At 72.5% G+C, this 56,679-nt stretch carries 51 protein-coding genes (2 of these 51 cut by a window edge); 23 read left to right on the top strand and 28 right to left on the bottom strand.

What is annotated here, in order from left to right; genetic code table 11:
• Positions 1–928 carry the 5' portion of a hypothetical protein gene (locus tag AC24HA_RS05085; RefSeq protein WP_425709280.1) on the bottom strand. The gene continues 146 nt to the left of window position 1, outside the view, so only the first 928 of its 1,074 coding nucleotides appear in the window; its start codon is at positions 926–928; its stop codon lies beyond the left edge, outside the window.
• A gap of 177 nt (positions 929–1,105) precedes the next feature.
• On the opposite strand from AC24HA_RS05085, the gene AC24HA_RS05080 reads away from it, so the two are divergent.
• A complete protein-coding gene (locus AC24HA_RS05080) occupies positions 1,106–2,584 on the top strand; it encodes a CAP domain-containing protein (protein WP_425709281.1) in 1,479 nt (492 codons plus the stop codon).
• A 178-nt stretch (positions 2,585–2,762) separates the two neighbouring features.
• Here AC24HA_RS05080 and AC24HA_RS05075 read toward each other — a convergent pair whose 3' ends face one another.
• Positions 2,763–3,356: a hypothetical protein gene (locus AC24HA_RS05075; protein WP_425709807.1), complete on the bottom strand. Its 594-nt coding sequence runs from the start codon at positions 3,354–3,356 to the stop codon at positions 2,763–2,765.
• A gap of 44 nt (positions 3,357–3,400) precedes the next feature.
• Between AC24HA_RS05075 and AC24HA_RS05070 the strand changes: the two genes are divergently transcribed.
• From AC24HA_RS05070 to AC24HA_RS05035, 8 genes are all read left to right on the top strand, one after another.
• A complete protein-coding gene (locus tag AC24HA_RS05070; protein ID WP_425709806.1) occupies positions 3,401–5,101 on the top strand; it encodes a DUF885 domain-containing protein in 1,701 nt (566 codons plus the stop codon).
• Positions 5,102–5,207: 106 nt separating this feature from the next.
• On the top strand, positions 5,208–5,909 hold the full coding sequence (locus AC24HA_RS05065; protein ID WP_425709805.1) for a Maf family protein: 702 nt from the start codon (positions 5,208–5,210) through the stop codon (positions 5,907–5,909).
• Between the two features lie 263 nt (positions 5,910–6,172).
• On the top strand, positions 6,173–8,095 hold the full coding sequence (locus tag AC24HA_RS05060; RefSeq protein ID WP_425709804.1) for an acetyl/propionyl/methylcrotonyl-CoA carboxylase subunit alpha: 1,923 nt from the start codon (positions 6,173–6,175) through the stop codon (positions 8,093–8,095).
• Complete coding sequence (locus tag AC24HA_RS05055) at positions 8,092–9,024, top strand: NUDIX domain-containing protein (RefSeq protein WP_425709803.1); 933 nt, start codon at positions 8,092–8,094, stop codon at positions 9,022–9,024. The genes AC24HA_RS05060 and AC24HA_RS05055 overlap by 4 nt, the downstream gene beginning before the upstream one ends.
• Entirely contained in the window at positions 9,021–10,292 is a 1,272-nt protein-coding gene (locus AC24HA_RS05050; RefSeq protein WP_425709802.1) for an MFS transporter, read from the top strand. The genes AC24HA_RS05055 and AC24HA_RS05050 overlap by 4 nt, the downstream gene beginning before the upstream one ends.
• 125 nt (positions 10,293–10,417) lie before the next feature.
• Complete coding sequence (gene dapD / locus AC24HA_RS05045) at positions 10,418–11,353, top strand: 2,3,4,5-tetrahydropyridine-2,6-dicarboxylate N-succinyltransferase (RefSeq protein ID WP_425709801.1); 936 nt, start codon at positions 10,418–10,420, stop codon at positions 11,351–11,353.
• 13 nt (positions 11,354–11,366) lie between these two features.
• Positions 11,367–12,326 (top strand): hypothetical protein, encoded by a 960-nt coding sequence (locus AC24HA_RS05040; protein WP_425709800.1) that lies wholly within the window; start codon positions 11,367–11,369, stop codon positions 12,324–12,326.
• A 164-nt stretch (positions 12,327–12,490) separates the two neighbouring features.
• On the top strand, positions 12,491–13,597 hold the full coding sequence (locus tag AC24HA_RS05035; protein ID WP_425709799.1) for a fatty acid desaturase family protein: 1,107 nt from the start codon (positions 12,491–12,493) through the stop codon (positions 13,595–13,597).
• A gap of 137 nt (positions 13,598–13,734) precedes the next feature.
• Here the strand turns inward: AC24HA_RS05035 and AC24HA_RS05030 are convergent, their stop codons facing one another.
• The 5 genes from AC24HA_RS05030 to AC24HA_RS05010 form a co-directional block, all read right to left on the bottom strand.
• Positions 13,735–14,913, bottom strand: coding sequence for an acyl-CoA dehydrogenase family protein (locus tag AC24HA_RS05030; protein WP_425709798.1), 1,179 nt, complete (start codon positions 14,911–14,913; stop codon positions 13,735–13,737).
• 129 nt (positions 14,914–15,042) lie between these two features.
• Complete coding sequence (locus AC24HA_RS05025; RefSeq protein ID WP_425709797.1) at positions 15,043–15,498, bottom strand: MaoC family dehydratase; 456 nt, start codon at positions 15,496–15,498, stop codon at positions 15,043–15,045.
• Complete coding sequence (locus AC24HA_RS05020; RefSeq protein WP_425709796.1) at positions 15,499–17,040, bottom strand: acyl-CoA synthetase; 1,542 nt, start codon at positions 17,038–17,040, stop codon at positions 15,499–15,501.
• Entirely contained in the window at positions 17,033–17,929 is an 897-nt protein-coding gene (locus tag AC24HA_RS05015; RefSeq protein WP_425709795.1) for an amidohydrolase family protein, read from the bottom strand. The genes AC24HA_RS05020 and AC24HA_RS05015 overlap by 8 nt, the downstream gene beginning before the upstream one ends.
• Positions 17,926–18,852: an SDR family NAD(P)-dependent oxidoreductase gene (locus tag AC24HA_RS05010; protein ID WP_425709794.1), complete on the bottom strand. Its 927-nt coding sequence runs from the start codon at positions 18,850–18,852 to the stop codon at positions 17,926–17,928. The genes AC24HA_RS05015 and AC24HA_RS05010 overlap by 4 nt, the downstream gene beginning before the upstream one ends.
• Before the next feature lie 227 nt (positions 18,853–19,079).
• On the opposite strand from AC24HA_RS05010, the gene AC24HA_RS05005 reads away from it, so the two are divergent.
• Both AC24HA_RS05005 and AC24HA_RS05000 read left to right on the top strand, forming a co-directional pair.
• Complete coding sequence (locus AC24HA_RS05005; RefSeq protein ID WP_425709793.1) at positions 19,080–19,505, top strand: MarR family winged helix-turn-helix transcriptional regulator; 426 nt, start codon at positions 19,080–19,082, stop codon at positions 19,503–19,505.
• Positions 19,506–19,591: 86 nt separating this feature from the next.
• Positions 19,592–20,569: an ABC transporter substrate-binding protein gene (locus AC24HA_RS05000; protein ID WP_425709792.1), complete on the top strand. Its 978-nt coding sequence runs from the start codon at positions 19,592–19,594 to the stop codon at positions 20,567–20,569.
• 120 nt (positions 20,570–20,689) lie between these two features.
• On the opposite strand, the gene AC24HA_RS04995 is transcribed toward AC24HA_RS05000, so the two are convergent.
• From AC24HA_RS04995 to fdxA, 3 genes are all read right to left on the bottom strand, one after another.
• Positions 20,690–21,976 (bottom strand): citrate synthase, encoded by a 1,287-nt coding sequence (locus AC24HA_RS04995; protein WP_425709791.1) that lies wholly within the window; start codon positions 21,974–21,976, stop codon positions 20,690–20,692.
• Positions 21,977–22,133: 157 nt separating this feature from the next.
• The gene (gene dapC, locus AC24HA_RS04990; RefSeq protein WP_425709790.1) at positions 22,134–23,255 is read right to left on the bottom strand and encodes a succinyldiaminopimelate transaminase; all 1,122 of its coding nucleotides are present in this window, start codon (positions 23,253–23,255) and stop codon (positions 22,134–22,136) included.
• A 1-nt stretch (position 23,256) separates the two neighbouring features.
• Positions 23,257–23,598 (bottom strand): ferredoxin, encoded by a 342-nt coding sequence (gene fdxA, locus AC24HA_RS04985; protein ID WP_425709789.1) that lies wholly within the window; start codon positions 23,596–23,598, stop codon positions 23,257–23,259.
• 118 nt (positions 23,599–23,716) lie between these two features.
• Between fdxA and AC24HA_RS04980 the strand changes: the two genes are divergently transcribed.
• Positions 23,717–23,977 carry a hypothetical protein gene (locus AC24HA_RS04980; protein WP_425709788.1) on the top strand — a complete coding sequence of 87 codons (261 nt, stop codon included), beginning with the start codon at positions 23,717–23,719 and terminating at the stop codon, positions 23,975–23,977.
• A gap of 23 nt (positions 23,978–24,000) precedes the next feature.
• Here the strand turns inward: AC24HA_RS04980 and AC24HA_RS04975 are convergent, their stop codons facing one another.
• The 5 genes from AC24HA_RS04975 to AC24HA_RS04955 all read right to left on the bottom strand — a co-directional run bounded on the left by AC24HA_RS04975 (position 24,001) and on the right by AC24HA_RS04955 (position 31,031).
• The gene (locus AC24HA_RS04975; RefSeq protein ID WP_425709787.1) at positions 24,001–25,728 is read right to left on the bottom strand and encodes a VanW family protein; all 1,728 of its coding nucleotides are present in this window, start codon (positions 25,726–25,728) and stop codon (positions 24,001–24,003) included.
• Positions 25,729–25,833: 105 nt separating this feature from the next.
• On the bottom strand, positions 25,834–26,388 hold the full coding sequence (locus tag AC24HA_RS04970; RefSeq protein ID WP_425709786.1) for a flavin reductase: 555 nt from the start codon (positions 26,386–26,388) through the stop codon (positions 25,834–25,836).
• Entirely contained in the window at positions 26,385–26,960 is a 576-nt protein-coding gene (locus AC24HA_RS04965; RefSeq protein ID WP_425709785.1) for a hypothetical protein, read from the bottom strand. Before AC24HA_RS04965 ends, AC24HA_RS04970 begins: the two co-directional genes overlap by 4 nt.
• On the bottom strand, positions 26,960–28,873 hold the full coding sequence (typA, locus tag AC24HA_RS04960; protein WP_425709784.1) for a translational GTPase TypA: 1,914 nt from the start codon (positions 28,871–28,873) through the stop codon (positions 26,960–26,962). Before typA ends, AC24HA_RS04965 begins: the two co-directional genes overlap by 1 nt.
• 202 nt (positions 28,874–29,075) lie before the next feature.
• On the bottom strand, positions 29,076–31,031 hold the full coding sequence (locus AC24HA_RS04955) for an ABC transporter ATP-binding protein (protein ID WP_425709783.1): 1,956 nt from the start codon (positions 31,029–31,031) through the stop codon (positions 29,076–29,078).
• 71 nt (positions 31,032–31,102) lie between these two features.
• Between AC24HA_RS04955 and AC24HA_RS04950 the strand changes: the two genes are divergently transcribed.
• Positions 31,103–31,714 (top strand): PH domain-containing protein, encoded by a 612-nt coding sequence (locus AC24HA_RS04950; protein ID WP_425709782.1) that lies wholly within the window; start codon positions 31,103–31,105, stop codon positions 31,712–31,714.
• A 17-nt stretch (positions 31,715–31,731) separates the two neighbouring features.
• Here the strand turns inward: AC24HA_RS04950 and AC24HA_RS04945 are convergent, their stop codons facing one another.
• The 4 genes from AC24HA_RS04945 to AC24HA_RS04930 form a co-directional block, all read right to left on the bottom strand.
• Positions 31,732–32,937 (bottom strand): ABC transporter permease, encoded by a 1,206-nt coding sequence (locus AC24HA_RS04945; RefSeq protein WP_425709781.1) that lies wholly within the window; start codon positions 32,935–32,937, stop codon positions 31,732–31,734.
• A complete protein-coding gene (locus tag AC24HA_RS04940) occupies positions 32,937–34,469 on the bottom strand; it encodes an ABC transporter permease (protein WP_425709780.1) in 1,533 nt (510 codons plus the stop codon). The genes AC24HA_RS04945 and AC24HA_RS04940 overlap by 1 nt, the downstream gene beginning before the upstream one ends.
• Positions 34,470–34,626: 157 nt before the next feature.
• Positions 34,627–36,561, bottom strand: a complete 1,935-nt coding sequence (locus AC24HA_RS04935; RefSeq protein WP_425709779.1) for an ABC transporter family substrate-binding protein — start codon at positions 36,559–36,561, stop codon at positions 34,627–34,629.
• A gap of 209 nt (positions 36,562–36,770) precedes the next feature.
• On the bottom strand, positions 36,771–37,205 hold the full coding sequence (locus AC24HA_RS04930; protein ID WP_425709778.1) for a DUF4870 domain-containing protein: 435 nt from the start codon (positions 37,203–37,205) through the stop codon (positions 36,771–36,773).
• Between the two features lie 180 nt (positions 37,206–37,385).
• Here AC24HA_RS04930 and zupT point away from each other — a divergent pair, with 180 nt between their 5' ends.
• Positions 37,386–38,186 (top strand): zinc transporter ZupT, encoded by an 801-nt coding sequence (gene zupT, locus AC24HA_RS04925; RefSeq protein WP_425709777.1) that lies wholly within the window; start codon positions 37,386–37,388, stop codon positions 38,184–38,186.
• A gap of 33 nt (positions 38,187–38,219) precedes the next feature.
• On the opposite strand, the gene AC24HA_RS04920 is transcribed toward zupT, so the two are convergent.
• A complete protein-coding gene (locus tag AC24HA_RS04920; protein ID WP_425709776.1) occupies positions 38,220–38,867 on the bottom strand; it encodes a TetR/AcrR family transcriptional regulator in 648 nt (215 codons plus the stop codon).
• A 222-nt stretch (positions 38,868–39,089) separates the two neighbouring features.
• Positions 39,090–39,524: a hypothetical protein gene (locus tag AC24HA_RS04915; RefSeq protein ID WP_425709775.1), complete on the bottom strand. Its 435-nt coding sequence runs from the start codon at positions 39,522–39,524 to the stop codon at positions 39,090–39,092.
• A gap of 234 nt (positions 39,525–39,758) precedes the next feature.
• Here AC24HA_RS04915 and AC24HA_RS04910 point away from each other — a divergent pair, with 234 nt between their 5' ends.
• Both AC24HA_RS04910 and AC24HA_RS04905 read left to right on the top strand, forming a co-directional pair.
• Positions 39,759–40,295 (top strand): CarD family transcriptional regulator, encoded by a 537-nt coding sequence (locus tag AC24HA_RS04910; RefSeq protein WP_425709774.1) that lies wholly within the window; start codon positions 39,759–39,761, stop codon positions 40,293–40,295.
• A 127-nt stretch (positions 40,296–40,422) separates the two neighbouring features.
• Positions 40,423–41,334, top strand: coding sequence for an SDR family oxidoreductase (locus AC24HA_RS04905; RefSeq protein WP_425709773.1), 912 nt, complete (start codon positions 40,423–40,425; stop codon positions 41,332–41,334).
• Between the two features lie 59 nt (positions 41,335–41,393).
• On the opposite strand, the gene AC24HA_RS04900 is transcribed toward AC24HA_RS04905, so the two are convergent.
• Entirely contained in the window at positions 41,394–41,849 is a 456-nt protein-coding gene (locus tag AC24HA_RS04900; protein ID WP_425709772.1) for an SRPBCC family protein, read from the bottom strand.
• 80 nt (positions 41,850–41,929) lie between these two features.
• On the opposite strand from AC24HA_RS04900, the gene AC24HA_RS04895 reads away from it, so the two are divergent.
• A complete protein-coding gene (locus tag AC24HA_RS04895; RefSeq protein ID WP_425709771.1) occupies positions 41,930–42,553 on the top strand; it encodes an HAD-IA family hydrolase in 624 nt (207 codons plus the stop codon).
• A 96-nt stretch (positions 42,554–42,649) separates the two neighbouring features.
• Here AC24HA_RS04895 and AC24HA_RS04890 read toward each other — a convergent pair whose 3' ends face one another.
• Together AC24HA_RS04890 and AC24HA_RS04885 are read right to left on the bottom strand one after the other, a co-directional pair.
• Positions 42,650–43,867: a multidrug effflux MFS transporter gene (locus AC24HA_RS04890; protein ID WP_425709770.1), complete on the bottom strand. Its 1,218-nt coding sequence runs from the start codon at positions 43,865–43,867 to the stop codon at positions 42,650–42,652.
• A 298-nt stretch (positions 43,868–44,165) separates the two neighbouring features.
• Positions 44,166–47,777, bottom strand: coding sequence for a metallophosphoesterase (locus tag AC24HA_RS04885; protein ID WP_425709769.1), 3,612 nt, complete (start codon positions 47,775–47,777; stop codon positions 44,166–44,168).
• Between the two features lie 250 nt (positions 47,778–48,027).
• Here AC24HA_RS04885 and AC24HA_RS04880 point away from each other — a divergent pair, with 250 nt between their 5' ends.
• From AC24HA_RS04880 to AC24HA_RS04865, 4 genes are all read left to right on the top strand, one after another.
• A complete protein-coding gene (locus tag AC24HA_RS04880) occupies positions 48,028–48,789 on the top strand; it encodes a MerR family transcriptional regulator (protein ID WP_425709768.1) in 762 nt (253 codons plus the stop codon).
• Positions 48,790–48,884: 95 nt separating this feature from the next.
• On the top strand, positions 48,885–49,163 hold the full coding sequence (locus AC24HA_RS04875; RefSeq protein WP_425709767.1) for an acylphosphatase: 279 nt from the start codon (positions 48,885–48,887) through the stop codon (positions 49,161–49,163).
• A gap of 90 nt (positions 49,164–49,253) precedes the next feature.
• Positions 49,254–49,904: a TetR/AcrR family transcriptional regulator gene (locus AC24HA_RS04870; RefSeq protein ID WP_425709766.1), complete on the top strand. Its 651-nt coding sequence runs from the start codon at positions 49,254–49,256 to the stop codon at positions 49,902–49,904.
• A gap of 95 nt (positions 49,905–49,999) precedes the next feature.
• Positions 50,000–51,397, top strand: coding sequence for a DHA2 family efflux MFS transporter permease subunit (locus AC24HA_RS04865; RefSeq protein ID WP_487563586.1), 1,398 nt, complete (start codon positions 50,000–50,002; stop codon positions 51,395–51,397).
• Positions 51,398–51,414: 17 nt separating this feature from the next.
• Here the strand turns inward: AC24HA_RS04865 and AC24HA_RS04860 are convergent, their stop codons facing one another.
• Complete coding sequence (locus tag AC24HA_RS04860) at positions 51,415–53,208, bottom strand: BCCT family transporter (protein WP_425709764.1); 1,794 nt, start codon at positions 53,206–53,208, stop codon at positions 51,415–51,417.
• 187 nt (positions 53,209–53,395) lie between these two features.
• On the opposite strand from AC24HA_RS04860, the gene arfB reads away from it, so the two are divergent.
• On the top strand, positions 53,396–53,833 hold the full coding sequence (gene arfB, locus AC24HA_RS04855) for an alternative ribosome rescue aminoacyl-tRNA hydrolase ArfB (RefSeq protein ID WP_425709763.1): 438 nt from the start codon (positions 53,396–53,398) through the stop codon (positions 53,831–53,833).
• 9 nt (positions 53,834–53,842) lie between these two features.
• Here the strand turns inward: arfB and AC24HA_RS04850 are convergent, their stop codons facing one another.
• From AC24HA_RS04850 to AC24HA_RS04840, 3 genes are all read right to left on the bottom strand, one after another.
• Positions 53,843–55,087 (bottom strand): RNA polymerase sigma factor, encoded by a 1,245-nt coding sequence (locus AC24HA_RS04850; RefSeq protein WP_425709762.1) that lies wholly within the window; start codon positions 55,085–55,087, stop codon positions 53,843–53,845.
• A 40-nt stretch (positions 55,088–55,127) separates the two neighbouring features.
• Positions 55,128–55,481, bottom strand: a complete 354-nt coding sequence (locus AC24HA_RS04845; RefSeq protein ID WP_425709761.1) for a YciI family protein — start codon at positions 55,479–55,481, stop codon at positions 55,128–55,130.
• A gap of 115 nt (positions 55,482–55,596) precedes the next feature.
• Positions 55,597–56,097, bottom strand: a complete 501-nt coding sequence (locus AC24HA_RS04840; protein WP_425709808.1) for a GNAT family N-acetyltransferase — start codon at positions 56,095–56,097, stop codon at positions 55,597–55,599.
• Between the two features lie 531 nt (positions 56,098–56,628).
• Here AC24HA_RS04840 and AC24HA_RS04835 point away from each other — a divergent pair.
• A protein-coding gene (locus tag AC24HA_RS04835; protein WP_425709760.1) for a GNAT family N-acetyltransferase crosses the window boundary here: on the top strand, positions 56,629–56,679 show its start. 366 nt of this gene lie beyond the right edge of the window; the window shows 51 of its 417 coding nt (coding positions 1–51); it begins with the start codon at positions 56,629–56,631; its stop codon lies off the right edge, out of view.

The raw sequence follows: 56,679 nt of genomic DNA, 5'->3' as shown, positions 1-56,679 counted from the left end.
TGACGAGCGCCGCGTACTCGTACACCGCGGCCGTGGAGTCCGCACCCGTGACGCCGGTCAGGTCACGCGGCCCCTCGGTGAGGACCGTGACGGCGCGGGCGCGCTCGGTCAGCACGGCGGGGTCCACCGTCTCCTCGCCCTGCGCCTTGCCGCCGGAGGCGGCGTCGTCGTGACCCTGGAGCCGCTCGACCTGGATGCCTGCCCCGGCGAGCGCCTCCGCCACCTCGCGGGAGGCGCGCACGCTGCCGCGGATCGCGGTGGCGAGCGTCTCGACCGGGAGCGAGAGGTTGCCGGCGACCCGCGCGAGGCCGTCGGGGTCGGGCCGCCCGGTGAGCGGGCCGACGAGCAGGTAGCGGACCATGCCCTCGGGCCGGGTCGGGTCGGGCACCTCGTGCCAGGTGGGCCGGTCGATGAACCCGCCGGCCACGAGGGCCTCGACGGCGTCGGGCGCGGGCGTGGCGGACGTGCGGTGGATGGCCTCGGCCAGGAGTTGCGCCTGGGGCCGAGGGATCCGGCGGAGCGGCGCGCCCTTGAGGTAGACGGGAGCGACGACGTCGGTCCCGCGCCCGAACGCCATGTGGACACCGGGCTTGCCGAGCATCCCGAAGCTCGACGGCCCGATGTGCAGCTGGTCGATCTCGTTCAGCGGCACGGTGCGCCCCTTGGCGGCGACGGTCCCCGCGCCGAGGTCGACGTCGACCCGGACGTACGGGCGCAGCGTGAGCCAGAAGATCAACGCCGTCAGCGCGAGGCCGATCCCGAACCCGCCGATCGTCCAGGCCACGGACCCGCCGCCGACCGAGAGACCGCCGAACGCCCCGACGAGCGCGACCCCCACCGTGATGAGGACGAGGACGGGCGCGTTGTCCACGATCGCCCCGCGAGTGATCGGCTGCGGCCCCGGGGCCGTCGGTGCTGGTGAGGTCACCGGCATGAGGCTACCGGCGCGGGTCCGGCACGGACGGACGCCCGACGAGGGATCGACGAGCGGTCGGTGAGGCATCGATGAGGGCCCGGTGAGACATGGCACAGCCCCTCGACCGCACGCCAGGTCACGGTTTAGCGTCGGCTCGTAACATTCCGATAACGAGGAGAACCGACCGACGTGTTTGCACCCCCGCGCGGCCGCCACGCCCGGCGCCGCACCCTCGCCCCCCGGGTCGCCACCGCACTCCTGACCGTCGCCGCCGCGAGCGCGACCGTCACGACCGCCCAGGCGGCCGAGGCGCCCTCGGGCGTCCGCACCGTCAGCCCCGTCATCCGCACCGACGCCGGCTGGCAGAACCAGGTCGCCAACGCGATCGCCGCCCAGACCAACGCCTACCGCGCCGCCAACGGCCTGTCCCAGCTCACGCGCACCGGGTCCATCGACTCGGTCGCGCAGTCCTGGTCCAACCACCAGGCGAGCATCGGCTCGATGGTCCACCGCGGCGACTACGGCCGGTCGGCCGTGCCCGCCGGATCGACCGGCACCTCGGAGATCCTGTCCTGGGGCATCTACCCGGACCACCAGGCCGACTACTTCATGAGCCAGTGGCGCAACTCGCCGGTGCACAACAACATCCTGCTCACGGGGTCCTACACGCACTTCGGCGTCGGCGTGGCGGTCTCGGGGGACGGACGCGTGTTCGCCACCCAGAACTTCGCCACCTACCCGGGCGGCGGCCCCGGCGGCTCGACCCCCGCGCCGGCCGAGCCCGCGCCCGCGGAGCCGGCCCCGGAGCCCGAGACCGCGCCCCAGCCCGAGGCACAGCCGCAGGACGAGACCGAGGCGCAGAACGACCAGGTGGCCCCGGACACCGATGCCGCGCGCGAGGCGGACGCCGCCTCCCGCGACGCCGCGCGCACCGAGCCGGAGCCGGCCCCCGAGCCCGAACCCGAGCAGCTGCCCGGCACGCCGCGCTTCCTGCTCTCGGACGAGCTCGCCGGCGACGCCGCGCACAGCTTCCTCTACGGCGTCGAGGGCGACGAGATCTTCGTCGGCGACTGGGACGGCGACGGGTCCGACTCGATCGCCGTGCGCCGCGGGAACGAGATCCACCTGACGAACACCCTCGGCACCGGACCCGCCGAGCAGGTCGTCCGGCTCGGGGAGCCGGGCGACGAGATCGTCCAGGGCGACTTCGACGGCGACGGCACGGACACGTTCGCGGTCCGTGACGGCAACGTCCTGCAGATCATCAACGACCTCGAGAACCCGGGCGAGATCGAGCTCGCCGCCTTCGGTGCCGACGGGGACACGCTCCTCGTGGGCGACTTCGACGGCGACGGCACGGACACGTTCGGCATCCGACGCGGCTCCGACGTCATCTGGACGAACGATCCGACCGGCGCAGGCGTGGACGGCGAGATCTCGCTCGGCCGCGACGGTGACCTCGTCCTCGTGGGCGACTGGGACGGCGACGGCGCGGACAGCCTCGCCCTCCAGCGTGGCGCCGACTTCTTCGTGACGAACGAGATGGCCTCCGACGCCGAGGTGATCGAGACCCGCTACGGGCGCGACGGCGACGTCGCCGCGTTCGGCGACTGGGACGGCGACGGCGCGGACAGCCTCGGGGTCGTCCGCATCGAGCAGACCCGCTGATCCACGCTCGACCCGACGGGGTCACCGGCCGACCGGCCGGTGGCCCTGTCGTCGTTCATCGGGGTCGCGGCTCGTCCGGCCCGGGGCCACGCCGAGCTGGACATTTCGCCATCGAGACGGACCGCAGCGCGGTCCAGCTCGACCCGGAACAGTCCAGGTCGGCGCGGAGCCCGGCCGGTCAGCGCGACTCGGGCCAGTCGTAGAACCGGTGGATCGCCCCGCGGGTCGCCTCGGCGTCGGGCGCCCCGCTGGTCCGGCACAGCTCGGCGAGCAGCCAGGCGTCGCGCTGGCGCATCCGACCGCCGAGGGGGCGGGCGAGCGGGCGATGGACGACGGCGCCGGACGCCAGGCGTACCCAGACCGTCGGCGCGCCGCCGGTGGCCGCCCGCATCCCGGGTGGGACCACCCCCCGACGCGCCACCTCGGAATGGGTGGTGATGGCGGCGATGTCGTCGAAGGAGGCCTCCTCCTCGCGCACGGCCACCCGGCGTCCGAGGAGGTCGACCTCGAGACGGCGCCCGTGATGACGCAGCACGGCCACGACGATCGCGAGCACGACCACCCACGAGAGGGCGAGGACGATCCCGACGAGGGGCCAGTCGACCGGGGTGACCTCCATCGCTCGCCACCACTGGGTGCCGATGACGACCGCGGCGCTGAGCGGCACCATGAGCGCCAGGTAGAGCGCGAGCCGCCAGGCGTTGTCGCGGAACGGGTGCGGGGCGACCGGCACGAGGCCGTGCTGCGGCGAGAGGTCGGGGTAGGGACGCACGGAGGGACCTTAGTCGACCCGGACCCGCCCCCTACGCTGAGGAGGTGACCACCACCTCGACCGGCCCCGAGTCTGCCCCGCGCGCCACCACCGCGATCGACGCCCTCGCCGAGCGGCACCTGGCCGCGGCCGCGGCGCTCGACCCGATCGACGCCACCGACATGGGCCTGCCCGGCCACGAGCACGAGTGGCCGGACCTCACCCCGGACGGCGTGGCCGCCCGGGCGGACCTCAGGCGCGCCACGCTCGCCGAGCTCTTTCGGCTCGAGGCGGCCGACGACGTCGACGCCGTCACCGCCGACGTCCTACGCGAGCGCCTCGGCGCCGGGATCGCCCTGCACGAGGCGGGCGAGGACCTCGCGCCGCTCAACAACCTCCACGGCCCGCTGCAGAACCTGCGCGACACCTTCGACCTCATGGCCACCGACACCGCGGAGCACTGGTCCTGGATCGCCGAACGGCTACGCACCCTCCCCGGCGCCCTGGCCGGCTACACGGAGGCGCTGCGGACCCAGGCCGCGCAGGGCAGGTACCCGTCCCGGCGGCAGGTGCGGATCGGCGTCGAGCAGGCGCGTGAGCTCGCCGCCGAGGACTCCTTCTTCACCGCGTTCGCGGCCGGCGCCCGGCCGGACGGCGCCGTGGCGTCTGGGCAGCTCGCGGCGGACCTCGAGCGCGGCGCCGAGGAGGCGCGGGCCGCCTACGGCGCGCTCGCGGAGACGATCGAGACCGAGCTCGCGCCGCACGCGGGCGAGGGTGACGCCGTCGGGGCCGAGCGCTACGCCCTGCACTCGCGCTACTTCCTCGGCGCGGACGTCGACCTGGAGGAGACGTACGCGTGGGGGCTGGAGGAGGTCGCTCGGCTGACGGCCGAGCAGGAGGCCGTGGCGGCGGAGCTGTACGGGCCGCGCACCACGGTCGCCGAGGCGATGGCGAACCTCGACGCCGACCCGGCGCGCACGCTCCACGGCACCGATGCGCTGCAGGAGTGGATGCAGGCCACGTCCGACCGGGCGGTCGCGGAGCTCGCCGAGTCGTCCTTCGACATCCCCGAGCCGGTGCGCCGCCTCGAGTGCCGCATCGCCCCGACCCAGACCGGCGGCATCTACTACACGGGTCCGAGCATGGACTTCTCGCGCCCCGGGCGCATGTGGTGGTCCGTGCCGAAGGGCGTCACCGAGTTCGGCACCTGGCGCGAGCTGACGACCGTCTACCACGAGGGCGTGCCCGGCCATCACCTGCAGATCGGGCAGACCGCGTACCGCTCCGAGCTGCTCAACGCCTTCCGCCGGGTGGGTGTGTGGGTCTCCGGCCACGGCGAGGGCTGGGCCCTGTACGCCGAGCGGCTCATGGAGCAGCTGGGCTACCTCGACGACCCGGGCGACCGGATGGGCATGCTCGACGGCCAGCGGATGCGCGCGGCGCGCGTGGTCCTCGACATCGGCGTGCACCTCGGGCTGCCGCGGCCCGCCGACCTCGGCCCCGGCCGGTGGGACGCCGAGGTGGCATGGCCCTACCTGCAGGAGAACGCCAACTCCGACGACGCCTTCCTCGCCTTCGAGCTCGACCGCTACATGACGTGGCCGGGCCAGGCACCGAGCTACAAGGTGGGCCAGCGGATCTGGGAGCAGATCCGGGACGAGACCGCCGCCCGCGAGGGGGCCGACTTCGACCTCAAGCGGTTCCACCGACGGGCCCTCGACGTCGGCTCGGTCGGCCTCGACACCCTCCGCCGCGCCCTCGCCTGACCCCCACCCCTCTGTCGTCGGGAGTGCGGTCAGGACCCGTCGGGAGTCCGGTCCGTCGTCGACGGCGCGCGACGAGCGCGCACCGTCCTGGCCATACCCTCGTCTGGTGCTCCGTCTCCTGCTCGCCTCCGCCTCGCCCGCCCGCACCGCCACCCTGACCGCAGCCGGGATCGCGCACGACGTCCAGGTCTCCGACGTCGACGAGCCCGCCGTGCTCGAGGCGCAGGCGCGCGCGGCGGAGAAGGCCGGCGATCCCCCGCCGTCACCCGCCGACCAGGTCCTCGCGCTCGCCCGCGCCAAGGCCGAGGACGTCGCCGACGCGGGCCCGACGGCGGAGCCCGGCTCCGCGCACGGTCGCACCCTGGTCCTGGGCTGCGACTCGATGCTCGAGGTCGACCTCGGGGGCGGGGTCGAGGTCGTCGGCAAGCCCGGCGACGCCGAGACGGCCACGCGCCGGTGGCGGGCCATGCGCGGCTCCACGGGCGTGCTGCACACGGGGCACTGGCTCGTCGACGTCGGGGCCGGGCGGGACGCGGCGACGGGAGACGACCGCGCGGAGGGTTCCGGCGTCGGGGGCGTGTCCTCGGCGGTCATCCACTTCGCCGACCTGTCCGACGCCGAGATCGACGCCTACGTCGCGACCGGTGAACCCCTGAAGGTGGCCGGTGGGTTCACCGTGGACGGGATCGGCGGGCCGTTCGTCCGCGGGATCGAGGGGGACTTCCACGGCGTCGTCGGGGTCTCGCTGCCGCTGCTGCGCGAGCTGCTCGGCGAGCACGGCGTCGCGGTGACCGACCTCTGGGCCTGACGGCCGGGCGCCGTCCCGTCACCGGCACACCCGCCGAGCTCGTGCCTCACCTGGCGAGATCGTGCCTCCCACGCACGACCTCGCCGGGTGAGGCACGACCTCGACGCCGGGGCCGGGCACACGCGGGCGCCGGGCGCGCACGGCGACCCGGCGCACAACGTCACACCGGCCCTCGTTGGGCCGCGGCGCGACGTCCGGCTAACGTAGCGGGGCAACGCGCGCGCACATCGGCGTCCGCGCCCCGAACGGCAGCGAGGAGAGGTATGGCGAACGAGGGTCCCTACCCGCTGCCGCGCAAGGTGCTCGTGGCCAACCGCGGCGAGATCGCCGTCCGGGTGGTGCGCGCCTGCCGCGACGCGGGCATCGCCACCGTCGCCGTGTACGCCGACCAGGACCGGGAGGCCCAGCACGTCCTGCTCGCCGACGAGGCCTACGCACTGTCCGGCACCCGCGCCGCGGAGACCTACCTCGACGCCGCCAAGGTTCTCGACGCCGCGCGCCGCTCCGGCGCGGACGCCGTACACCCCGGCTACGGCTTCCTGTCCGAGGACGCCGCCTTCGCGCGCGCCGTCACCGACGCCGGGATCCTGTGGGTCGGCCCGCCGCCGGAGGCGATCGAGTCCCTCGGGGACAAGGTGACCGCCCGGCGCATCGCCCAGTCCGTAGGCGCCCCGCTGGTGCCCGGCACGAAAGACCCGGTCTCCGGCGCGGACGAGGTCGTCTCGTTCGGCACCGAGCACGGCTACCCCCTGGCCATCAAGGCCGCCTTCGGCGGCGGCGGCCGCGGCCTGCGGGTGGCCCGCAGCGCCGAGGAGGTCACCGCCCAGTACGACTCCGCCGTGCGGGAGGCCCTCGCGGCGTTCGGCCGCGGCGAGTGCTTCGTCGAGCGGTTCCTCGACCGGCCCCGGCACGTGGAGACCCAGTGCCTGGCGGACGCGCACGGCAACGTCGTCGTGGTCTCCACCCGCGACTGCTCGCTGCAGCGCCGCCACCAGAAGCTCGTCGAGGAGGCCCCCGCGCCGTTCCTCACCGAGGACCAGAACGCGCGCCTCGTCGAGGCGTCGAGGGCCATCCTCTCGGCGGCCGGGTACGTGGGCGCAGGGACCTGTGAGTTCCTCCTCGGCGTGGACGGCACGATCTCCTTCCTCGAGGTCAACACCCGCCTCCAGGTCGAGCACCCCGTGACCGAGGAGGTCAGCGGCCTGGACCTCGTGCGCGAGCAGCTGCGCCTCGCGGCCGGCGAGCCCCTCGGCTACGACGAGGTCCTCCTGCGCGGCCACTCCATCGAGCTGCGGATCAACGGCGAGGACCCCGCCTCGGGATTCATGCCGGCGCCCGGCACGATCACCGAGCTCGCCTGGCCCTCGGGCCCGGGGGTGCGCGTGGACTCCGGGGTCGTCGCCGGCGACGAGATCTCCGGTGCGTTCGACTCGATGCTCGCCAAGATCATCGTCACCGGCGCCACCCGCACCCAGGCGATCGAGCGCGCGCGCCGCGCCCTGCGCGAGACCCGGGTGGCCGGCGTCCCGACGGTGCTGCCCTTCCACGCCTCCGTCCTCGCCCACCCCGACTTCGTCGCCTCCGACGGCGCCGACGGCTTCCGCGTCCACACCACGTGGATCGAGAACGACTACGCCGACGAGCTCAGCGGCCTGCCGAGCACCCGCCCCGAGGCGCCGCCCGCCGACGACCCCGCGCCCGAGCCGGCGCCCACCGAGCGGGTCGTCGTCGAGGTAGGAGGCAAGCGGCTCGAGGTCGTCATCCCCGCGGGCCTGGGCATCTCCCAGAACCGCTTCGGCCGCGGCCCGGTCCGCCGGCCCCTGCGCCGCTCCGGCGCCGCCCGGGGCAACGGCTCCTCCGGTTCGGGCGGCGACACCCTCACCGCACCGATGCAGGGCACGATCGTCACGTTCGCCGTGGCCGAGGGCGACCTGGTCGAGGCCGGCCAGACGGTGGTGGTCCTCGAGGCCATGAAGATGGAGCAGCCGCTGGCCGCCCACCGCGCCGGCCGCGTGACAGGGCTGTCCGGCTCCGCCGGCGCCACCGTCTCCGCCGGGACCGTCATCTGCACGATCGTCGACCCCGGGCCCGACGACGCCGCGCCGACCGCCGGGGGCGACGCCGCCGCGGGCGGGGACACGCCCGGGACCACGCCGTCGCCGGTCCCGCTGCCGCCCACCCCGTGACCACCTCCGGCCCTCCCCCGTCCGTCGCCCGCCTGCGGCGCATGCCGGGGGACGGCTGGGTCGAGTGCGCGTGCCGCGCACGGCACTGGGGCCTCAACGGCGCCGCCGGTCTCCTCGCCTGGCGACCCGCGGGCGGCGACGTCGAGGTCGCGCTCCAGCACCGCGCCGAGTGGTCCCACCACGGCGGCACGTGGGGCATCCCCGGGGGCGCGGTCGCCGACGGCGAGAGCGCCCTGACCGGGGCGCTGCGGGAGGCGGCCGAGGAGTCGGGCATCGAGACGGACCACCTCACGGTGCACGCCACGCGCGCGCTCACCCACCCGGACTGGTCCTACACGACCGTGCTCGCCCGCGCCGCCGACGAGGCGACCGTCCGGGCCGCCGACATCGAGTCCCTCGAGGTCCGCTGGGTCCGACTGGCCGAGCTGCGCGGAGGGGACCGCCCGCTCCTGCCGGCGTTCGCCGACTCCCTGGACGAGCTGGGCCGGATGCTCGGACGGGTGGTCCTCGTCGTCGACTCCGCCAACGTCGTCGGCTCCGTCCCGGACGGCTGGTGGCGGGACCGCGCGGGCGCCACGGTCCGGCTGCGTGACTCGCTCGCGGACCTCGCCGCAGCAGGGCTGCCGGCGGCCGAGGTCGGGCTGCCCGGTGACCGCTGGTACCCCGAGGTCCATCTCGTCGCCGAGGGGGCGGCGCGCGGGGTCGGTTCGACCACGGCCGTCACCGTCCACGACGCGCCCGGCGAGGGGGACGACGAGATCGTCGGGCTCGCCGCCTCCCTCGCGGGCGACGCTCCCGGCGCACCGGCGCAGGGCTTCACGCGTGTCGTCGTCGCGACGGCCGACCGCGCGCTGGCCGGGCGGTGCCGCGCGGTGGGCGCCGTCGTCGTGGGCCCCTCGGTCGTCCGCCCCCGCTCCTTACGCGCATGAGCGACGGCGCGGCGGCGGGGGCCGGACCGCCGCGCCGCGTCGAGCCGCTCCGCCTGCCCGGGTTCCGCGGCCTGTGGCTGTCGACGTCCGTCGGTCAGGTCGGGGCGGCCGTCTCGGTGCTCGCCGTCGACGTCCTCGTCATCGACGTCCTGCACGCCTCGGAGACCCAGGTCGGGATCGTCCGGGCGGCCCAGTTCCTCCCGTACCTGCTCATCGGCCTCGTGGCGGGCGCCTACGTCGACCGGTGGCGGCGACGGCCCACGCTCGTCGGCGCCAACCTCGCCCAGGCCGTCCTCCTGCTGGTGATCCCCGCGCTCCACCTGGCCGGGGCACTGACCGTGCCGGCGACCGCCCTCACGCTCTTCGGCGTCGCGGCGTGCGGGGTGATCGTGGCAGCGGCCGAGCAGTCCTACCTCCCGGACCTCGTCCCCCGGGGTGCGCTCGTGGCGGCTAACGCGCGGATCGGCCAGGCGGCGACCGTCGCCCAGACCTCGGGACCGGCTTTCGGTGGCCTGGTCGTCGCCCTGCTCACCGCCCCGTTCGCGCTGGCCCTCACGGCCCTCGCGCGGCTCGGCTCCGCCCTGCTCGTGGCGGGCATCCGCGAGGTCGAGCCCCCGCCGGCCCCCGAGCGGCCCCGCCTGTGGCGCGGCATCGGTGAGGGCCTGCGCCTCGTCTACCGGCATCGCACGCTCGGACCGCTGGCGATCTCCACGCACGTGTGGTTCCTCGCCAACAGCGCGGTGACCACCGTCCTCGGGCTGTTCGTGCTGCGCGACCTCGACCTGTCCGTCGCCGCATACGGTCTGGTCCTCACCGCGGCGGGCGTCGGCGCGCTCGCCGGCACCCTGGTCTCCACCCGCGTCGCGGCGCGGCTCGGCGACGGCCGGACGGTCGTGCTCGGCCGGGCCCTCATGGTGCCCGCCTGGGTGGCGGGCGCCCTGACCCCCGCCGACGCCGCCACCTGGGTCCCGGTCCTCTGGCTCGTGGCGGTGCAGCTCGTCCACGGCTTCGGCATGGGCGTCGAGGACGCCCCGGAGATGGGGTGGTGGCAGCTGCGCACCCCGCGCGCGATGCTCGGGCGGGTCAACGCGAGCAGGCGGTCGGCGAACCGCACCGTCGCCGTGGTCGGCGCGCTCCTCGGCGGCGTGCTGGCGGGGGCGGTCGGGTACCGGTGGACGTTCGTCACGGTCGCGGCGGTTTTCGCCGTCGCGGCGTCGGTGGTGGCGCTCTCGCCGATGCGCGACGCGCGGATCGGCGCGGAGGACTGAGACGGACGACCACGCCTACCCCCGGCCCGCGGTGTCGGATCGAGCTGCTCTGAGCCGGCGGTGACGGGACCAGCCTCACGCGGACGGCTCGCCGACGCGGCAGTGGCCCGAACTACCCTGGTCGCATGACCTCCTCGCACGCCTGGGGCCACGGCCTGGCCACCCGCACAGAGTCCGGCGAGACGCTCGACGTCTGGTACCCCTCCCCCGCGCTCGGCGCGCCGCCCGCCGGCCACGACGCCGAGGCCCTGGAGAGGATCTCCGCCGGCGCACGCACGGACGAGGTGCGCGGCGTCGTCGTGGAGGTCGTCACGACCACGATCGACCTCGACGTCGCCCCCGTCGACGTCGCCGACGCCTACCTGCGCCTGCACCTGCTCTCCCACCGCCTGGTCCGGCCGCGCACGGTCAACCTCGAAGGGATCTTCGGACGCCTGCCGATCGTCGCGTGGACGACCCTCGGCGCCGTCCTGCCCGCGGACCTGCCCGCCGTGCGGGTGCGCGCGGCCGCGGCGGGTCAGCACGTCGTGGTCCAGCTCCTCGACAAGTTCCCGCGCATGGTCGACTTCGTCGTCCCCTCGGGCGTCCGCATCGGCGACGCCGACCGCGTCCGCCTGGGCGCGCACCTCGCCGAGGGCACGACCGTCATGCACGAGGGCTTCGTCAACTACAACGCCGGGACGCTCGGCCGCTCGATGGTCGAGGGCCGCATCTCCCAGGGCGTGGTCGTGGGCGACGGCTCCGACGTCGGCGGCGGCGCGTCCATCATGGGCACGCTCTCCGGCGGCGGCACCGAGCAGGTGACCATCGGGGAGCGCTGCCTGCTCGGCGCGAACGCCGGCGTCGGCATCTCCCTGGGCGACGACTGCGTGGTCGAGGCCGGGCTCTACGTCACGGCCGGCACGAAGGTCACGGTCCTGCCCGAGGAGAAGGTCGTCGCGGCCCGCGAGCTGTCCGGCGTGGACGGTCTGCTGTTCCGCCGCCACTCGGTCACCGGCGCCGTCCAGGTCCTGGCCCGCGAGGGGCACGGCGTCGCGCTCAACGACGCCCTGCACGCATGACCCCACCCCGCGCGTGAACGGCGGGTCGCGTCCGCGCTCCGGCCTGTCCTGCCTCGGCGGCCTCGCCGTCGTCGCGGTCGTGCTCGCGGTCGCGGTCGGCGGCGTCGTCGCCATCCTCACCCACGTGGTGCGCTCGCCCGAGTCCGGGACGTGCCGCGCCGAGGCGGGCGGCGACCTCGGCGCCACCCTCGACGGCGACCAGGCCGCGAACGCCGCTCTCATGGTCGGGCTGGCCCAGCAGCGCGACCTGCCGATCCGCGCCACGACGGTCGCCATCTCCACCGCCATGCAGGAGTCGAAGCTGCGCAACATCGACTACGGCGACCGCGACTCGGTGGGGCTCTTCCAGCAGCGCCCCTCCCAGGGCTGGGGCGAGGTCGAGCAGATCATGGACCCCGTCTACTCCACGGGCCGATTCTACGACGAGCTCGTGACGATCGACGGCTGGGCGGACATGTCGGTCAACGACGCCGCACAGGCCGTCCAGCGCTCCGGCTACCCCGAGGCGTACGCCCAGCACGAGACGATGGCGCGCGCCTTCGCCGCGAACCTCGTGGGCCAGGTCGAGGGCGGGCTCACCTGCCGGCTGTCGATGCCGGACGGCGCCGAGGACGCGAGCGCGTCCCTCGCCACCACCTACGTCACCGACCTCGCGAGCCGGGACCTCGGGCTGACGGCCGAGGAGCGGGACGCCGGCGTCGTCGTCGTGGACGCGGGCGGGCTGCCCGACGGTGCCTCTGCCGAAGACGGCGGGACGGCGGCCGGCTGGGGCGTCGCCCACTGGGGCGTGGCGACCGCGACGGAGACGGGCGCGGTGGCGGTCGCGACCGACGGACGGGTGTGGCTGCGGTCCGGGGGCGACGACGCCGGCTGGGGGGCGGTGGGCGACGTCGGCTCGGAGCTGTCCGCGGTCGAGCAGGCGGTCGTCGACGCCGCCGCGACCCTCGAGCCCGGCCAGGTGGCGATCGGCTGATCGTCGAACGTGCGGTTCGTCGTCGAGCGTGCGGTTCGTCGTCGGGGCCGGACCGTGAGCGACGACCAGGTGGACCGATGCACGCACGGGGCCCCGACCCAGTACCGTCGGAGGCAGTTCGGGGCGACCTGCTTCGTTCGGAGCCACCCGGAAGTAGGCCCACCGTGACGGTGACCGACCTCGCCCCCTCCCCCCACACCCGCCCCGACCGCCCTGCTCGCGGCGCCGGCGAGCGGTACGTCAGCTCGTTCACCACGCTCACGCGGTCGGTGAAGGACGCCGGCCTCATGCAGCGGGCCTACGGCTACTACTGGACCAAGTTCGCGATCCTCATGGTGCTGGGCGCGGGCCTGGTGGTGGCGTTCATCTTCATCGGCGACTCGTGGTGGCAGATGGGCATCGCCGCGGCGCTCGGCCTGCTCATGACCCAGACCGCCTTCATGGGGCACGACGCCGCGCACCGCCAGATCTTCAGGTCCGGCAAGTGGAACACCTGGGCGAGCCTCGTGATGATCAATCTCGTCACCGGCATGGGCCACGGCTGGTGGAACAAGAAGCACAACAAGCATCACGCCGCGCCCAACCAGCTCGGCAAGGACCCGGACATCGGCCCCGGACCGGTCATCTGGACGGGTGAGGCGCTGCAGACGCGCACGACGCGCACGGGTCGGTGGTTCGCGAGGATCCAGGCGTACACGTTCTATCCCCTGCTCGCCTTCGAGGGGCTGAGCCTGCACGTCCAGGGCGTCGCGCGACTCTTCTCGCGCAACAAGCTGGAGCACCGCTGGGTCGAGGCCTCGTTCATCGCGTTCCGGCTCGGCACCTACGTCGCACTGGTGTTCATCGTCCTGCCGCCGGGCAAGGCCGCCGCGTTCATCGCCATCCAGATGGGCCTGTTCGGCGCCTACCTCGGGCTCTCGTTCGCACCCAACCACGTCGGCATGCCGATCGCGCCGAGGGGGATGAAGATCGACTTCCTCCAGCGCCAGGTCCTCATGAGCCGCAACATCACCGGCGGCCGGTGGGTCGACACGTTCATGGGCGGGCTGAACTTCCAGGTCGAGCACCACCTCTTCCCCTCGATGGCGCGCCCGAACCTGCGCAAGGTCGCCCCCATGGTCCGCGAGCACTGCCGTCAGCTCGGGGTGCGCTACACGGAGACCACGCTGTTCCAGTCCTACAAGGCGGTGACCGCGCACATCCACAAGGTCGGCCGCGGGGGCGCGGACATCTGGGCCTGCCCGCTCGCCGGTCAGATGCGCACGGCCTGACCTGCGGTCGATGGGCCAGCCACACCAGGAAGCGAGCCACACCAGGAAGCGAGCCACACCCGCACGAGTGAGGGGATTTTTGTCTCGACGTCGAGACAAAGATCCCCTCACTCGTCGAGTGGAGGTCCGTTCACCGGTCAGCGGGTGAAGGCCGACAGGCCCGTGATCGCCCGGCCCACGACGAGGGCGTTGATGTCGTCGGTGCCCTCGTAGGTGTAGATCCCCTCGGCGTCGGCGTGGAAGCGTGCGACGCCGGAGTCCAGCGTGATGCCGTTGCCGCCGCAGACCTCGCGGGCCAGGGCCACGGTCTCCCGCATGTGCAGGCAGGTCTGACGCTTGGCCAGCGAGGACTCGACCTCGTCGAAGACGCCCTCGTCCTGGCGCTGCGAGAGGCGCACGACGATCCCGAGCGTGCTCGTGAGGTTGCCGAGCATCCGCGCGAGCTTCTCCTGGACGAGCTGGAACCCGCCGATCGGGCGCCCGAACTGCTCGCGGGCCAGGACGTAGCGGCGGGCCGCCTCGAACGCCCCGGCCTGCACGCCGGCGGCGTGCCAGGCCACGCAGGCGCGCATCCGCCGCAGCATCTCCCCCACGTCGGCGAACGACTCGACCCGTGCGAGGCGCAGCTCGTCGGGCACGCGCACGGAGTCGAGCTCGATCACCGCGTTGTTGACGATCCGCAGCGACGTCTTGCGCTCGATCGTGGTCAGCGTGACGCCGTCCGCCGCCCTGGGCACGACGAACGCACGCACCGGTCCGCGGTCGGGCTCCCGGGCGATCACACAGATGTGGTCGGCGAACGCGGCGGACCCGATCCAGCGCTTCGCGCCGTCGATGACCCAGTCGTCCCCGTCGCGTCGGGCGGTGGTCGCCAGCCCGCCCGCCACGTCGGAGCCGTGGTCCGGCTCGGTCATGGCGAACACGCCGCGTGCGGTGAAGTCCAGGACGTCGGGCTGCCAGCGCGCGACCTGCTCGGGCGAGCCGCCCACCTCGATGTTCGTGCGGAACAGCGCGGCCTGACCGTTGAACCAGGTGGCGAGCGACGCGTCGTGGCGAGCCAGCTCGAACGAGCGGAAGCCCTGGTACATCCACCGCTCCGGCTCAGCCCCGAACGCCTCCGGGGCGAGGAACCCGCCCCGCGCGATCGGCTCGACGGCGTCGGCCGGGAAGGCGGCGCGGTCCCAGTGGTTGTCGATCACCTCGGCCGGCAGGTGCTCCGTGAGCATCGCGCGCAGCCGCAGGATCTCGGCGCGCTCGGGCCCAGTGAGCAGGTCGGCGTACCGGTACAGGTCGCTGTCCGGATACAGAGTCTCCATCGTCCCCGTCCTCTCAGGTGGTGGCGCCGGGCCGGCCGGCGGACGTCGTCCAGTGTCCGACGGACGGGCGCCCGACGGAAGTCCGCTCACTCGTGAAGCAGAAGTCCGCTCACTCGCCGGGGGTGGAGGTCAGCGGTAGAAGCGGTACAGGCCCTGGAGGACGACGGCGGGCTTGGCGCCGCCCTCGATCTCGATCGCGCCGTCGACGGTGATCTGGAGCCCGCCCCCGCCGACCTCCTCGACCCCGGCCACGGTGGCGGCCATGCGGATCCGCGAGCCCACGAGCACGGGCGCGGGGAAGCGCACCTTGTTCAGCCCGTAGTTGACCTTGGTGGTCACGCCGGTGACGTCGAGCAGCTCGCCCCACATCGGGATGACCAGGGACAGGGTGAGGTAGCCGTGCGCGACCGGGCCGCCGAACGGGCCGTCCTTGGCGCGCTCGGGGTCGGTGTGGATCCACTGGTGGTCGTCGGTGGCGTCGGCGAACGTGTTCACCTGCTCCTGGGTGACCTCGCGCCAGGCGGAGGCGCCCAGATCGGTCCCGGCCAGCGAGAGGGCGTCGTCGAAGGAGACGGTGGTGGTCATCTAGTCCTCGAATCTGTTGCGGATGATGTGCTTCTGCAGCTTGCCGGTGGCGGTGCGGGGCAGCTCGTCGACGACGACGATCTCCTTGGGCACCTTGTAGCGGGCGAGCCGTTCGCCCAGCTCGCGTGTGACCAGGTCCGGGTCGAGCCCGCCCTCGCCCTCCCCGGCGACGACGTAGGCGTGGCCGACCTCGCCCCAGCGCTCGTCCGGGACGCCGATGACGGCGGCGTCGGCGACGCCGGGGAGGTCGAGCAGCGCGTTCTCCACCTCGGCCGGGTAGATGTTCTCCCCACCGGAGATGTACATGTCCTTGAGCCGGTCGCGCACGGTGAGGAACCGGTCGGGGTCGAACGAGCCGAGGTCGCCGGTGTGGTACCAGCCGTCCTTCAGCACCTCCTCGGTGGCGTCCGGCCGGTTCCAGTAGCCGCGCATGACGTTGGGCCCCTGCGCGATCACCTCGCCGACCTCGCCCACGCCGACGTCTCTCCCGGTGGGGTCGACGATCCGCGCCTCGGTCCAGAAGTGCTCCGTACCGGCGGAGCCGGAGCGCGCGAGTGCGTCCTCGGCGCGCAGCAGGTAGATGCCCGGAGCGGTCTCCGTCATGCCGAAGCCCTGCTGCACCTGCACCCCGCGCTCGCCCCAGGTGCGCAGCATCCGGTCCGGCAGCGGCGACCCGCCGCAGACGACGGTGGTCAGCGAGGACAGGTCGGTGCCCGCGAACTCCGGGCGCGCGGCGAGAGTGTCCATCATCGCGGGGACGGCGAACATCGACGTCACCCGCTCGGACTCGATCGTGGACAGCACGGCCGCGGCGTCGAAGCCGGCCTGCACGACGATCGTGCCGCCCTTGAGGAAGGTCGGCATCGTCAGCATGTTGAGCCCGGCCACGTGGAACAGCGGTGCCATCGAGAGCGTGACGTCGCTCGAGGCGATGTCCATGTCGACCAGCGAGTTGTAGTACTGCATGCTCAGCGAGCCGTGCGTGTGGGTCGCCCCCTTGGGGCGGCCCGTGGTGCCCGAGGTGTACATGATCATCGCGGGGTCGTCCCAGGTGACGGGCTCGTCGATGAGGTCGGTCCCGGCCGCGGCGAGCGTCGCCTCGTACCCGCGCGCGTCGGCACCCTCCAGGTCGAGCACCTCCTCCCCCGCGTCGACCTGCAGCCAGGTCCCCACCTGGCCGAGGTGGGCGAGCCGGCGGGCGTGCTCGTGGTGGTCCCGACCGAACACGACGACCTTCGCGCCCGAGTCGCCGAGGATGAACTCCACCTCGGGGGCCGCGAGGCGGGCGTTGACGATGACCCAGACGGCCCCGAGCTGCGCGGTGGCGAAGAAGGTCTCGAGCAGGGTGGGGTGGTTGAAGCCCACGTAGGCCACGCGGTCCCCGCGCTCGACGCCGGCGTCGCGCAGCGCGCCCGCGAGGCGTCGCGAGCGCTCCTCGACGTCGGCGTACGTGAAGGACCGGCCCTCGAAGGTCACCGCGACCTTGTCGGCGGTCGACTTCAGGCGGCGGCGCGGCCAGGACCCGATGCCCTGGTCACGCATCCTCGCCACCCAGCCCAAGCACACGCACGGCGTTGTCCTTGACGACCTTGGCCATGACCTCGTCGGACCAGCCGAGCCCGGCGGCGTCGCGCATCCAGCGCTCCGGGGAGAGCAGCGGGTGGTCCGAGCCGAACAGCACCTTGTCCTGGAGCATGCGCCCGGCCTGGTGGACGAGCTGCGGCGGGAAGTACGTCGGCGACCAGCCCGAGAGGTCGATGTAGGCGTTCCCCTTGTGCGTGGCCACGGAGATCGCCTCGTCCTGCCACGGCACCGAGGGGTGGGCCATGATCACGGTGAGGTCCGGGAAGGCGGCGGCGACGTCGTCGAGCAGGATGGGATTCGACAGACCGAGCCGCAGCCCGTGGCCGCCGGGCATGCGCGCGCCGATCCCGGTCTGGCCCGTGTGGAACAGGGCGACCAGGCCGGCCTCGTCGATCGCGTGGTAGATCGGGAAGTACCGCTCGTCGGACGGGTCGAAACCCTGGAGGGTGGGGTGGAACTTGAAGCCCCGGACGCCGAGGTCCTCGATCTGGCGGCGGGCCTCGTCGAGCGCGCCGTCCTGGAGCGGGTCGACCGAGCCGAACGGGAGGAGCACGTCGGCGTTGTCCGCGGCGCCGGCCACGAGGTCGTCGACCGAGTTGGGCGGGTGCCCGAGGTTCGTGCTCGCGTCGACGGTGAAGACGACCGCGGCCATGTTCCGCCCGCGGTAGGCCGCGGCCGTCTCCTCGACGAGCTCCCGCTCGGTCGGGGCGCGGAAGTACCGGGTGGCGGCGTCGAGGACCTCCTCGGGCAGCGACTTGTGCTCGGCGTGGTCCTTCTCGACGTGCACGTGGACGTCGATGGCGTCGAGCGCGGCGACGTCGAGCGCCGACTCGTAGCGGGTGCTCACCGCTGCTCCGCATCCGGTCGGGAGGGAGGCTGGGGCATCTCCTGGCCCACGCTCTGCCAGGACTGTCCGAGCAGGGCCTCGGCGGTCTCGGCGAGGTGCTCGTAGCTCCAGCCGCCCTCGGTGAGGGCGACGACCGACTCGGTCGGGTGCGTCCACAGTGCGAGCCGGTCGCCGCCGACGCCGACGGCCTGCCCGGTCACGCCGGCCGCGGCGTCGGAGGCGAGGTAGGCGACGACACCGGCGACGTCCGCGGCCGTGCCGAAGCCGAGGACCTGGCGGGCGAAGGGCGGCATGGGCTCGCCGGCCTGCGCGGCATCGACGAACTCCTTGAAGAAGGGCACGGTCTCGGTCATCGCGGTCGCGGCGACGGGCACGACGGCGTTGACGGTGATCTCCGCCCGCTTCAGCTCCATCGCCCACGTGCGGACCATGCCGACGATGCCGGCCTTGGCCGCCGCGTAGTTCGTCTGGCCGAAGTTGCCGCGCTGGCCGGTGGGCGAGCCGATCGCGATGATCCGGCCGCCCTCACCGGCGGACCGCATGTGGGTGGCGGCGGCCCGCACGCACGTGAAGGTGCCGCGCAGGTGGACGTCGATGACGGTGTCGAAGTCCTCGTCGGTCATCTTCCACAGCACCGCGTCGCGCAGGACCCCGGCGTTGGTCACGAGGACGTCGAGGCGGCCGAACGTCTCGACCGCGGCGGAGACGAGCCGGTCGGCCGTCTCGCTCGGGCCGACCGGGGCGACGACGGCGACGGCACGCCCCCCGGCGTCGGTGATCGACCGGGCGGCGTCGTCGGCGACCTGCTCGTCGACGTCGTTGACGACGACCGCGGCGCCGAGGCGGGCGAGCTCCTGGGCGTACGCGAGGCCCAGGCCCCGCCCGCTGCCGGTGACGATGGCGACCTTGCCGGTGAGGCTCATGCTGCGCTCCTGACGTCGGTGGTCGGGCGGCGACCGAACCGATCGGCGCCGGTACCCGCGCGGCGCCTCCGTGCGCACGCTCGCCACCATCGTCCCGCCAAACCGTTGAAGGTGTCAACCATTGACGCCATCACCTATTCTTCGCTACGTTCGCACCCCGGCGCCGACGACGGCGTCCGGCGCAGCACCGTCACGAGTCCCCCGGGGCTCATCACGAGGAGGCAGACATGGAGGTCGGACGCCAGGTCCGGGGCGGGGTCGGTCTCCTGCTGGCCCTCTCGTCCGCGCGCACCTTCCGAGCAGCGTCCGAGGCGCTGCGGCCGCTGGGCATGACGCCCCGCAGCTACACCGTCCTGGAACACCTCCTCGACAGCCCCCGCTCCCAGCGGGAGCTCGCCGAGATGCTCGACCTCGACCCGAGCCGCATCGTCGCCCTCGTCGACACGCTCGTCGCCGCGGGCATGGTGGAACGGCTGCCCGACCCTGCCGACCGGCGCGTCCGCCTCATCACCCCCACCGACCACGGACGGGCCTCCGCCGTGGTCGCGCGGGAGGCCAGCGAGCGCGCTGTCGACGGCGCCCTCGCCCCGCTGACCTCGACGGAGCGCGACACCCTGGTCGATCTCCTCGCACGCCTCACGGACCGCGGCTGACGCCGCGGCCCGCAGATCCGACCTCCGACGCACCCGTCCACCGCGGCAGAGCCGCCGCGGCCGACACCACCACCGAGAGGACCATCATGCGACTGCGCACCATCAGCACCGCCGCCCTGGCCGGCGCCACCCTGCTCGTACTCGCCGCCTGCGGCGGTGACGACGACGGCGACGGCGGCACGTCCGACTCCGGCGAGGGCGAGCTGACACCGATCACCCTCGGCGCGCTGCCGATCGTCCCGACCGCGGGGCTCCAGTACGGCATCGACGAGGGGATCTTCGAGGAGCACGGCTTCGAGGTCACCCTCGAGACCGGTCAGGGCGGTGCCGCCCTGATCCCGGGCCTCGTCTCGGGCGACATCGACTTCGCCACGTCCAACCCGCTCTCGGTGATGGTGGCCCAGTCGACCGGACTGGCTATCCAGGTCACCTCCGGGTTCGTGCACGCCCGCGAGGAGGGCGACGACATCACCGGCGTATACGCGATGCCGGACTCGGGGATCGCCGCACCGGCCGACCTCTCGGGGCGCACCGTGGCGGTGAACAACCTCAACACCCAGGGCGACGTGACGATCCGGGAGATGGTCCGCCAGGACGGCGGCGACCCGGACGCCATCGAGTTCGTCGAGATCGGCTTCCCGGACATGCCGGCGGCCCTGGACGCCGGCAACATCGACGCCGCCTGGGTCGCCGAGCCGTTCGGCACCATCCTGCTCGGCGAGGGGGCCGAGCTCGTCGGCTACAACTACCAGCTCGTGGCCCCCGGGCTGCAGACGATGGTCGTCATCGCCGCCGAGGACCAGGACGAGCAGCTCGTCGAGGACTTCCACGTGGCGCTCGAGGAGGTGCTCACCACCGCCCAGGAGGACGAGGAGGGCGTGCGGGCCGTACTGCCGACCCTGCTGGAGATGGATCCCGAGCTCGCCGACCAGGTGCTCATCGAGGAGTTCGACACCCAGCTCGACCCCGAGCCCCTGCAGATCCTCGCCGACCTCGCGTGGGAGGGCGGCGTCGTCGAGTCCGAGATCGACGTCGAGGAGTTCATCCCGGAGCGCGCGCGCTGACCCGGCCGGGCCCACAGGGCCGGCCGAGCCCACGAGACCGGCCGCGCCCACGGGGCCCGGACGGACGACGGCGGCCCCACCCGCTCGGGTGGGGCCGCCGTCGTCGCGCGGGGTCCGGGCTCAGCGCTCCTCGATCGGGACGTAGTCCCGCTCGGTGGCGCCGGTGTAGACCTGCCGCGGGCGGCCGATCTTCGTGTTCTTGTCCTCGATCATCTCGCGGTACTGGGCGATCCAGCCGGGCAGACGCCCCAGGGCGAAGAGCGGGGTGAACATCTGCGTGGGGAAGCCCATCGCCTTGTAGATCAGCCCCGTGTAGAAGTCGACGTTGGGGTAGAGCCTGCGCTCCACGAAGTAGTCGTCGCTCAGCGCGATCTCCTCGAGGTTCATCGCGATGTCGAGGAGCTCGTCGTCCTGACCGAGCTTGGCCAGCACGTCGTGCGCCACCTTCTTCACGATCGCGGCCCGCGGGTCGTAGTTCTTGTAGACCCGGTGGCCGAAGCCCATGAGCCGCACGTTGTCGTTCTTGTCCTTCGCCCGCCGCATGAACGTCTCGACCGAGTCGTCGCTCTCCTGGATGCGCGACAGCATCGCGAGGACGGCCTCGTTCGCCCCGCCGTGCTTGGGGCCGGACAGCGCGCCGACGCCGGCCGAGATCGAGGCGTAGATGCTCGCGTCGGACGAGCCGACCATCCGCACGGTCGACGTCGAGCAGTTCTGCTCGTGGTCCGCGTGCAGGATGAGCAGCAGATCGAGGGCGCGAATCACCTCCGGGTCCACCTCGCGGTGCTGGTAGGGCAGGTCGAACGTCATCCGCATGAAGTCGGCGGTGTAGCTGTAGGAGGCGTCCGGGTACAGCAGCGGCAGGCCCGACGCCCGCTTGGCGATGTACCCGATCATCGTCGGCAGCTTGGCCATGAGGAGCACCGTGGAGAGCTCCTTCTGGTACTCGTCGTGCGGGTCCAGCGTGTGCGGGTAGTAGGTGCCGAGGCCCGCGATGCCGGCCTGGAGCATGGACATCGGGTGGCCGTTCGGCGGGAACGCCGTGAAGAAGCCCTTGAAGTCCTCGTGCAGCACCCGGTGGCGCTTGATGCGCCGGGTGACGGCCTCGAGCGTCTCGGCGTCGGGCAGCTCGCCGTAGATGAGCAGGTAGGCGGTCTCGAGGAAGGTCGACCGCTCCGCCAGCTGCTCGATGGGATATCCGCGATACCGCAGGACGCCCGCGTCGCCGTCGATGTAGGTGATGGCCGACTCGGTCGACGCCGTGTTCGTGAACCCGTAGTCCAGCGTGACGGTGCCGGTCTCGCCGAGGAGCTTGCCGATGGTCAGGCCGTCGCTGCCGTCGGTCGCGCGCACCCTGGGCAGCGAGAGGGTCTTGTCGTCGACGGTGAGCGTGGCGTCTTCGGTCATGCTGGTCCCCTTCGTGGATGGTGGGCGCCTCGTGGGCGCGATCGGGGCGGAGCACCGCCCCCGTCGGAGGTCGTCCTTCGTCCAAGATACCGCCGCGCGCCGATCGGCGACGCCCGCCCGTCACCCCTGGACGACGACGGCCGGAGACCGGGCGGGCTCAGCCGTCGAGGCGGGCGACCGCGGCGGCGACGCGCTCGTCGCTGCCCGTCAGCGCCATCCGTACCCGCCCCGCGCCGGCGGGACCGTAGAACTCGCCGGGCGCCACGAGGACGCCGAGGCCCGCGAGCTCGTCGACGAGCTCGCGCCCGCGCACGCCCTCCCGGCCGAGCCACAGGTACAGGCCGGCCACGGAGGCCGGGTCGGGGCTGAGGCCGTGCGACCGGACGGCCGCCAGCAGGTCCCTGCGCCGGCGCCCGTACCGCTCGCGCTGGACCGCCACGTGGGCGTCGTCGTCGAGGGCTGCCGCCATCGCCGCCTGCACGGGGCCGGGCAGCATCATCCCGGCGTGCTTACGGATCTCCCGCAGCCTCCCGATCAGCTGCTCGTCGCCGCCGAGCAGCGCCGCCCGGTAGCCGGCCATGGAGGACTGCTTGGACAGCGAGTACGCGACGAGCAGGCCGGAGTGGTCCCCGCCGGTCACCCGCGGGTCGAGGAGGCTGGGCACGCCGGAGATCGCCCACGGCTCGTCCCACGCGAGCTCCGCGTAGCACTCGTCGGCCACGACGACGGCGCCCACCTCGCGCGCCCACGCCACGGCGGCGGCGAGCTGCTCGACGCCCAGCACGTGCCCGTGCGGGTTGGCCGGGGAGTTGAGCCAGACCAGCCGCACTCCCTCGCGCGGCCAGTCCTGCGGGCGGGTCGGGTCGACGGCGACGGGCTCCGCGCCGGCCAGGCGTGCCCCGACGTCGTAGGTGGGGTACGCCACCGCCGGGTGGAGGACGCGATCGCCCGCGCCGATGCCCAGCATCGCGGGCACGAGCGCGACCGCCTCCTTGGAGCCGATCGTCGGCAGCACCGCCCGCTCGGTGAGGGTGACGCCGCGCCGACGGCCGAACCACCCCACCATCGCGCGGCGCAGCTCGTCGGTGCCGATCGTGGTCGGGTAGCCGGGGCGGTCGGCCGCGGCGCGGAGCGCCTCCTGGACGACGGCCGGGGTCGGGTCGACCGGCGTGCCCACGGAGAGGTCGACGATCCCGCCCGGGTGGGCGGCCGCCCGCTCACGCGCGCCGGCGAGCGAGTCCCAGGGGAAGTCCGGCAGCGTCTCGCCGTGCAGGGTCACGTCACGCCTGGGAGGGAGCCGTGGCCACGATCGGGTGGTCGAAGCCGAGCCGCCCGGTGCGCGCGGCACCGCCCGGGGAGCCCACGGGCTCCTTCTGACCGGGCATGACGTCGGAGAAGAAGTTGACGTTGACGTCGTAGTACTCCGACCACACGGCCGGGGTGTCGTCCTCGTAGTAGATGGCCTCGACCGGGCATACCGGCTCGCACGCACCGCAGTCGACACACTCGTCGGGGTGGATGTAGAGCATGCGGTCGCCCTCGTAGATGCAGTCGACCGGGCACTCGTCGACGCAGGCGCGGTCGAGGATGTCGATGCAGGGCTGAGCGATCACGTACGTCATGCCCCCATCGTCCCACGACCGGGCCACGGCGGGCAGCCGATCTCGCCCGGTCCGTCACGCCCGACGTGCGCGGGCCGGACGAACCGGACGCGCCCGGCAGGTGTGGGAGGGTCGGACCATGGCCCACGCGTTCGCCGGCTACCCCGGACCCGACGGCGTCGCCTGGCGCTCGTGGCGGGTCGGAGAGCGGGTCTCCGTGCGGTTCCGCGACGGTGACCGCGCCCGCGACGCGCTCGGTCACCTGGTCGGGGCCGGAGAGGCGGAGCTCACGGTGGACACGCGCCGCGGCCACGTGGTGGTCCCGACGTCGGCGATCCTGTCCGGTCGGCGCGTCCCCCCGCCCCCCGACGGGCGAGGCCGGCGGCCCGAGACGGGCTGAGCCGGGGTCGGCCGGTCGACCGGTCAGCCGCAGGTGACCCGGTGGTGCGGGGAGTAGGTCCACTCGTACTCCTCGCGCGGCAGCACCTCGTCGCCGTGGCTGCGCTCGCGCGAGACGGTCACCGAGAAGCCGTTGACCCCGCCGTACTCCGGGACGCAGGACGGCGAGTCGTTGACGACGTCCTGGGGCGGGGTGACGTTGTAGGGGCCGACCGTCTCGGTGGTCACGTCCCAGTACTCGGTCGACCACAGGCGGGTGTGGACCTGGCCGTCGGCGACCCAGGCCTCGACGAGCACGCCGTAGGGCGTGTTGTTCTCCCAGATCATGTTGATCGAGTTCTCGGGGTTGTCCTCGTCCACCCAGAGGGTCGCCTCCTGGCCCATCGGGTAGCGGTCGAAGTACTTGCTGTGGGGGCGGTGCTCGATGTCGTCCAGCCCGGCCTCCCAGCCGACGTTGAACATGTTGGTCGAGAGCTGGGAGACGCCGCCGCCCAGGGCGGTGGCGTTGAAGCCGTTCTCCACCACGCCGGAGGAGACGAAACCGTTCTCCTCGGTGATCGGGCCCAGCTCCTCGGCGAGGTCGAACTGCTCCCCGGGCAGGACGAGCGTGCCCGTGACGAGCGCGGTGCCGTTGACGAGGTTCTGGGTGCGCACGTCGTCCGACGTCAGCGGGGTGCTGATCTCGGAGACGACCTCCTCGACGCCGAGCTCCTGGGCGTCCTCCGTGGTGAACTCGGCCTCCTCCTCGACGACCTCCGCGACGGCCACGCGGTCGTCGGTCGAGGTCGCGGCGGCCGACACGGCCGCGTCCAGGCCCTCGGGGTCCAGGACCGCGCCCGCCTCGCTGCCCACGATGTACGGCGCGCCGTCCCGCAGCGTGACCTGGGCGTCGACGGGCTCGGAGCCGATGTCGCCACCGGACTCGCGGACCTGGTCGGCGAGCAGCTCGCCGTCCATGGTCAGGGCGAGCGCCCCGTCGACGGGCTCGATCGTGGCGGCCTCGGTGAGCTGTGCGACCTCGAGGGGCACCTCGTCCTCGCCGACCTGGACGGTGACCGGTCCGGAGGTCAGCGGGGCGACGATCTCGGACTGCGCGGTGGCCACCGCCTCGTCGTCGATCTCGGGCGCGACCTCGGTCGCGACGGCCTCGACCGGGGAGGTCGACACGAGCCAGTCCTCGACGACGAGCTCACTGGTGGCCTCGATGTCGAGCTCGGTGCCGACCACGGGATCGGTCACCCGCGGCGTGGACCCGGAGAACTCGATGGCGCCGTCGACCGGGGCGGTGACGAGATCGTCCTCGACGGCCTCGATCGCGGCCAGGAGGGCGGGCTCGTCGACGCTGCGGACCGGGTCGTAGGCGCCCATGCCGGTGAAGTGGCCGAGGAGCACGCGCGGGTCGAGCGCGAAGCCCGTGAGCCCGTCGACCGTGCCCTGGGCGTCGAACGTGAGCCCGGCCTCGGCCGAGCTGATCTCCGCCTCGTTGTCGTCGAGCGTGAGCCGGACCGGGGCGTCGAGCTCCTCGCCCAGCCCGTCGCGCAGCTCCTCGACCGCCTCGTCGGCCTCCAGGCCGCCGATCTGCACACCGGCGACGACGGTGCCGCTCGGCACCTTGTCCCCCACGAACCACGCGATGCCGAAGTAGGCGCCCGCGAGCACCACGACGGTGATGCCCAGGCCGATGAGCCAGCCGCGTCCACGCCGGCGTCCCCGACCGTTGTCGTGCCCTGCGTCGCGCGCGTGGCGGGTCATGCGTTCCTCGTTCCGTGATGTGGGGCCGTCCTCGCTGCGGCCCGGTCCATCGTAGGGAATATCACCGGTTCGGGCAGGCGCCGCGCGGGCCCCGGGATGGGGACGTCAGCCCTGTCCCCGTACCGGGCGGTCCCCGGCCGTGCGCCGGGCACCCGTGGGACCGCCCGGCGACCAGGGACGCACGCGGCCCAGGGCGTGGACCTGGGCGCCGGCCCGGCCGGTCGCGCGTGCCTCGAGCACGTCGGCGGCGACGACGAGGTGGTCGCCGGCCGGCCGCGCCCAGGCGGTGCGGAGCACGAGGTGTGCGCTCGCGTCCTCGAGCAGGACCGCGTCCCCGGGCCGCGGGACGAGCGAGATGCCGACGTCCTGGCCGACCAGCGGACGACCGGGCTCGGACACCCGGGCGAGCGCCGCGGCGGCCCCGGCCGAGTCGTCGAGCACCGTGATCCCCCACTCCTCGGCCTCCTCGAGCGCCTCCGACGCACGGGAGTCGGCGTGCACGGACACGGTGATCATCGGCGGACGCAGCGAGGCGGAGGCGACGTCCGTCAGCGGCACGAGCAGGGCGTGCCCGCCCGCGCGGACACCGAGCACGGCGACCCCCACGGGCCTGCGGGCGAGGGCCGCCCGGAACCCCTCCTCGAGCTCGTCGACGCTCACGGCCGCGTCCCGGCCGACTCCTCGCGGTCGCCGCCGTCGACCGTGGCGGCCTGACCGGTCGAGCCGGTGCCACCCGCCCGGTCGGTCGTCGCGACCCCACGGGAGCCCGCGGAGCGCCGGGGGCGGATGCGGACGCGGTCGGCGGAGAACCACGACCGCGGCGCGGCCCAGCCGAGCGCGGCGGCCAGCGGCATCGTGAGGATCCACAGCATCGCGCGCGGTGTGGAGGTGACGAGCACGTCCTCGCCCGGCCCCCAGTAGGTCATCAGCAGGACGACGCCGATGCCGCACGCCCCGTAGACGATGAGGGCGACGGTGCCGGCGACCGCCCGCACGAGCACGGCGGCGGTCAGCGCGAGCGCTATCCCGAGCAGCACGCCGAGCGGCAGCCCGTCGTGCTCCATGCGGTGGACGACGGTGCCGGCCACGGCGACGAGTACCGCGAGGAGCACCGTGACGACGGCCTCGAGCAGCCGCTCCCCCGGGCTGCGGGCGGGCGCCGCGGGGGTGGCGGGCGTGGCGCCGGGGGTGCTCGCCCCGGCGCTGAGGTCCGCCCCCTCGGCGCCCGTCATCAGGCGCCCTGCCGCTTCGCCCGCGCGGCGGCCCGGGCGCGCTCCGTGCTGCCGAGGAGGACCTTGCGGATGCGGATGATCTCGGGGGTGACCTCGACGCACTCGTCGTCGGCGGCGAACTCGAGGGACTCCTCCAGGGTGAGCCGGCGCGGCGGCACGAGGCTCTCGAACGAGTCGGCCGTCGCCGACCGCATGTTCGTCAGCTTCTTCTCCTTGGTGATGTTGACGTCCATGTCCTCGTTGCGCGAGTTCTCACCGACGATCTGGCCCTCGTAGACCTCCGCGGTGGGCTCGACGAAGAACGAGCCGCGCTCCTGGAGGTTGATCATCGCGAAGGGGGTGACGGCACCCGGCCGGTCGGCGACCAGCGAGCCGGTGCTGCGGTGCTCGATGGGGCCGTGCCACGGCTCGTGGCCCTCGGCGATGGAGAAGGCGATGCCGGTGCCCCGGGTCTCGGTCATGAAGCGCGTGCGGAAGCCGATGAGGCCGCGGGAGGGGACGAGGAACTCCATGCGCACCCAGCCGGTGCCGTGGTTGACCATCGAGTCCATCCGGCCCTTGCGCGCGGCGAGGAGCTGGGTGACGGCGCCGAGGTACTCCTCGGGCACGTCGATCGTCATGCGGTCCATCGGCTCGTGCCGCTTGCCGTCGACCTCCTTGGTGACGACCTGCGGCTTGCCGACGGTCAGCTCGAAGCCCTCGCGACGCATCTGCTCCACGAGGATGGCCAGCGCGAGCTCGCCGCGCCCCTGGACCTCCCAGGCGTCCGGGCGCTCGGTGGGCAGGACCTTGAGCGAGACGTTCCCGACGAGCTCGCGGTCGAGCCGCTCCTTGACCAGGCGCGCGGTGAGCTTGTGGCCCTTGACGCGTCCGGCCAGCGGCGACGTGTTGATACCGATCGTCATCGAGATCGCGGGGTCGTCGACCGTGATGAGCGGCAGCGGACGCGGGTCGTCGGCGTCGACGAGCGACTCGCCGATCGTGATGTCCGGGAACCCGGCGACGGCGACGATGTCGCCGGCGGTCGCGGACTCGGTGGGGACCCGGGAGAGCGCCTCGGTGCGCAGCAGCTCCGAGATACGCACGTTCGCCACGGTCCCGTCCTGACGCGCCCACCCCACGGTCTGGCCCTTGCGGATCGAGCCGTTGTGGATGCGCAGGAGGGCGAGCCGGCCGAGGAACGGCGAGGCGTCGAGGTTCGTCACGTGCGCCTGGAGCGGCGCACCCTCCTCGTAGCGCGGGCCGGGGATCGTCGACAGGATGGTGGCGAACAGGGGCTCGAGGTCCTCGGAGTCCGGCATCTCGCCGTCCTGCGGGCGCTCCAGCGAGGCGCGGCGGGCGCGCGCCGAGGCGTAGACGACCGGGACGTCGAGAACGGCGTCGAGATCGAGGTCGGGAACCTCGTCGGCGAGGTCGGAGGCCAGCCCGAGCAGCAGGTCGGTGGCCTCCTCGACGACCTCGGCGATCCGGGCGTCGCCGCGGTCGACCTTGTTGACCACGAGGATGACGGGCAGCTTGGCGGCGAGCGCCTTGCGCAGGACGAACCGGGTCTGCGGGAGCGGGCCCTCGGAGGAGTCGACGAGGAGGACCACGCCGTCGACCATCGACAGGCCGCGCTCGACCTCGCCGCCGAAGTCGGCGTGACCGGGGGTGTCGATGACGTTGATCGTCACGCCCTCGGGCGCGCCCGCGACAGCGGCCGACGGCCCCCGGTAGGCGACCGTCGTGTTCTTCGCGAGGATCGTGATGCCCTTCTCGCGCTCGAGGTCGCCGGAGTCCATGGCCCGCTCGTCGACGTGGTCGTGCTCCCCGAACGCTCCGGACTGCCAGAGCATGGCGTCGACGAGCGTGGTCTTGCCATGGTCGACGTGGGCGACGATCGCGACGTTGCGCAGGTCCTGGCGCTGGGGCATGAGAGGGCTTCCTTCGGGTCCGGTGTCTACCTCCGGCGTCCACGCGCACGCGCATACCGATCGGCAGGGGCGCCGGCTCGCAGGTCACGTCACGCGCCCCGAACCGCGATCCTACGCGCGTGGGCGCACCGCCGTCCCGCCCCGCGGGGGTGATCCCCCCGACGCGGGCCCGCTCACCGACCGGGTCGGTCCCCGTGACCGGTCAGTTCTTGCGCTCCGACGTGCCGGGGTCCTGCGGGTCGTGGCCCTCGTTGTCCAGCCGGTCGAGGGCCGCCACGCTCTCGCGCTCCTCCGAGCGGCGGACCTCCTCCTCCCGGTCGGCCGGTGAGTCCACGGCCGGCTCCCCGTCCTCGCCGCCGGACCTCGCGTAGGCCTCGAGGACGGCGTCGCGGGTCTTGCGCCGCTTGGCCTGCGCGTCCGGGTCGGGCACCGGGACGGCGGCGATGAGCCGCTGGGTGTACGGGTGCTGCGGGTCGTTGACGACCTGGCCGGAGTGGCCGGTCTCGACGAGGTGACCCTTGTGCATGACGGCGATGCGCGAGGAGAGCATCTCGACGACGGCCAGGTCGTGGCTGATGAAGAGGCAGGCGAAGCCCGTCTCCCGCTGGAGCTCGCTGAACAGCTCGAGCACGCGCGCCTGCACGGAGACGTCGAGCGCGGAGGTCGGCTCGTCGGCGACGAGGATCGTCGGCTCGAGCGCGAGCGCGCGGGCGATGCCGACTCGCTGCCGCTGACCGCCGGAGAGCTCGTGGGGGTACCGGTTGCGCATGACGCGCGGGAGCTCGACCTTGTCGAGCAGGTCCTCGACCCGTCCGTTGCGCTGCGTCTTGGACAGGTCCGTGTGCAGCAGCAGCGGCTCACCGATCGACTCGCCGATCGGCAGCCGCGGGTTGAGCGAGGAGCCCGGGTCCTGGAAGACCATGCCGACCCTGCTCCGCAGGGGCTTGAGGTCTCCGCGGCCGGCGCCGCGCATCTCGATGCCGTCGACGACCAGCGACCCGGACTTCACCGGGAGCAGGCCGACGATGGCGCGGCCGATCGTCGTCTTGCCGGAGCCGGACTCCCCCACCAGGCCGACGACCTCACCCGGCTGGATGTGGAGGTTGATGTCCTCCGCGGCGACGAACGCCTTCTGCCGGCCGCGCTTGGGGTACTCGAGGACGACGTTCTCCGCCCTCATCACCGGGGTGATCTCGGCATCGCCCGCCCGCGCGCCGGTCGGCGTCGGTGCGGCGTCGCGGTCGCGTACCTGAGGTCGGTCGGGCCAGCGCGCCGCCCCGCCCACCTCGTCCTCGGGGGCGAACGACTCGTCCGCCGACGAGTGGGAGCCGAGGTGGGGCACCGAGGACAGCAGCTGGCGGGTGTAGGGGTGCTGCGGGCGGTGGAAGATCTCGTCGGCGACGCCGCGCTCGACGATCACGCCGTCCTTCATCACGAGGATCGTGTCGGCCATGTCGGCGACGACACCCATGTCGTGGGTGATGAGGACGATGCCGGCGTCGATCCGCTCGCGCAGGTCCCGCATGAGCTTGAGGATCTCCGCCTGGACGGTGACGTCGAGGGCGGTCGTCGGCTCGTCGGCGATGAGCAGCCGGGGGTTGCAGGCGAGCGCCTGGGCGATCATCGCCCGCTGCCGCTGACCGCCGGAGAGCTGGTGCGGGTAGGAGCCGAAGCGGCGCTCCGGCTCCGGGATCTCGACGAGCGTGAGCAACTCGATGGCGCGCTTCTTCGCCGCGGCGGGCAGCAGGGACTGGTGCGTGCGCAGCGTCTCCACGATCTGGAAGCCGACCGTGTAGACGGGGTTGAGCGCGGTCATCGGCTCCTGGAAGATCACCGCGATCTCGTCGCCCCGGACGTTGCGCAGTCGCTGTCCGCGCAGGCCCACGAGCTCGGTGTCGCCGAGCTTCGCCGAGCCGGTCGTGCGGCCGTTGGGCGGCAGCAGCCCCACCAACGACATCGAGGACTGGGTCTTGCCGGAGCCGGACTCGCCGACGATGGCGAGGACCTCACCGGGGTGGACGTCGTAGCTGAGGCTGTCCGCGGCCGTGAACCACTCGTCGTCGACGAGGAACTCGATCGACAGGTCGCGGACCCGCAGGATGGGGTCCTGGTCCGCGAACCGGCTCGCGGACGGCGTGGTCTCGATGGTCTCAGTCACGTGCTCATCCTCAGGGTCGTGCCGGCGAGCGGGTCGGTGGCGGTGCCGTGCCCGGGTGGGAGGATCGACGGATGCGACCCACCCTCGTCTTCCGTACGCGCGCGGCCCGCCCGATCGCCGTCGCCGGATGGGTCGTGTGCGCCCTGGCGGCCGTCATGATCCTCGTCGACGGCGTCGGCCCGGCGCCGCTGGCGTGGACGGCATGCGCCGCTCTGGTGCTGTACGTCGTGTGGTGGCGTCCCGCGGTGGAGGTCTCCGACGGCGGGGTCGGCGTGCGTGACCTCCTGCGCGACGTCCACGTGCCCTGGCCGGCCCTGCGTGACGTCGAGTCGCGCTGGTCGCTGACCGTCGTGACCGACGACGGGCGATTCGGCTCGTGGGCCGTTCCCGCCCCGTCGCCGTCCGCACGTCGGCTGCGCCGCGGGCGCGGCGACGACCCGGCAGGCGACGCCCGGTCCGGCGGCGACGAGACGCCCGTGCGGGACGCGGGGGCCGCCCCCGTCGAGCGGCGCTACGGCACCGCCGAGGTCGTCGCCTCGGTCATCGCCGCACGTCGGGACGCCCTGCGGCGCGACGGCCACCTGCGCCAGGACGCGCCCGTGCCCCCGGTGACGAGCAGCTGGAACGTGGCGCCGCTCGCCGCGCTCGCGGGGCTCGTGGTGCTGGCGCTGGTCGTCGGCTGATCCGGCCCGCGCGGCGATCATGCCTGCTCACCCGTCCCGGTCCCGGCCGACCCGGTACCACCGGTCGCGGTGACGCCGGCCGCGGCGCCGCCGCTCGTGGCGCCGACCTGCTCGTCCTTCCGCGCCTGCGACTTCTGCGCGGCGCGGCGCATCGCGCCGGCCGACGGCTTCCTGCGCTGCCGCGGGTCGAACGCGTCCCGCAGGCCGTCGCCGATGAAGTTGATCGACAGGGCGATGGTGATGATGAAGAAGCCCGGCCACCAGAAGGCCCACGGCCGGGTGGCGAACGCACCCTGGTACTCGGAGATGATCCAGCCGAGCGAGTAGTCCGGCGGGAGGATGCCGAAGCCCAGGTACGCCAGCGCCGTCTCGAGCAGCACGGCGGACGCCATGAGCAGGGTGGCGTTGACGATGACCACGCCGATCGCGTTGGGCAGGATGTGCTTGAAGATGATGCGAGCGTTCGAGGCGCCCGCCACCCGGGCGGCGTCGACGAACTCACGCTCGCGCAGGGCGAGGAAGTCGCCGCGCACCAGTCGGGCCATGCCGGTCCACAGGACCAGGCCGAGGACGATCGCGAAGAGCACGGGGAACGACATCCACCCGAGCACGGTCCCGAACAGCGGGATGCCGTAGATGTTGTCCATCGTGTGCGGGTTGCCCAGCAGCGTGCCCAGCACCGCACCGAGCACGACCGTCGGCACCGTGATGACCAGGTCCGTCATCCGCATGAGCAGGTTGTCGAGCCAGCCTCGGAAGAAGCCGGCCAGCGCGCCGACGAGCACGCCGATCACCGCGGCGATCACGCCGATGATGGCCATGACGAGCAGCGAGGTCTGGATGCCGTACATGACCTGGGCGAAGAGGTCCTGGGCGATCTCGTTCTGACCGAAGGGGTGGGGGCCGAACGAGACGAGGCCGCCGCTCTCGGGCAGCACCTCGAGGGTCGGCGCACCGAGCTCGTTGACGTTGCCCTCCGGATTGCGGTCCCTGGCCCCCCACCTCCACCAGCCGTCGATCCCGAAGAATCCGACGGAGGTGAAGGCGAGGATGGTGACGAGCGCGAGGTAGACCAGCGAGGCCATGGCCCCGACGTGGCGGAAGAACCGACGTCGGACGATCTGGCCCTGCGTGAGGCCGGCGACGTCGCGGAGCTCGAGCTCGTTCTCCTCACGGCTCGACCGCGACTCGTCGGGGACCTCGGACGGGTTGGGAGTAGTCATCAGCTGAGCCTGATCCGGGGGTCGAGGGCGGCGTAGAGCATGTCGGCCACGATGTTCGCCAGCACGGCCAGCGCCGCCGTGAGCACGATGTAGGCCATGAGCGGGTCCATCTCGGCACCGTTGAGGGAGTCGACGAACAGTCGGCCCATCCCGGGACGCCCGAAGATCTGCTCGGTGATGATGGCGCCGCCGAAGAGCGTGATGACATCGACCGGCGCGATCGTCGCGAGCGGGATGAGCGTGTTGCGGAATCCGTGCCGCATGATCACCGTGCGCTCGTTGAGGCCCTTGGCGCGGGCGGTGCGCATGTAGTCCTGGCCGAGGACCTCGAGCATCGATCCGCGCGAGTAGCGCGTGTACTGGGCGAACGAGATGAGCATGAGCACCAGGGTCGGCAGGATCAGGTGCGTGTACATGTCGATCGCCTGGATCCAGAAGTTGCCGCCCAGGTTCGGGGTGTCCGAGCCCATCGTGGCGATGGGCCGGCCGCTGATCGCGTTGGCGTTGAAGTAGGCGGGCCAGGCCTGCATGCACCGGTCGAGCACGAGGAAGACCATGACGATGCCGCCGGTCATGCCGCCGACGCGCATCGACTGCCCCCAGTCGGGACCCCGGAACGCCGCACCGACCGCCATGCCGAGGGCGATCGCGCCGAGCACGAACAGGCCGATGATCCCCCACGTCATCGAGTCGGTGAGGTCGACGAACAGGCCCTCGGTGATCCAGCCGTGGAGGAGCAGGAAGATCACCACGACCGCGACGCCGGTGAGCAGCGCACGACGGTTCGACAGCCCCGTGGTCAGCAGGGTGATGACGATCGCCGTGGCGAGCGAGAGGAGCAGGAACAGGCCGCCCGAGATGTGCGGCTCGCTCCACCACCCGCTCTCCTGGAGGTAGGCGAACATCGCGATCGACGCGGCAGCCGCGACGCCGGCGACCACGAGGCGCCGGAGCGCGTCGCCGCCCACGGCGAGGGACCAGAACAGGCCCGTGACCAGGCCGACGACGATGATCGTCGTGTAGCTGAGGTTGGGCTCGGCGAGGAAGGAGTTGAACCAGATCGCCCCGCCCTGCTTGAGCAGCACCGCCACCCAGAACGACGGGAGGGAGAACAGCACGAACGAGGCGAGCGTGATGACGTAGTCGAAGGTCGAGTACTGGCGCAGCGCCGAGGCGATACCGATGGCGACGCCGAGGACGATGGCGAGGAAGGTCGCCGCGGTGACCAGCTGGAGCGTGTCGATGAGCGCGTCGCCCATGACGGACTCGACCGCCCGGCCGCTGCGCCACGCGACGCCGAGATCACCGGTGAGCAAGCCCGTCAGCCAGTCCCAGAAGCGGGCGATCCACGGCCGGTCGAGCTCGAGCTCCTGGATGCGCTGGGCGATGAGCTGGGCCTTGTTCGGCGCCGTCGACTCCTCGAGATCCTGCAGCGGGTTGATCGAGACCGACAGCATGCCGAACATGAGGAAGCTCGAGACGAGCAGGACGACGAGCCCGGTGGCTGTCCGCCGAACCAGGAACCTGATCATGTGGTGAGACCTTCTCGCTGGGGCATGTGGCTTGGGAGCCTACACGCGGCGCTGTGGTGGAGAACGGCGTTCGTCGGAGTGTCTTCCGGGCGCGCGAGAGGCGCCGGAACCGGGGTCCCGGCGCCTCTCGTCGGCCCGTCAGGCGTGACGGCTCAGGTCAGCTCGCCGCAGCGGCGCCGCCCGGGGTCCACTCCCAGAAGTTCCAGAAGATGGTCGGGGACATGGTGATCGGCGTGATCTCCTCGACCACGTCGCTGTTCCACGCCGTCAGGCCGGGGTGCTGGTAGAGCACCAGGCCGAAGGCGTCCTCGACGAGGTGGGCCTCCATCTGGCCGAGCAGCTCGGCCTGCTCGTCGGTGTCGACCGCGACGGCGATCTGGTCCCACAGCGCGTCGACCTCGGGGTTGGAGTACCCGTAGAAGTTGTTGATGCCGTCCGTGTAGAAGCTCGCCTGGGCGTTCGTCGCACCCGTCGAGGTGGACTGCCAGCCGAACAGGGCCGCGTCGTAGACGTTGGTGTCGGACAGGAGCGAGCCCCAGTCGGTCGAGCCCGCGTCGACGAGCGTGAACAGGCCGGACTCCTCGTACGCCGAGGCGAGCAGCTGGAACGTGTTCGACCGCCGCGTGTTCGCGGTGTCGTACATGAACCGCACCTCGATCGGCGTCTCGACGCCGGCCTCCTCGAGGAGCTGGGTCGCCAGCTCGACGTCCGGCTCGTCGTAGGACGTCATCCCGTTGGCCTCGACGATCGCGTCGTAGTTCGGCGAGCCGGGGACCTGCGTCTGGCTGTTGCGGATCTGGGCGTCAGGGTTGAGCGGGATGACGAGCTGGTCGAGGATGTCCTGGCGCGGGATGACGCGCAGGAACGCCTCACGGACGTTGCGCGCGGTCTCCTCGTCGCCCCCGTAGGTGGCCGGGTCGAACGGGCCCTCGTTGTTCTGGGCGAGGTCCACGTGCTCATAGGTCGCCGTGTCCTCCTGGCTGAAGGTGTACGGCTCGCCGAGACCCTCGACGCGCGTGAGCAGGTCGGAGGTGGGCTGGGGCGAGACGACCGCGATCTCCTGGTTCTCCATGGCGTCGACGAGAGCGTTCGGGTCGCCGTTGAAGCGCACCGTCACGGTCTCGAAGGCCGCCTGGTTCGCACCGGTGTAGTCGGGGTTGGCGGTGAGGACGACGTACTCCTCGCCGCTGATCTCCGAGAGCAGGTACGGGCCGTTGGACAGGTAGAGCAGCTCGTCGTCCGGCAGCGTCCCGTCGAACTGGAAGCCCTCGTTCCAGAAGGTCGAGACCGGGGCGAGCACCTCGGCGTCGTTGGTCTGGATGGCCTCGACGAGGGTGTCGAGCGCCTCCTGCGGGTCGTCGATGTCGAGCGCGCGCATGGCGACGACGTGGGCGGGGATGAAGCCCGATGCGAGCTGGAACTCCCAGTCGGCGAAGGGCTCGCTCAGCTCCGCGGTGAGCGTGGTGTAGTCGTCCGAGATCTCCGGGGTCGGCTGGAAGTAGGCGACCGTCGGCGAGGTGCCGTTGAAGAAGACGCCGGCGTCGACCTCCTCCTGGTTGGTGACCTCACCCTCCTCGTCGAGCTCCTCCTCGACCGTGTTGAGGTGCCCGGAGGTGGCGGCCCACTGCAGGAGCACGTCGACCGCGCTGACGGGCGTGCCGTCGGACCAGGTCACGCCGTCGGCGATCGTCCAGGTCACCGTGACCTCGTCCTCGGCGAGCTCCATCGTGCCGAAGTCCTCGTTGCGCACGAACTCGAGGTTCTCGTCGAAGTACGCGAAACGGTCGTTCATCAGGTAGAGGATGTTGGCGTTGGCCGTGGCGTTGCCGGTCGAGGTGTTGTCGTTGTACTCGTAGAAGTGCTGGTTCCAGCCGAGGCTGATCTGCGTCGACTCGTTGAGGCCCGCGGCGTCGCCGCCGGCGTCCGGGTCGTCGTCGGGGGCGTCAGGGTCGTCGCCGCCCGCTCCGTCGGTCTGGGTGGTGTCGTCGTCGCCGCCGTTGTCGTCCTCGTCGGACGACCCTCCGCACGCGGCCAGGACCAGGGCGGTGGCGGCGGAAGCCGCGACGAGCCCGGTGAAGCGCCGGATCTTCAATGTTCCTCCTCGGGATGGTGGTCACCGCCACGGGGGTGGCCTGACCAGCCGTCTGTCCGCGCGAACGGGTCGTTGTTCTCCGCGGTTGAGGCGCACTGTAACCATGTCCGCTCCGGCCCGCGCGCATCCCGGGGACATCTGAGTTTCTTTCGTTATCTTCTCGTAACCGCGCTGACTTGCGAGAACGTGCCCGCCGGGGGCCGGCCGAGTCAGCTGAGGATGCGCACCTGGAACGGGTAGGAGAAGTACTCGCCGCGCGACGCCGCGAGCGCCCCGCGGATCGAGCACCAGATCTGCGCGATGAAGGCGACGATCCACAGCACGATCGCCACGGGGATCAGCAGGATCGTGAAGAAGCAGATCCAGGCGATGATGCCGAGGATCGTGATGCCGATCGCGAAGTTGAAGGCACCTGCCGACGCCGCCCGCACGAGCGGGCCGCGCTCGCGCAGGACCAACCACACGATGAGCGGACCGACGAAGGTCAGCCACCCGACGGAGAGCAGGATCGCCGCCAGCGCGGACAGGTGCGCGATGATCGCGAACGTCCGCTCGTCCGAGCTCGGACCGCCACCGCCCGCCGCCCCGGGTCGGTCCGGCCCGCCGGGGCCGTCGTGGCGCGCGTACGGGTTGTCGTGGGTCATGTGCGCTGCTCCTCGTCGGCCGGGCGTGCAGGCCCGAGCGTAGCCGGGGGGGCGTGCGGCGCGCCCGTGGCGTCGCACGCCTCGTCACGCGCCTACCCTGTCCGGAGCGCCCCCGGGGCGGGGCCCGCCCGCACGACGAAGGCACGACTGGCGCCGCAACGGACCCGAAGGAGGTGGACGGTGCCCGAGGGTGCGGTGCTCGCCTTCCTGCTGACGCTCGGCGCCGGACTTTCGACCACGCTCGGCGCGCTGGTCGCGATGTCGCGCCGGCCCGTCTCGGACCGGTTCCTGTCGACCGCGCTGGGCTTCTCCGCGGGCGTGATGATCTACGTGTCGTTCGTCGAGATCCTGCCCGAGGCGGGCAGGCAGATCGGCGAGGTGCTCGGTGCGGAGCAGGCGGCCTGGACGACGACGGCCGGATTCTTCGGGGGCATCGCGGTCATCGGCCTCATCGACCGGTTCGTCCCGGGCCCGGCGAACCCGCACGAGGTGCCGCCGACCCAGCGTGACGCGGCCGACCGTGAGGCGCGCGCGCTGCTGCGCATGGGCATGCTGACCGCCGTGGCCATCGGCATGCACAACTTCCCCGAGGGATTCGCCACGTTCATCACCGCGCTCGAGCATCCGGAGATCGGCATCCCAGTGGCGGTGGCGATCGCCATCCACAACGTTCCCGAGGGCATCGCCGTGGCCGTGCCGATCCGACGTGCGACCGGCTCGCGGCGCACCGCACTGCGGTGGGCGTTCCTCGCCGGTCTCGCGGAGCCGGCGGGCGCCGTGCTCGGCTACCTCCTGCTCGCCCCGTTCCTCACGCCCACGGTCACGGGGCTGGCGCTGGCCGCGGTCGCCGGCGTCATGGTGTTCATCTCGCTGGACGAGCTGCTGCCCACGGCCGAGGCGTACGGGCACCACCACCGGTCGATCTACGGCCTCCTGGCCGGCATGGCGGTGATGGCCCTCAGCCTGCTGCTGCTGTCCTGAGGCCCTCGTCCGCCCGGGGTTCGCGGGAGGTCGTCAGACCCCGCGGCCGACCTCGTCGAGATCGACGACCGGGTGCCCGTCGGCGTCGTGGGCGACCCACGGGGCGATGAGCGCGTGCAGGTACTCGACGAGGTCGTAGCCCGCGGGCTCCTGGCCGTCGAGCATGCGCAGGATCTCGACGTACCCGTGCACGCCGGCCCACAGGTACGTGCTGACGAGCACCGGGTCGCCCGCCGTGAGTACGCCCTCGGCCATGAGCCGGGCGACGGTGCGCACGATGGGGGCGCCCTCATCCGAGGAGCCGTGCTCGATGTGCGGCGCCCACGGCGGCGGGTCGAGCCGGGCCCCCGCCCGGTCGGTGAGGATGACGTACATCGTGGGGAACTCGACCGCCCACGTGACGTAGGCCTTGCCGATCCGGTACAGGTCGAGCAGGTCGGCGCCCTCGCCGGCAGCCTCGCGGTGGGCCTGGACGAAGGACTGATCGGCCTTGGCCACGACCTCGGCCACCAGGGAGCCGCGGCTACCGAAGAACGTGTAGATGGCGTTGGTCGTCGTCCCGGCACGCATCGCGACGTCGCGCACGGACAGTGCCTGGACCCCGTGGTCGGCGATGACCTGGGCCGCCTCGTCGATCAGGCGGTCCCGCAGGGTGTCGTCGTACGTGCGCTGTCTAGCCATGCCACACACTGTAAGTACATGCAGCGCCGTTTGAGTCACGCGCCCGACGATCGAGATAAAGAAGACAGGCGTTACGGCCGGAGTTCTGCACAAATGCGCACCCGCCGGACGGCCCCCCGAGAGGCGGTCCGACCCGGTCGACCAGCTGTTCGAGCATGCCTACCCACGAGGGCCGAGCACCGGCCCGGACGCCGGCCCGGCGGCGGAGCGCCGCACGACGGATCAGACCGTCGGTCCGGCGGGCCCGTGGAGCACGGCGAGAGCCGCCTCCTCGCCGCCGGCGTTGGTGTGCGGGAGCTCGGTCCAGGTAATACCCACCTCGGGGTCGGCCACGGTCGCGAGCCTGTGCACCCACGCGGCGAACCCGGCGATCTCGTCGAACGCCGCCTCCCCGCGCGAGCGCAGGAGCACGGTGACGACGTTCCCGTCGCGCACCGGGCGGGGCACGACGCACCCGCCCTCGTAGGCGACCGGCGAGTCGCTCTCGGCGCGCTCCAGCGAGCCGGACCACCAGTCACGGATCGCCGACCACACCGCGTCGTCGCCCGAGGACGGGACGAGGTCGGCCCGCAGGGTGACGATCGAGGTCTCGTCCCACGGCTCCGGACCGGCGCCCGCCCACTCGTGGTTGACGATGTACATCTTCGCGTCCGCCATGCCCCCAGCCTGCCAGTGCCCGGCGCGCGCACCTCGTCACCGGGTAGCGGACGACATCACACTGGCATTTTCCGCGGATCCGTGCGATAATCAGTCTCCAGGTCCGTGGGTTTCGGACGCCTCGTCGAGGCTTTCGTGCCCATGTCCTCACGTGCGCCGAGTGCCTGTGCCGCCGTCGGGACGACCGCCGCGCGAGCGGGCGGCCGGATCGGTCGTCCCGAGCAGAGGAGATCCATGCCCGTCGTTCCCGGTCAGACCGTCGTCCACCCCCACCACGGACCCAGCACCGTCGACACGGTCTTCACGCGCACGGTCAAGGGCGCCAAGGTGTCCTACGCGCGTCTCCAGGTCCTCGGTCAGGACCTCACAGTGGCGGTCCCGGTCGACATGCTCGACGAGGTCGGCGTCCGTGACGTGATGGATCTGGACCGGATCGGGACGATCTTCGAGGTCCTCGTGGCCGAGTCCCTCCCGTTCGAGAAGGTCTGGTCGCGTCGGATGAAGTCGGCGCAGGACCGGGTCGCCACGGGCGACCTGCTCAAGGTGGCCGAGGTCGTGCGGGACCTGCGTCGCCGCGAGGAGGAGCCCGGGATCTCCTTCGGCGAGCGCACGCTCATGCGGGACGCACTCCTCCCGCTGGTCAGCGAGCTCGCGATCGGTCTCGAGATCGACGAGGAGGCGGCGGACCAGATGGTCGACCGCGCGATCCTCGAGCAGGTCTCGCCGGACCTCACACCCGCCGCGCGCGCCACGCTCGCCCCGGCCAGCTGACGAACCCGGCCGGCGGTCGGCCACTGCCCGCCGCCGGCCCGGTCCGACGGCACCCGGCACTGCGTCCTGGGGCGCCGCCGGAGTCCCCCGGGTCGCCGAACGACGCGTCCCCTGTCACGCTGGTGTCATGAGCGACGCCGATCTGCAGCAGGTGAGCGAGAATGCGGTCCGCCTGGCGGGCGAGCAGGGCGGGTTCCCCGCGCAGGAGCAGGCGCCGCCCGGCCTCACGGGAGCCATGGACCCGCGACCCGACCACGGCGAGGAGACCTGGCGCGGCCACGGGCGCCTCGAGGGGCTCCGGACGCTGGTGACCGGAGGGGACTCGGGCATCGGGCGTGCCGTGGCGATCGCCTACGCGCGGGAGGGCGCCGACGTCGCGATCTCCTACCTGCCCGAGGAGCAGACCGACGCCGAGGACACCGCCGCGTGGGTGGAACGGGCCGGCCGCAGGGCCGTCCTCCTCCCCGGGGACCTCCGCGAGGAGCAGACCGCGCGCGCGATGGTGCGCGACGCCGTCGCCGGCCTCGGCGGCCTGGACGTGCTCGTCAACAACGCCGGCGCCCAGTGGGCCCGGCGTGAGAACGGGATCGAGGACGTCACCACCGAGCAGATGGACTCCATCGTCAAGGTCAACCTCTACGCGCTGTTCTGGGTCACGCAGGAGGCGCTGCCGCACCTGCGGGCGGGGTCCTCCATCATCAACTGCGCCTCGATCCAGGCCTACGACCCGTCGGTGAGCCTTATCGACTACGCGTCGACGAAGGCGGCCATCAACAACATCACGGTCAACCTGGCCCAGGAGCTCGGCGAGCGCGGGATCCGGGTCAACGCCGTCGCCCCCGGCCCGATCTGGACGCCGCTGCAGCCCGCCACCAAGGGCGGGGACTCGATGCCCGGCTTCGGCGGGGACACCCCGCTCGGACGGGCCGGTCAGCCGGCCGAGCTGGCGGGCGCCTTCGTCTTCCTCGCCTCGCCCGAGGAGGCGAGCTACGTGTCCGCCACGGTGCTCGGCGTCACGGGCGGCAAGCCGGTCTTCTGACCGGGCCGCGAGGCTTCCGGTCAGGAGCAGCGGGACCGCGCCCGCCCGGACGTGCCGGCTCAGCTCTCGGCGAGTGCCTTGAGCCGCTCGATCGAGGCGAGGAGGTTGTCGCTCGTCGTCGAGCGGGCTCGCTCGTGGCGACTCTCGTCGTGCAGCTGCGTCCAGTCGTAGGTGTGGGTCACGAGGGTGCGCCCCTCGCCGATCTCCTCGAGCTCCCAGCGCCAGACGTGCCCCGCGGGCTCCTCCCCCACGCCGCCGGGCATCCAGGCGACGAGGCGGTCCTGCTCGAACTCGGAGACCGTGTTGGCGCGAGTCCTGCCGCTCGTGTTGAGCATCTCGAACACGTCTCCCACCTCGGTCAGAGGCTCGCTGCGGTGCGAGGCGACGAGGTTCTCGTTGCCGTCCCACCTGGGCTGGTTGGCGGGGACGGCGATGAGCTCGAAGATCTCCGACGCCGGGGCCACCACCTCCGCGCTCGCCGTCACCACGCGGCTCTCGTCCTTGGGTGCGCTCATGGCGACATCCAACCACCGGTGCCCGTGCCTGCCCAGGGCCCGGCTGTGCGCGCGGACCGCTCGGCATGCACACTTGCCGGATGCGGCGACACCTCGTCTGGGACATGGGCGGCACGCTCGTCGACACCTACCCGGCGGTCGACGCCGCGCTGGCACGGGTGGTGCGCGACCGCGGCGGCGAGATCACCGAGCGCGAGGTCGCGGCGCTGACCCGCAGGTCGACCGGCGCCGCCGTCGAGGCTCTCTCCGACCGCTTCGGCATCCCTGCCGCCGACCTCGAGGCCGCCCAGACCGACCTCAAGGCGGGTTGGGTCCGCACTCCCCCGCCGGTGATGACGGGAGCCCGCGAGGCCATGGCGGCGGCCCGCGCGCTCGGCGGCCTCAACCTCGTCGTCACCCACCGGGACCGGGCGAGCGCGACCGGCCTGCTCACCAGCCTCGGGCTCGAGGTCGACGACATGCTGTGCGCGCCCGACGGCCACCCGCGCAAGCCGGATCCCGCGATGTACCGCGAGATGCTGGGCCGGCACCGGCTCGAGGCGGACACCTGCCTCGCGGTCGGCGACCGGCCGATCGACGCGGAGGCGGCCTCGGCCGCGGGGATCGACAGCGCCGTCCTCGTCACGCCCGGCCTCGACCTCGACGACGGCGGAGCCCGTTGGCGGATCACCTCCCTGGACGACGTGGCCGGCCTCCTCGGGTGAGTGCGTCGCGGCAACGCGCCGGCAGCCACGTACCGGCTGGGGCGGCTCGACGCCGGAGCGCAAGAGGCGACCGCGCGCGGACCCGCTCGAGCGGGGTCAGCCCGCCGTCGGGGCATCGTTCCTGGCCGTCTCGCGGCGCAGCGCGAGGTACGAGAGCCAGGCCAGGGCCGAACCGACGACGAGGACGGCTCCCATGGGGACGGCGTCGTTCTCGCCGTTGATGCCGACGATCGGCGAGATCAGCCCCGCGAGCAGGAACTGTGCGGCGCCGAGGATGGCCGACCCGGTGCCGGCGGAGGACCTCAGGGCCTGCATCGCGAGCGCGGAGGAGTTGCCCATGAACAGGCCGATCGAGGCGGCGGTGACGAACATCGCGACGAGGGTGGGGACCAGGGTCGGGCCCATGAGCGCGAGGACGAGCAGCGCGACGGCGCCGGTGGCGAGCAGGGCCAGGCCGACGCCGACCACCGGCAGGATCGGTACGCGCCCCGCGAGCCGGATCGCCAGCGCGCCGGTGGCCATGATCCCCAGGGAGTTGCCCCCGAAGACGACGGCGAACTGCAGCTCGTCGAGGCCGAGGATGTTCTGCAGGACGAACGGCGAGGCGGAGATGTAGCCGAAGAAGGCGGAGAAGCCGAGGGTGAAGACGCCCGTGGCGAACAGGTAGGTGCGGTTGCGCAGGACCTCACCGGCCCCCGCCACGAGGCGGCGCAGACCGCCGGGCTCGCGGCGCTCGACCGGGAGCGACTCGGGCACGACCGCCACGACGAGCACCACCATGACGGCGACGAGCGCACAGACGACCCAGAAGATCGTGCGCCAGTCCCCGACCTCGAGGATGCCGCCGCCGATGCTCGGTGCGAGGGCCGGCATGAGGCCGCCGAGCACCATCATCAGGCTCATGAGCCGGGCGGTCCGCGGCCCGCGGGTCAGGTCCGTGATGACGGCGCGGGCCAGAACGATCCCCGCCGCGCCGCTCATGCCCTGGACGAACCGCATGGCGACGAGCACCGCGACGTTCGGCGCGAGGGCGCACGCGATGCTCGCGGCCAGGCACACGAGCGTGCCGACCAGGAGCGGGCCCCGGCGGCCCAGCGCGTCCGAGAGCGGGCCGATGAGGAGCTGGCCGAGCGCGAGCCCCACCATGAACGTGGTGAGCGTGAGCTGGACCGATGCCGCCGTCGTCTCGAGGTCGCCCTGCATCTGCGGGAACGCCGGCAGGTACATGTCCGTCGCGAGCGGGGAGACCGCCGAGAGCAGGGCCAGGGTGGCGACGAGCCAGGCGGTGGGACCCGGCGCGGTCCTGTCGTTCAACACAGCTCCTAGCGGTCGGCCCCCCCATTCTGACGAGTGAGGGGATTTTTCGCGCCGCGGCGGCATGATGCGGTCGGCGAGTGAGCGGACCTCGGTCCGGCGAGTGAGCGCGAGCCGGTCTGTCTCTCGCCCGCCACGCGAGCGCCGCCCGGACGGTGGTCCGGGCGGCGCCCACTGCTGTCGACGAACGTCGCTCACTCGTGAGGAGGACGTCCGCTCGCTAGCGGAAAACTCCCCTCACTCGTGGGGAAGATTCCCCGCGCTCGTGGGGAAGATTCCCCTCACTCGTGAGAGGTGGTCAGCGGCGGACTCCGAGGGTGTCGGTGCCGTTGCCGTCCCAGTCGCCCACGAGGACCTGGTCGCTCGCGCGGCCATAGGTCAGCTCGATGTCCGCGTTCCCGCTGGCGATCTGGTTCTTCACGAAGTACGCGTTCCCACGACGCACCGCGAACGAGTCCACCGAGTCACCGTCCCAGTCACCGACCAGCACGACGTCGCCGGCGCGGCCGTAGGAGATGACCTGGTCGGCCCACCCGTCCCGGACCTCGTTGGCCACGAAGAACTCATTGCCCCGCCGCACGGTGAAGGTGTCCAGGCCGTCCCCGTCCCAGTCACCGACCAGCACCTCGTCATCAGCTCGCCCGTAGGCCACCTCGACGTCCGCGTCCCCGGACACGAGGGTGTTGAGCACGAGGTACTCGTTCCCCCGCCGCACGGCGAAGGAGTCCGTGCCGTCGCCGTCGAAGTCCCCCGCCAGCAGCACATCACCCGCACGCCCGTACGTGAACGCCGGCTCCGCGGTCGCCGCGGCGGGGTCGTTGGTCACGTGGATCGCGTTCCCCCGCCGCAGCGCGAGGGTGTCGGTGCCGTCGCCGTCCCAGTCCCCCGCGAACACCTCATCGCTGACGCGGCCGAACTCGAACACCGTGTCCGCGATCGTGTCCCACTCGTTGTTGAGGAAGAACCCGATTCCCGGTGCCGGATCGGTCGGCTCACCGGGCTCACCCGGCTCCTCGGGCTCGCCAGGCTCCTCGGCGTCGCCCACGGTGGTGAACGTCGCCAGCGGCGAGACCCCACGACCACCGGTCGCGTTCTCCGCCACCACGTACCAGCCGTACGTCGTGCCCGGCTCCAGACCCGACCACTCCACCGACGCCGTCTCGCCCGAGGCCACCGTGTCGGTCCCGATCTCGGTCTCGGAGTAGGCGGTGACGAGGACCGAGTCGGTCGCGATCGACGTGGTGCGCGAGGTGAGGTCCACCGGCACCGTGAAGTCGTCCTCGGTGCCGTCGTAGTCACGGTTGGTGGCCGAGTCGAACTCGTGCGCGCCGAAGTTGTCGAGGCGCGGGGAGTACGTGTCCACGGTCATCTCGGACCTGTCGACGTCGAGCTGCAGCAGTCGGAAGAAGCCCGCGGTCTTCTCGCCGTCGACGAGGTACTCCTGGTAGTCGGCGAGCAGCTCGACCACGTGGTGGCCGGGCTCGGCGACGTCGTGCCGCACGTTGGTGCCCACGCCGTGGACGTGCCCCGAGAGCACGAGGAAGATGTTCGGGTTCTGCGTGACGACGTCGTTCCAGAGGTTCTCGCCCCAGAACGCGGTGTGCGTCGAGCCACGGGCATCGGGAGCGGTCGAGGCGTTGATGTACTCGTGCGAGGCGAGGATCGCGTTGCGGTCCGGGTACTGCGCGAGGATCTCGTTCGCCCAGGCCAGCTCCTCCGCGGTCGCGAGGTACCCGAGGTGCACGACGACGAAGTCCAGGCCGCCGGCCGTGAACAGGTCGTAGTGGTTCTGGTTGTCGCCCTCGCGCCACGGGCCGCCGTACTCCGCGTTCTCCCAGCCCTCGGACAGGGCCTCGTACCGCTCGGGCCCGAAGTACTCGTTGTACAGGCTGTTGTCGTTTCCGTACCGGTTGTCGTGGTTGCCGGGCAGGACCCCGTTGGGGATGCCGGCGTCGTCGAGGATCGACTGCGCCTCGTCGGCGACGTCGTACTGGGCCCGCGCGTGTGCGAGCCACTCGGGGTCCTCGGTCACGACGGTGTCGTCGTTGACCAGGTCACCGGTGTGCAGGGCGTAGGCGATGCTGCGCTCCTCGGCGTTGTCCGCGATCCACCGCGTGGTGTCGAGGTACGCGTCCCGGAAGCGGTCGGCCGCCGCACCCTCCTGGTCCACCGCCCCCTCGGACAGGTACTGGGTGTCGGTGTTGTGGGCGATCGCGAAGTCGTAGGTGTCCGGGTCGCGGAACTCATCGGCGATGGGGTCCTCGATGTCGTCCGCGAACGGGTCGTAGCCCTCGACGAGGAGGTGCACGACGCCGTCGTCCACGTGGGCGGCCTCGGCGACGCCGCCGAGCTCGGTCGCGCCGTCGGCCGTGCCACGGGCGTCCTGCAGGAGGTCCCATCCAAGGTCGGCGGCGTCCCAGACGTACAGGCGCACGCCGCGCGCCGGGTCGACCTCGCCGGACCAGGACACGACCTGCTCGCCGTCCGACTCGACGGGGACGTCGAAGCGCTGGAAGGTCACGCCCTCGGCCGCCGGGCTGCGCAGCACCTCGCCGTCACCGGGGGCGAGGAGCGTGGCGTCGGCCTCCTGCTGACCGGTGAGGTCGAGCTGGCCGAGCGGCAGCTCGTCCGTGGTGCCCTGGGCGGCTGCCGTGGGCAGCGAGGGCTCGGCCACGTAGAACGTGGCGTCGACGTCGTCGCCGTGCGGGTCGGTCACGGTCGCCGTGAGCGGGGCGTCGAGGCCGAGCGCCGTCTCGCCGTCGGCCGGGTCGAGGTCCGTGATCCCCGGCGTGTTCGGGGCGGAGGTGAAGGTGACGACGTGGCGCGAGGTGTTGCCGAGCGAGTCGGTGGACTCGACGACGAGCTCGTGCTCGCCGGCGGCGAGCGTGTCGGAGGAGATCGTCGTGCCCTGGGCGACAGGGGTGCCGTCGAGCGTGAGGGTGGGGCCGGCGTCGACGCCGGCGTCGTCGGAGACCTCCGCGGTGAGGGCGACCTCCCCGAGGAGGTGGTCGCCGTCGGCGATCGAGGACGAGACGAGCGCCGGTCCGGTGTTGTCGACGACGACGGTGCGCTCGGTGCGCGCACCCGCCTCGGTCACGGCCGCGATCGAGTGCTCGCCGTCCTCCAGCACGGTCGTGTCGAGCTCGAGGAGGAGCCCCGAGTACTCGTTCGGCTCGGCGTCGACCGTGAACTCGGTGGTGAGGAAGCGGGGCTTGTTGCTCGACCCGCAGTTGCCGTCGCCGATGTTGTACAGGCCGTCCGCGCCCGGGGCGGGGCCGGTCGTGGGGTTGTCAGGGTTGGTGAACTGCTCGCCGCCGGGGATCTGGAGGCGGAAGTTGCCGATGACGACGTCGTCGTGGTTGATGCCGCAGGTCGAGGCGCGCGTCCCGGTGTGGAACACGACCTCGTTGTGCCCGAGCGTGAGGAGGTCGGCGGGGACGTCGATCGGGTGGTCGTCGACGTTGGCGATCTGCTCGAGGATGCCGACCCGCTCGCCGTTGACCATGAGGTAGTTGCTGTAGGCGATCTCGACCGCAGCGGTGACGTCGAGGACGAAGGCCGCGTCGGTCTCGGCGAGCGCCTCGGCCCCGAGGGTGACCCGGGCGGAGGCGTCGGCGGTGCCGTCGACCTCGATCGCGGTCGGGTTCGCGCCCGCGACGCTGGGCGTGCTGACCACCGTGCGCATCCCGCTGAGCCGCTCGCCCTCGTCGAGGCCCAGCGTCGGCTCGGCGGCCTCCACCTGGTCGGGGTCGGGCTCCACCGGTGCGTAGCTCGGCGTGGCGGCGCCGGGCGCGGACGGCAGGGGGATCGCCCCTCCGTCGTCGGGGCTGGCCACGGCGGGCACCGTGGCCGCCACCACCGCGAGGGCTGCGGCCGAGGCCACGCAGCCCGGCAGACGTGATCTACGCATCGTCGACATCACTCCTGATCAGTACGTCCCGCACCAGGGGGGCAGGCGCGGACAGGCCCACCGACGGGCCGGTCGGACCGTGTCACGCGCGGGTGAACCGGAGGTGAGGTCGACGGGTGACCCGGGTGAACTCCGGACGGCCGCTGTCCACGTCACGCCCCCTCGAGGACGAATGCGCTTGCAGTTGACGCCACGTCAACGACCACAGTGAGGTGTGCACCGATCGCGACGCACGGACGGAGGGAGCGACATGCCACGCCAGGAATGGTCGATGCAGGAGGTCGTCCGGCTCACCGGCGCGACGAGCCGGACCCTGCGGCACTACCAGGCGCGCGGGCTGCTCCGGCCGTCCCGGACCGGTCCCGGCGGGACGCGTCACTACGACGCCGACGGGCTGCTGCGCCTGCAGCGGATCCTCGTGCTCCGCGAGCTCGGTCTCGGACTGGGCGACATCCGGGATGTCCTCGAGGAGGACGTGCCGGTGGCGGAGTCGCTCCGCCGCCATGCCGAACGGCTCGAGCGTGAGCGGACGAGGCTCGGGGCCGTCGCGAGGTCGGTGCGGTCCACCATCACCATGATCGAGAAGGGAGGCGAGCTCGTGGCACGCGACATGTTCGACGGGTTCGACCACACGCGGTACCGGGGCGAGGTCGAGGAGCGATGGGGTCGGCGGGCGTATGCCGACTCCGACGCCTGGTGGCGCTCGCTCGGCGAGGACGAGAAGAAGGCGTTCCAGGGCGAGATCCAGGCGGTCGCCGAGGGCTTCGGCGACGCCTCGGCCCGCGGGCTCGACGTCCGCAGCGCCGAGGTCCAGGACCTCGCGCGGCGCCAGCACGAGTGGGTGGGAGCCGGCTGGGGCGGCACGCCGCCCGGCCGCGAGGCGTTCGCCCAGCTCGGCCAGATGTACGTCGACGACCCCAGGTTCGGACAGACATACTCGAGCGGGGGCCGCTCCTACGCGGCCTACGTCCGGGACGCCATGACGGTCTACGCGCAGGAGAACCTCGAGTAGCCGTGAGGTCCGCGTACCGGTCGGACCCCCGGGCGGGCACGGCCGCGAGGCCGTCCCCGCCCGGGGTCTCGGCGCGACGAGCGGGAGGGACATCGATGACGACGGTCCGGGTGGTCGTGAGCGGACGCGTGCAGGGCGTGGGATTCCGCGCGGCCTGCCGGGCGGCGGCGCGGGAGCGGTCCGTCTCCGGCTGGGTGCGCAACACCGACGACGGGCGCGTCGAGGCGCTCGTGTCCGGCACGCGTACGCGCGTCGATGCTCTTCTCGAGTGGTGCCGCACCGGTCCGCGCGCTGCCCGCGTCGACTCCGTCGACGTCCGGGCCGTCCGGGCCGACGAGGCCGGCGACCTGCCCGAACGGTTCGAGGTGCGCTGAACGACCGGCCGCTGCCGTACGGGCGGGCCCGCCCGTCGGCCGCCGAGGAAAACTTGCAGACGCTGCACGTTTCGCCCTACGGTCGCTCCGATGGACGACGCGACCACGGCACCCGCCCCGCTGGGACGGCGCGAGCAGCGGAAGCAGGAGACGCATCGGGCCATCAGGGACGCCGCCCTGGATCTGGCGCTCGCGCACGGCATGGAGTCGCTGACCGTCGACGCGATCGCCGACGCCGCCGGTGTCTCCCCGCGCACGTTCTTCAACTACTTCTCCTGCAAGGAGGACGCCCTCGTCCCCGAGACGTCGGAGGCGACGAGCGCGTTCCGCCGGTCGATCCTCGCGCGCCCGCCCGAGGAACCGCCGGTGCGCGCGCTGCGGGCCGGCATCGTCCGCTGCTACCGCCTCGGCGAGGTCCGGCTCGACCGAGAGCGCCTGCAGGCCCGCCAGCGGCTGGTCCACCAGCACCTCCCGCTGCTCACGCGCCAGCTGGCGCAGTACGTGAGCCTCGAGCAGGGGCTCGCAGAGGTGCTCGCCGAGCGGCTCGACGCCGAGCCCGACGACCTGCGGCCCGCCCTGCTCGCGGCCGTCGCCGTGGGCATCCTGCGCGTCTCGATCCGTCGGTGGACGGTCGACCCGAGCCACCCCCTGGAGCAGCAGATCGACGCGGCCTTCGCCGAGCTCGAGCAGGAGGACGTGGCTGCGCCACCGGTGCCGGCGCCACCGGAGGTGCTCTCCTGACCGGCGACGACACCGGCTCCGCGCGCGGCCCCGACTCCCCCGAGGAGCGGGTCCCGCGCGACGACGGACGCTCCCCCGCGCCGGTCAACCGCAACGTGCTCCTCACGGTGCTCATCTCGGGCGCGTTCGTCATCATCCTCAACCAGACGCTGCTCAACACCGCGCTGCCGGCGTTCATGGCGGACTTCGGGATCACCGCCAGCGAGGTCCAGTGGGTGACGACAATCTTCATGCTGGTCAACGGCATCATGATCCCGGTCACGGCGTACCTCATCCAGAGGTTCTCCACGCGCGCCCTGTTCCTCGCCGCCATGGGCCTGTTCACCGTGGGGACCGTCGTCTGCGCCGTGGCTCCCGTGTACCCCGTGCTACTCGTCGGGCGCGTGGTCCAGGCCGCCGGCGGCGGGATCATCATGCCGTTGGCGCAGACGATCCTCTTCGCGATCTTCCCGCTGGAGAAGCGGGGCTCCGCGATGGGCACGTTCGGGCTCGTCATCGCGTTCGCCCCGGCGATCGGACCGAGCCTGTCCGGGTGGATCGTCGACCATCTGCCGTGGCAGACGCTCTTCGTCATGATGCTGCCGATCGCGGTGGTCGACATGATCGTCGCGTACGCGATCCTGAAGAACGTCACCGAACGCTCGTTCCCGCGCCTGGACGTGGCGTCGGTCGTCCTGTCGACCCTCGCGTTCGGCGGGCTGCTGTTCGGCTTCGGCGCGGCTGGGGACGCGGGCTGGACGAGCGCCCACGTCATCGTGCCCCTCGTCGTCGGGACCGTCACGCTCGTGGCGTTCGTCCACCGGCAGCTGACCATCGAGGAGCCGATCCTCGAGCTCCGCGTCCTGCGCCACCCGATGTTCACCCTCAACACCGCGCTCGGCATGTGCGTGTTCATGGCGATGGTGGGCGGGATGCTCATCCTCCCGCTCTACATGCAGGAGATGCGCGACTACTCCGCCATGGAGTCCGGCCTCGCACTCCTGCCGGGTGCCGCCGTCATGGGGATCGTCTCTCCGATCACCGGACGCATCTTCGACCGATTCGGCGCACAGGTGCTGAGCATCGTCGGGTTCGTGCTGCTCACGGCGACCACGCTCATGCTGGCCCGGCTGACGACCGACACCTCCTTCACCTACATCGCGTCGGTCAACGCGGTGCGGATGCTCGGCACCGCGATGGTGATGATGCCGGTGACGACGGCGGCGCTGAACGTCCTGCCACCCGGCCTCATCCCGCACGGGACGGCGCTGAACAACACCCTGCGCCAGGTCTCCGCGTCGGTGGGCACCGCCGTGCTCGTCACCGTCATGGCCGGGGCCGCCCGCGACCCCCAGGTCCACGGGCAGGCAGGCGCGGTCCACGGAGCGAACGTCGCGTTCGCCGTGGCGGGTGCGGTGGCCGCGCTCGGGATCGTCGGTTCGTTCTTCGTCCGCGACTCCCGGCCCGGGCCCCGCGCTGCGCCGCCGGGCCTCCCCGCCGAGCCGCACGCGTAGGGCCGGCGTGCGTGGCGTCAGCGCGGGTCGTCGACGTCGCTGGCCCTCCCGTAGGTCTTGGGGGTGCTGCCGGTGCGCGCGGGCAGGGTCCTGCCGCGCTCGCGGCGCCGCTTGCGCGTGCCCGTGTCCACGTAAGGGTCGCGCATCTCGGGGACCTCGTCGACGGCCTCGGGCGCGACGACGACGTCGCTCGTGTCGTGCTCGTCCTCGCCGTGCCGCCGCTCGAGCTCCTCGGGCGGCAGGACCTTCTTCCACCGACGGGTGCGCATGGGCGGCAGCTCGCCGGCGTCCTCGCGCAGGGCTCTGAGCAGGGCGTACATCTGGAAGTAGGCGATGATGAAGAACGGCAGGCCGACGAGGATGATCGTCGACTCCAGCGCCTCCAGGCCACCCGTTCCCGAGAAGACGAGGAGCGTGGCGGTGATGACGCCGATCGCCACCGCCCAGAAGATGCGCTGCCCCAGCGGGTTGAAGTCCTCGTGGCCGTTGGCCATGGTGTCGGTGACGAGCGCGGCCGAGTCGACCGAGGTGACGAAGAAGATCACCACGACCACGATGGCGATGACCGACACGAGGAAGCCCGCCGGATAGTGGTCGAGGAAGGCGAACAACGCGCCCGGGATGTCCTCGTCGCCGACCACGCGGTCGACGAGCCCGCCGTCGCCGTTGAGCTCGATGTCGAAGGCCGAGTAGCCGAAGATCCCGAACCACAGCACCGAGAAGCCGGCGGGCACGGCGAGGACACCGGCGACGAACTGCCGGATGGTGCGTCCCTTGGAGATGCGGGCGATGAAGATGCCGACGAACGGCGACCAGGTGATCGTCCACGCCCAGTAGAAGACCGTCCACGTGTTCTGCCAGCCGGAGTTCGCGAACGTGTCGTTCCAGAACGCGAGCTCGGGGAGGTTGACGAGGTAGGTGCCGATCGACTCGATGGTGCCCTTGAGCACGAACAGCGTGGAGCCGGCGAACAGGACGAACAGCAGCAGACCCACGGCCATGACGATGTTGATGTTCGACAGGACCTTGATGCCCTTCTCCAGTCCGAGCGCCACCGAGATGAGCGCCGCGCCGCAGACCACCGTGATGATGACGAGCTGCCAGAAGGCGTTCTCGCCGATGCCGAAGAGCTCGGCGAGCCCGCCGTTGATCTGGAGGGTGCCCAGGCCCACGGAGACGGCGATGCCGAAGACCGTGCCGACGATGGCCACGACGTCGATGGTCCTGCCGATCGGTCCGTGGATGCGCTCACCGAGCAGCGGCTGGAAGATCGAGCTCACGCGCGGCGGAAGGTTGCGCTTGTGGATGAAGTACGCGAAGCACAGCGCGGGCAGGGTGAAGATCGTCCAGGTGTGCAGCGTGAAGTGGTAGAAGGTGAAGTTCATGGCGTCCGCGGCCGCTGCCACGCTCTCGGCCTCGATGCCGGACGGGCCGCGCGGCGGGTCCCCGAAGTGGCTGACCGGCTCGGCGACGCCCCAGAACATGAGGATGCTGCCGATGCCGGCGGCGAACAGCATGGCGAACCACGACGCGCCGGAGTGCTCGGGCGGCTCGTCGTCCGGGCCCAGCTTGACCCGGCCGAAGCGGCCGACCGCCATGAACAGCAGGAAGGCGAGGAAGACCGTGACGCCGAAGATGTAGAACCAGCCGAGGTTCGTCATCAACCACTCGGAACCCGCCCCGACGGCGGAGTCGAGCGGCCCCGTGAACACGATCGTCACGATGACGAAGCCGATGAGGACCGCGGCCGCCCCGAAGAAGATCCCCGGCGAGGTGCGCAGGCGCAGGAGGTCGTGCAGCTTGTCGAGCATCGGTCGTCCGCTCCTTCGTCAGTCCTGTCTCGGCCGCCCGGGGGCGCGACCGAATAATGTGGTGCACGGAACAGTCCCACACCTGTGACCGATGACGCGAACTCTCGGCGGTCGTCCGCGCGGCGTGTCTGCGCCGCCGTCCCGGTGGCACAGACGTGGCCCGAGCGCCGTGCGTCATGCTGAGGGCATGGACGATCTGCGCGTGCCTCCCGGCCCGGGCGCCCCGCGTGGCCTGGTCGTGCCCGCAGCGGAGCTGGTCGAGCAGTTCTCGCACGCGTCGGGACCCGGCGGACAGGGGGTCAACACCGCGGACTCGCGCGTCCAGCTGAGCCTGGACCTCGCCACGACGACGGCGCTCACCGACACCCAGCGCCCGCGCGTCCTGCGGGCCCTCGCCGCGCGGGCCGACGGGACGGTCCTGACGATCACCGCGGCCGAGCACCGGTCGCAGTACCGGAACCGCACCGCGGCCCGCCTGCGCCTCGCCGCCGTCCTGCGCGACGCAGTCATGCCGCCCACCGTGCGCCGGCCGACCCGTCCGACGCGGGGCTCTCAGCGCCGTCGGCTCCAGGCCAAGCGGGAGCGGTCGGAGATCAAGCGCAACAGGCGGCGCCCGAGCGACTGAGGCTGCGGATCAGGCCGGGTCGAGCCGGTCGAGACGCTCGCGCAGGTGCGCCAGCTCGCCCTCGTTACGGCACAGTCCGATCGCCTCGGCGTAGGCCGCCCGCGCCTCGCCCGTCCGGCCGAGCCGGGCGAGGAGGTCGGCCCGGACCGCGGCGGGGCGATGGCTGCCGGGCATGCGCACCGCGTCGAGAGCGGCGAGCCCGGTTCCGGGCCCGTCCGCCTCCGCGACCGCGACCGTGCGGGCCAGCTCGGCGGCGGGCGACGGCGCGACCCGCAGCAGCAGGTCGTAGTGCGAGACGATGCGCCGCCAGTCGACGTCGTCCGGCGTCGCCGAGGTCGCGTGCTCGGCGGCGATCCGCGCCTGCAGGAGGTACCCGGCCGCGGCCGGGGTCATCGGCGTGGGCCCGGCGAGCTCGCCGATCAGCGCGAGCCCCTCGTCGATCTCGTCACGGCGCCACAGCGCGCGGTCCTGGTCGGCGAGGAGGACGAGCTCGCCGCGCTCGCCGACCCGTGCGTCGCGGCGCGAGTGCTGCAGGAGCACGAGCGCGAGCAGCGCGGTGAGCACCGGCTCGTCCGGAGACAGCGCGCGGACCACCCTCGCGAGGCGGACCGCCTCTCCCGCGAGGTCGGCACGGAGGAGGTCCGTCCCGCTGCCGGGGGCGTACCCGGCCGTGAAGGCGAGGTAGGCGGTCCGTGCGACGGTGTCGATCCGTTCGGGCAGCTCGCTCGCCGCGGGCACCGCGAACGGGATGCCGGCCGCCACGATCGTCTTCCTCGCGCGCGTGAGGCGCGCCGCCATCGTGGGCTCGGGCACGAGGAAGAGCCGCGCGACGTCGTGCGTGGTCACGCCGAGGACGAGGCGCAGGGCGAGCGCGGCCGCCGCCTCGGGCCGCAGCGCCGGGTGGGTGCACATGAGGACGAGCCGCAGCAGGTCGTCCTCGAGGAGGTCGCCCGGGTCGGCCATCACGCCTCCTGTCTCGGCACCTCGTTCGGCCTCCGTCACGAGGAGCGGCGCCCGTCGCTGTCGCATCGCCTCGGCCCGCAGCTGGTCGACCATGCGGCGACCGGCGGCGCGATGGAGCCAGCCGGCGGGGTTGTCCGGGACACCACCGGCGGGCCAGGTGCGCGCGGCGGCCTCGACGGCGTCGCCGAGCGCGTCCTCGACGAGGTCGAGACGCCGGTAGCGCGCGAGGAGCAGGGCCACCAGACGGCCCCACTCCTCGCGCACCACGCGCTCGAGCTCCGCTGCCGTCACGCGACGTCGACCACCGGGCGACTCCCGGGGAGCCGAACGGTCACATCTCCACCACCGGGTTGATCTGCATGTCGTAGGCCGGGAGGACGGCGAGGAGGTCGACGACGGTCTCCCGGTCGGGTGCCTCGATGAGGTAGAAGCCGCCGAGCTGCTCGACGGCCTCGGCGTAGGGGCCGTCGGTGTGCGAGAGCCGCCCGCCACGGGTGCGCACGGTGCTGGCGGCGTCGCGGTCGGCGAGCGCCTCCCCCGCCAGGATCGTCACCCCCTCGCGCGCCTCGCACGCGGCGCCGAACGCCCCGAACTTCTCCATCAGCGCCGCCTGCTCCTCGGGGGACTGCTCGTCCCACGCCTTCTCGTCGCCGTCGGCCATCAGTAGCACCACGAACTTGCTCATCGTTCCCACCTTCTCTGCTTGCGGCAGGCGCGGTCCGCCGGCCGGGCCGCGGTCGCGACCTCATGAGCATGACGGACGAGCACCTCTCGATTCGACAACCCGGCGCGAGGAGTTCTCAGGCTCTCCCGCCCACGGCGCCGGCCCAGCGGATCTCGCCGTCGACGGCGACGTCGGTGCGGACCAGGCCGAGGCGCTCGGCGATACGCGCCGAGGCACGGTGGTCGGGGTGGACGTGGGCGATCAGGGTGCGCACTCCCCGCAGCACCAGCTCGTCCCGGAGGAGCTCCGCCGCCCGTCGGGCGTACCCGCGCCCCTGCCAGGCCCACCCGATCACCCAGGCGATCTCGGCGGTCGCGCCGTCGTCCGTGATCGTGGCCTGGACGTACCCGGCAGGTTCCACGCCGGGCCCTACGAGCACGATCCGGTTGAGCCACTCCTCGCTCCCGTCCGCGGGGCCGCCGCGCACCTGCGCCGTGTAGCGGCGCAGCAGGTCCGCGGCGGTCGGTGGCTCGCCGCCGGTGAAGCGGTAGAGGTCGGGATGCGAGAGGACGGTCGCCATCACCTCGGCGTCCTCGACGGCGAGCGGGCGGAGGCGAACGTCGGCGTAGTCCGGCATGGTCACGTCAGGCGCACTGCCCGCACAACGTCGGTGCGCTCCGGCGCGGGGAGCTCGTCGACCCCACGAACGACGATCGATGCCACGGTCTCACCTCCTGGTGTTGCCGTAGATGCTACGGCCGTGGTGGTCGTCCTCGGTTGGCTCGCACCCGTCGCGGCGACGAGTCCGTCGCACCGAGTCCGTCGCACCGAGCCCGTTCGACGCGATCGCCACGACACGGAGCCGATCAGCCGATGAGGTAGGCGAACCCACGACCGTCCGCCACCACGCCGGTCACGCACTCGTGCGCACGGGCGAGGTACTCGCCGAACAGCTCTCGCAGGTCAGGCAGAACCATTGCCGCCTCGCCGGGGGTGATTGCACGGACCCACGCGTCCCACCCATCGTCGGCCCATCGCACCGCCCCCTCGAACATCCGATGGGCGGGCCGCGCCCCCGACGAGCTCCCGTCGAGGCCCGCAGTCAGGTCCTGCAGCGTCGACCACGCCTGACCGCGGAGTCCGTCACGCCTGCTGACACCATTGCTGGATGCCACCGACCTACCAGCTCGACGACACCCCGACGCGGGCCGAGCTCATC

This window comes from Georgenia sp. Z1491 (assembly GCF_057652395.1).
Note: the sequence above shows the minus strand (reverse complement) of the source record. Positions and strands in the feature narration are given on the sequence as shown.

What these genes read in the sequence shown, in the direction of transcription:
- AC24HA_RS04880 (WP_425709768.1), top strand. Translation starts at nt 48,028, where the DNA reads ATGCCACGCCAGGAATGGTCGATGCAGGAGGTCGTCCGGCTCACCGGC.
- AC24HA_RS04920 (WP_425709776.1), bottom strand. Translation starts at nt 38,867, where the DNA reads ATGGCTAGACAGCGCACGTACGACGACACCCTGCGGGACCGCCTGATC.
- AC24HA_RS04980 (WP_425709788.1), top strand. Translation starts at nt 23,717, where the DNA reads ATGGCCCACGCGTTCGCCGGCTACCCCGGACCCGACGGCGTCGCCTGG.
- AC24HA_RS04940 (WP_425709780.1), bottom strand. Translation starts at nt 34,469, where the DNA reads ATGATCAGGTTCCTGGTTCGGCGGACAGCCACCGGGCTCGTCGTCCTG.
- AC24HA_RS05005 (WP_425709793.1), top strand. Translation starts at nt 19,080, where the DNA reads ATGGAGGTCGGACGCCAGGTCCGGGGCGGGGTCGGTCTCCTGCTGGCC.
- AC24HA_RS05000 (WP_425709792.1), top strand. Translation starts at nt 19,592, where the DNA reads ATGCGACTGCGCACCATCAGCACCGCCGCCCTGGCCGGCGCCACCCTG.
- AC24HA_RS04885 (WP_425709769.1), bottom strand. Translation starts at nt 47,777, where the DNA reads ATGCGTAGATCACGTCTGCCGGGCTGCGTGGCCTCGGCCGCAGCCCTC.
- fdxA (WP_425709789.1), bottom strand. Translation starts at nt 23,598, where the DNA reads ATGACGTACGTGATCGCTCAGCCCTGCATCGACATCCTCGACCGCGCC.
- typA (WP_425709784.1), bottom strand. Translation starts at nt 28,873, where the DNA reads ATGCCCCAGCGCCAGGACCTGCGCAACGTCGCGATCGTCGCCCACGTC.
- AC24HA_RS04905 (WP_425709773.1), top strand. Translation starts at nt 40,423, where the DNA reads ATGAGCGACGCCGATCTGCAGCAGGTGAGCGAGAATGCGGTCCGCCTG.
- AC24HA_RS04995 (WP_425709791.1), bottom strand. Translation starts at nt 21,976, where the DNA reads ATGACCGAAGACGCCACGCTCACCGTCGACGACAAGACCCTCTCGCTG.
- AC24HA_RS04900 (WP_425709772.1), bottom strand. Translation starts at nt 41,849, where the DNA reads ATGAGCGCACCCAAGGACGAGAGCCGCGTGGTGACGGCGAGCGCGGAG.
- AC24HA_RS04975 (WP_425709787.1), bottom strand. Translation starts at nt 25,728, where the DNA reads ATGACCCGCCACGCGCGCGACGCAGGGCACGACAACGGTCGGGGACGC.
- AC24HA_RS04860 (WP_425709764.1), bottom strand. Translation starts at nt 53,208, where the DNA reads ATGCTCGACAAGCTGCACGACCTCCTGCGCCTGCGCACCTCGCCGGGG.
- AC24HA_RS05060 (WP_425709804.1), top strand. Translation starts at nt 6,173, where the DNA reads ATGGCGAACGAGGGTCCCTACCCGCTGCCGCGCAAGGTGCTCGTGGCC.
- AC24HA_RS04840 (WP_425709808.1), bottom strand. Translation starts at nt 56,097, where the DNA reads ATGCCGGACTACGCCGACGTTCGCCTCCGCCCGCTCGCCGTCGAGGAC.
- AC24HA_RS04915 (WP_425709775.1), bottom strand. Translation starts at nt 39,524, where the DNA reads ATGGCGGACGCGAAGATGTACATCGTCAACCACGAGTGGGCGGGCGCC.
- dapD (WP_425709801.1), top strand. Translation starts at nt 10,418, where the DNA reads ATGACCTCCTCGCACGCCTGGGGCCACGGCCTGGCCACCCGCACAGAG.
- AC24HA_RS04895 (WP_425709771.1), top strand. Translation starts at nt 41,930, where the DNA reads ATGCGGCGACACCTCGTCTGGGACATGGGCGGCACGCTCGTCGACACC.
- AC24HA_RS04965 (WP_425709785.1), bottom strand. Translation starts at nt 26,960, where the DNA reads ATGACGGGCGCCGAGGGGGCGGACCTCAGCGCCGGGGCGAGCACCCCC.
- AC24HA_RS04945 (WP_425709781.1), bottom strand. Translation starts at nt 32,937, where the DNA reads ATGACTACTCCCAACCCGTCCGAGGTCCCCGACGAGTCGCGGTCGAGC.
- AC24HA_RS04910 (WP_425709774.1), top strand. Translation starts at nt 39,759, where the DNA reads ATGCCCGTCGTTCCCGGTCAGACCGTCGTCCACCCCCACCACGGACCC.
- AC24HA_RS05030 (WP_425709798.1), bottom strand. Translation starts at nt 14,913, where the DNA reads ATGGAGACTCTGTATCCGGACAGCGACCTGTACCGGTACGCCGACCTG.
- AC24HA_RS04845 (WP_425709761.1), bottom strand. Translation starts at nt 55,481, where the DNA reads ATGAGCAAGTTCGTGGTGCTACTGATGGCCGACGGCGACGAGAAGGCG.
- AC24HA_RS05020 (WP_425709796.1), bottom strand. Translation starts at nt 17,040, where the DNA reads ATGCGTGACCAGGGCATCGGGTCCTGGCCGCGCCGCCGCCTGAAGTCG.
- AC24HA_RS04870 (WP_425709766.1), top strand. Translation starts at nt 49,254, where the DNA reads ATGGACGACGCGACCACGGCACCCGCCCCGCTGGGACGGCGCGAGCAG.
- AC24HA_RS04950 (WP_425709782.1), top strand. Translation starts at nt 31,103, where the DNA reads ATGCGACCCACCCTCGTCTTCCGTACGCGCGCGGCCCGCCCGATCGCC.
- AC24HA_RS05025 (WP_425709797.1), bottom strand. Translation starts at nt 15,498, where the DNA reads ATGACCACCACCGTCTCCTTCGACGACGCCCTCTCGCTGGCCGGGACC.
- AC24HA_RS04875 (WP_425709767.1), top strand. Translation starts at nt 48,885, where the DNA reads ATGACGACGGTCCGGGTGGTCGTGAGCGGACGCGTGCAGGGCGTGGGA.
- AC24HA_RS05050 (WP_425709802.1), top strand. Translation starts at nt 9,021, where the DNA reads ATGAGCGACGGCGCGGCGGCGGGGGCCGGACCGCCGCGCCGCGTCGAG.
- arfB (WP_425709763.1), top strand. Translation starts at nt 53,396, where the DNA reads ATGGACGATCTGCGCGTGCCTCCCGGCCCGGGCGCCCCGCGTGGCCTG.
- AC24HA_RS04930 (WP_425709778.1), bottom strand. Translation starts at nt 37,205, where the DNA reads ATGACCCACGACAACCCGTACGCGCGCCACGACGGCCCCGGCGGGCCG.
- AC24HA_RS05010 (WP_425709794.1), bottom strand. Translation starts at nt 18,852, where the DNA reads ATGAGCCTCACCGGCAAGGTCGCCATCGTCACCGGCAGCGGGCGGGGC.